This window comes from Thioalkalicoccus limnaeus, assembly GCF_041197575.1.
Taxonomy (GTDB): Bacteria; Pseudomonadota; Gammaproteobacteria; order Chromatiales; family Chromatiaceae; genus Thioalkalicoccus; species Thioalkalicoccus limnaeus.
Genome location: NZ_JBDKXB010000011.1, coordinates 1 through 57,671 on the forward strand (window position 1 = coordinate 1; position 57,671 = coordinate 57,671).

Genomic DNA, 57,671 nt, shown 5'->3' on the forward strand with positions numbered 1-57,671 from the left:
GCGAGGGCCGGCAGCAGGTAGCCCAGCCGCAAGCGCTCGGCCAGCGTCATGACGGCAACTCCCATTCATGCGGCAGATGAACCAGGCCGAATTCGCGTCCGGCGTGCAGGACGCGAAAGGGCAGAATCCCCTCGGCCATGTCGAGGACCTGCAGGCCGGTGTCGTCGAGCACGTAGAGGTTCAGCGCATAGTCGCCGGACAAAAGCGGAAAGGCCGGGATCCGCAAGGCCGCGACCTGTCGTCCGACACCCTGCAAGGACGCATCGGCATGCAAGAAGTGGGTCGCCGTGCCGAACACGTTCTCCTGGTCGTTGCGTCGGATCGCCAGGCCGAGATGAAAGGGCCGCGGTTCGTGGCTGTCGACCTCGATCACGAACCGAACCGGCTGGAAGGTCTCGATAACGGTCGGGTTGACGCCGTCGGGGGTCTCGATGGTCACGGCCACGAGCCGGACCGGGGCACTCGCCGCGGCGACCGGCCGCCAGGCAGCGCCCGACGCCGGCGCGGCGACACGGGCCCGTTCGGTCCGCGCACGCTCGTGGGCCTCGTAGGCCGTCACCACCTCTTCGGTCGCGCCGAGGGCGACGACGCGGCCCTGGTGGATCCAGGCGGCACGACCGCACAGCGAGCGCACCTGATACAAATTGTGCGAGCAGAACAGCACGGTGCGGCCGCTCTCGCGGAAATACATGATCCGGTCCAGGCTCTTCTTCTGAAAGTGCATGTCGCCGACCGACAGGGCCTCGTCGATGACTAGCACGTCCGGCTCGACGGCGGTCGCCGCAGCGAAAGCGAGCCGCATGAACATCCCCGAGGAATAGGTCTTGACCGGCCGCTCGAGGACCGCTTCGGGCAGCTCGGAGAAGTCGACGACGCTCCGATAGTAGTCATCCAGCGCGCGGGTCGGGACCTTGTTCAAGGCACCCATCAAGAGCACGTTCTCGCGCCCGCTCTCGTCCGGGTGAAACCCGGCGCCGAGCTCGAGCAAGGCCGCGACCCGGCCGGCAACCCGGACGCGGCCAACGGTCGGCCGCAGGGTCCCGGCGACCAGCTTCAGCAGCGTGCTCTTGCCGGCCCCGTTTTCCCCGACCAGGCCGAAGGTCTCGCCGCACGTCAGCTCCAGATCGACGTCGCGCAGCGCCCACAAGGGATCGTGGCAGGGCCGCCGCCAAAAGACCTCCTTGACGCGGTCAAGCGGCCGCCGGTAAACACGATAGGCCTTGCCCGCGCCGGCGAGTTGCACCGGCGGGCCGGGATCGGACGCCGTCATAGCGTTTCACCAAGGGTCGGCTTCAGCGTGCGGAACACCAGATAGCCGCCGCCCCCGAGTACCAGCGTCCAGATACCAAGGCTCACGAGCACCGCCATCGGCAATTCCAGGCCAAGAAACGCCGCGTGGTAGGTGCGCACCAACACGGCGAATGGATTCAGCAGGTAGAGGTGATGAACGGCCACCGGCACCATCGACATCGGATACAGGATCGGCGAGGCGTAGAAGAGGAATTGCAAGACCAGCGGTGTCGCGTGCAACAGATCGCGCAGATGCATCGCCAGGACCGCGAGCGCCAGGCCCAGGCCGATGGTCATCGCAAGCTGCGCGATCAGCGCAAGCGGCCATAACCAGGGCACGCCTTCACCCAGGATCCCAGCCCACCACAACAGGACAACGAACACCAGGGTGCCGACGCCTTGGGTCACCAGCGACGCGGTCACGACGGTGACCGGCAAGACCTCGACCGGGAACGCCTGCTTCTGCAGAAAGCCCTCGTGACCGACGATAACGCCGGTCGCGCGCGAGAGCCCTTCGGCGATGCTGAGCCACGGCAGCAGACCCGCCAACAGATAGAAGAAGAAACCGCTTTGCGCGGCGATCTCGGGGACCCGGATCTGAAAGATGAATGCGAACAGCAGGTAGAAGAGCGCAATGGTCGCGATCGGACTGATGACAGCCCACAGCAGGCCGGCCAACGAGCCCGCGTAGCGCGACTTGATGTCGCGGCGCAGCCATATGCGGAAGACGGGCCAGGGAAAGGCCACGTCAATCGTCCAAGGCATCGGGGGTTGCGGCAATCGACTGCAACCGTTCGGCAACCCGCTGCCCCTCGACCTCCCAGTCCGTCGCGGCCGCGAAGCCCAGACCACCCTCGATCAGCCGCGCGCGCAGATCGGCATCCTCGAGCACGGCGATCACGGCGGCAGCGAGGGCGTCCGGTGTCGGGTCTGCGAGGCTTGCGTTCTCGCCGTCACGCAACAGCCATTCGACGTTCGGGCCGCGATTCGAGACGACCGGACAGCCGCACGCCATGACCTCGAGCGGCAGCAGCGACAGGTTCGTCAGAGACAGCACCAGGGCGACATCGCATTGAGCGTAGAGCCCGGGCAGCTCGTCGAGCGGCGCAACACCCATGTCGCGGTACGGAAACGGGATCGCGAAGGCCGAGCAATCCCAGCCGGCGAGAACGAATTCGACATCCGGACAGCGGCGATGGACCCGCTCGAGCGCCAACAGTCCGAGATCGAAACCGCGGCGCGGGGTCACGTGCCGGGCATAGAAGAAGACGCGCCGCGGACCAGGCAACCGCGGCTGCGGCCGATAGCGGTCCTTGTCGAACGAAAAGCCGAACGCATGCGTGGTCATGCCATAGCGTGTCCGCAGCTTCTCGGCCAGCCAGCCGCCAGCGGTCAGGCCGACGAAGCCCATTCGATAGGTGTGTTCAGCGAGTGCGTATTCGCTACTGCGGCTATAGAAATAGGGTTCGAAGTCCTGAACGAAGTACAGGCGGTGGCGCGCGCCCGTGAAGGCCTTGGCCCAGTACGCGGTATCCCACCCGGTCGCGACCACGAACTCGCAACAGGGCATCGCGTCGAGCCCGATTCCGACCTCGGCGGCGAGCGGCACGAAGTGCGTGTTGATCAGCTCGCGGGCATGTGCTGCGTCGGTGAGTTGCGCCTGTTCCGGCAGGAAGATCCGGCACGGGTAGCCACGGCTCTCAAGCATCGCAATCATGCGGAAGATATTCAGATGCCCACCGCTGCCGAGCGAGAAGGCCGGCACGATCCAATTCATCGAGCGCGGGACCAGGGGGCCGGGCGCCGGATCGACCGAACCGGCGGACACCATGCGATAGGAGGCAAGGATATCGCATTGGTCAGCCGGCGCCGGAGAATCCTCGGCCGCAACCGGGGCCGATTCCCGGGTCGGCCCTGCGTCCAACTCCGACTCCGGCTCCGGCGCGTCGGGTACAGGCGGCGGGCGGCGCAGGGCGCGGTCCAGCAAACGCCGCAACGCGTGCCAGGTCGCATCGGCAAAGCCGGCATGCGCGACGCGCAAGGCATAAGACCGTGAATAGCGATCGAGCGTCTTCCACATGTTCGTCATCCTGAGGCGCGATCAGCGGCGCCGCAGCGCCTCATCGCGCGACAGGCGGCGGGTCCAGGCCCCGAAGCGCCCGTGATGTGTTCCAAGATAGCGCCCGAGCAATTTGGCCAGGACCAGCCAGGGCGCATACAGGCCCTGCGCCACACGCCGGGTCCAGGGCGCCGGTGCCGCGCGGACCCAAGCGAGGTCGCGACGACTGCCCAGGCGCCAGTCGCGCAGCAGATGACGCCAGGTCGGGACCAAGTCGTACCCAAACAGGCGGCGCAAGGCACGCGCCTCGTCAAAGGCGCGCCGACTGGTCTCGAGCAGCCCGAAATCGTGCGAATGATAAACCCAGGCGTGCGGCGCGTACACCTTCGAGTACCCAGCCTCGACGGCTTTGAGCGCCCACGCCTGATCCTCCGCGAAGTCAATCTCCGGGAATGGAAGCCGTTGCCAGACGTCGCGCCGGATGCACGCGTTGTTGTTCGAAAAGAAATGCAGCACCTGCCGGTAACCGGGGTCCGCGCGAAAACGTTCCGCGTCATCAATGCGCGCCCGCGTGACCTCGGACCCAAACCCGGCGAAATGCGCCTCGAGTTCGCGGTGCGTCACGATTCGCGCATCTGGATAAGCCACATGACGACCGAAGGCGCCAGCGGCATCGTCCCATCGGGCTGCGGCCGAAACCAGGTGGTCGAGCCACCGTTCGTCGCCGGGCAGCGCATCCTGCGTCAGGAACACGATGAAGTCACCGGATGTCAGCCGGCACCCGAGGTTTCGGGTCCGGCCGTGACCGAACTCGGCCGGCGCGATCTGATGCACTCGAACTCCGGCCTGGCGCCGCGCCGCCTCGACCGAGCCATCGGTCGAACCCGAATCGATGACGAGGCACTCGTATCGCCAGGGCGCACGCTGGGCCATGACTCGGGCGAGGACTTCGCGAAACAAAGGCCCACCGTTCTTGACCGGGATGATTACCGAGGCGGTCATGCTTTGAGGGGAATCCATTGGCTGAATCGAAGGGCACTCGCGGGGTTCGATGGGGCTTTGCGATCTCGGGAGCCGGAACGCGCCGCCGCCCGTTTACCATGCTCAGGCGGCAGGCAAGCCTTTAGATTAACACAAAAAAAGCCACGGGCTACGCGCGTCCTGTCGTTGCCTCCGTACCCACGTGACTGGTTCAGCAGCGGCCGGCCTCGCCAAGCAGCCGCACCACGCGCGGGGCAACCGCCGCCAGCGAATAATGCTCGGCGACCTTGCGCCGGCCGGCGCTCCCGAGGCGCGCGCGCAACGTCGGATCGTCAGCCAACCGCTTCAGCGCCGCGAACCACTCGTCTGGCCCCGACGCGATCATCCCGACATCCGGGGTGACGATCTCGGCATTGACTCCAACCGGCGAAGCGACGACCGGCCGCCCGCTGGCGCAATACTGGATCAATTTGTATCCGCATTTTCCGCGCTCGAACGGCGCATCGGGCAGCGGCATGACGCCGAGATGGATGCTCGCCAACAGCGTGCCTTCGGTCGCGGCCGACCAAGGGTGCGACTCGATCGGCACACCAAGCGCTGGCGGCGGTCCGGCACCGATCGCGACGAAGCGCAGGGCCCGCACCCGGGCGAGACGCTGAAGGGGGGCGGCAAGTTCACCCAAGTAACACGCAGCCGTCTGGGGCGACCCGATCCAGCCGATGCGCAGTTCCCCATCAGGGCCTTCGGGCATCAGCGGATAACGATCTAGATCGACAACCGTTGGGATCAGTTCAACGCGCGGTGCGCCGGCCGCCTGCGCGTAATCACGCAAATAGGCACTGCCGGCCGTCACCAGCCGCGCCGCCCGCAGCAGCGGGAACAGCTTACGGCCAAGTAATCGCCGTACCAATGGTGACTGATGTTGATCGTAGCGGTGGAACACGGCGTCGTCGTAGTCAAGGACCAAGGCCGCACCAGAACGCGCGAACAACCGCTCGAGGCCACCGGGAAGAAACGGCAGCGCCTCCTTTTCGAGCCAAACCACTCCGGCACGGCGCGCCCGGATCAGCGCTGCAAAGCGCCCCAGATAGGCCAAAGTGATCGGCCAGGGCCGACGCCGACCGTCGGCGTAGAGCTGGCGCACGTACTCATCGCAAAAGAAGGAGCTGACTTCGACCCGAAACCCGGCAGCCTCCAGCGATGACCGATATTGCATCATGCGGACTCGACTGCTGGCCCCCAACGGGCCGTAACGCGTGAGCATCAGCAGATCGATCGGGTGCGACGCCGAGCCTACGTGGTCGCCGCGCGCCTCGATCCGGTGATCCCGGGGCGCCATCACCTGGGACCCAAGCGTCCCCGCATACCATGTAGAAGACCCCATGTCATTTGCCGCAGATAGGACCACCGTGGCCGCGCGAACAGCGGGTAGGTTAGATAGCGATTACGCAGCTGGCGTGCCAAAGCCCGCTTCCACACATCAGGCACATGGTCTTGTCGAAACAGCCAGACAGCATTGCGAAAATAGTAATAATTGCGTAACGGCGAGTGACTCGCGGTCACGCGTCCAAGAGCCTGCGCCGGCCGATCCCCGAGCCGATGAGATAGGCGCGCGTCGCAGGCGCAGAAGTTGCGAAAACCATGTGCGCGGGCACGGAAGCACCAGTCGATATCGACCAGATCGATAAACAGGGCCTCGTTCATGGCACCCACGCTCTGCAGGGTCCTTGCCGGTATCAGGCTCCCAGAGGCAATCGCCGTGTCGATCTCGATGATACCACCAGCCTGGGGACACTGGATCCAATTCGCGACGCCGTTCGCGAGCCGGAAGAAGGGTAGCCCGCCTGGATGGTGGATGTCACAGACCGACGACGCGACGAGCCCGACGGGCACCTCGCGACTGTCCAGTTCGAGCGCGACCTCATGCAGATGGCGGACCGCCCCCGCCTGCGGCACACTATCCTGGTCAAATAGGACAACATGGGTTGCGCCGCGCTCCAGGGCTATCCGAATCCCGACATTCTGGGCCCCAGCAATCCCGGTGTTGCAACCAAGCCGACACAGAGTGATAGCCCTGCCGCATTTCTCCTCGAGCGCGTCAAGCGCCATGGCCGGCGACCCATTGTCCACCAGGATCACCTCGTTGACTTGATCGCGAATCACATCCAGATTACCCGACAGCGTCGCAACATCGGGAAAAAACGAAACGACAACGGCAATGATCATAACGGGTCACATAGGTGGGGGCTTCAGCGGTTTCTGCACGTCGATTATCATCACCTAATCGCTGCTCCAGGGCCAAGTCGGCCGGATCAGTCATCCCCGCAGCCGGTGCCAGATTCAAGACGGCTTAGCGAACGAGGTCCAACAGATAGCGATCCTCTTCTGCAGACGATCGCCTTGTTAAGGGCACTGGAATACATGATCCGGTCGCCGATTAAGCTTCTGCGTGGAAACACCGTTCAGGTCGCGCGTGCCTCGCGCCACGTCGCCGCCCGGGTCTCCGCCACGAGGTGAATTTGGCTCCCATCGGGCAGTAGGCACGGCAGCACCAGATGAAGCACTCGCAGACTTCCCCGAGCGGGGTCAACCAGGCAACCCGATCCACATCGTGGACGCAGATCGACGCACGACGATTCCCGCGAGATGTGACATGATTACCGCCGCCGGCCAATTCGATTCTCAAATCTCAACTGCCTTGCCATAGGCATGAATGACCGAGCGGAATCTGTCGTTGCAGAACTCGAGTCCTCTCCTTGCTCCCTTGGTGGATCCGCGCGTCGAGGCGGGACTGGCTTGGTGTCGCCGACACCGCGGCGACGAGCCGCTCACGCTGGCCCTGCCTTTCGAGGTGCCCGAGCCACAACTCGTCGAACTCCTGTCGCGACCGGGGATCGAAAGCCTGATCATCGATCAGGCACCATCGGCGGCGTTCCTCGCCCGCCACCCCGATCGGGTGGGCCGGTTCTGTCGGGCGGATTACAGCTGGCGCCTCCCACCGCGCCTCGGTCGTTGGATCCTCTTTGTCGGTGGCCGCGAGAATATCACGGCCCGGATGCTGCGTGAGTCCTTCCGTCGGCGCGTTCGGAGGCTCGCATACTGGCGTCTCGACCGGTGGGCTGCGCAGTGGCTCGCGATGATGGCCATCGCCAAGGTGGTCGGCAAGCTGCATCAGCATACCCAACGCTTTCGCGCTGCCCGACGGATGAACCGCCAGGAGCCCGGGACCGATCCACGCAGCCTCATGGAGTTCGTCGATCGGCGGGGCTTTCGGCGACTCCTTCAGACCGCCGATCTGCGGCGCATTTCGCCGGACGGGGCGGTGCCGGGTCGTGTCGTCATCGCTTGCCCAACGCTGGCGGCTGGGGGCGCGGAACGCCAGATCGTCAATACCGCCTTGGGTCTGCAACAGGTGGGGCTCCGCGACCTGACCGTCCTGGTGGCCAACCTGCGCGGCCACCCCGGCAACGACTTCTTCCTCGGAGCCTTGAAGGACGCGGGGATCCCGGTTCAGGAGGTCGGAGGTCCGGCCATGTCGGTCGAGAGCTGGGTACGCGCCCAGGATCCAGAGATCACGGCCTTGACGGTGCGCGTCGGCGCCGCGTTGCAAGACCTGCCGCCGGGCCTCGCGCAGGAGGTCGCGAATCTGTACCTGACCTTCGTCGATCAGCGCCCGGCCATCGTGCATGCGTGGCTCGATCACAGCAGCGTCAGCGCCGGATTGGCGGCGCTGCTGGCCGGTGTGCCGCGCGTCCTGCTATCCGGGCGCAACGTGAGCCCGGTGCATTTTCCTTACATCTTTCAGTCCTATATGCAACCCGCCTACCAAGCCATGGCGGAACGACCCGAGGTGGTTTGGGTCAACAACAGCCGGGGCGGCGGCGCCGACTACGCGGTTTGGCTGGGGCTCGCGCCCGACCGTTTCGAAGTGGTGTACAATGGCGTCGATCTAACGGCTACGACCCGCGCATCGATGGCGGCGATCGCCGACTGGCGATCGGCTCACGGGATCCCCGATGGGGCTCGGCTGGTCGGCGGCATGTTTCGGCTCTCGGACGAGAAGCGCCCACTGCTTTGGATCGAGACATTGGCCCGGCTGGCGGACCGCCACGGCGACGTCCAGGGTCTGCTCTTTGGAGCCGGCCCGCTGCAAGCAACCATCGCCGCGCGGATCGAGGCGCTGGGGCTCGCCGGCCGCGTCCATCTGCGGCCGCCGACGTCGGCCCATGCGCTGGCCTTGTCGAGCTTCGACCTGTTGCTGCTGACCTCGCGGTGGGAGGGAACCCCGAACGTCGCGATCGAGGCCCAAGCCGTCAGCACGCCGGTCGTCGTTTGCGGTGGCGGCGGCGCCGGCGAAGCCTTGCTCGACGGCGTGACCGGGTTGTTCGTCGTCGAGGCCGACGCCGAACGGCTCGCGGATGCCGTGTCCGGACTCTTGACCGACGACGCGCAGCGTGCCCGTTTCGCCGCGGCCGGCCCGGCTTTCGTCCGCGAGCGGTTCGGCCTGGAACGAATGATCGATCAGACCCTGGCCATCTACGACCTGCCCGCGCGGTGATCGCGCGATGGGCTCGACTGCAGCAGAGAACAGCGTATGACCGAAGATTCCATGCGTTTCGGCTTCGGCGAGAACTGGTCGCGCTTCGTCGCGGCGCACCTCAACGAGGAACGGATCGCCGAGGCGCAACGCCACCTGCTGCGGTTCCTCGGCCTCGCGGACCTGCGCGGCCGCCGGTTCCTCGATATCGGCTGCGGGAGCGGGCTGCACTCGCTCGCAGCCTTGCGTGCCGGCGCCGAACGCGTGGTCTCGTTCGACTATGACCCGAATTCTGTCGCCACGACCGAGCGCGTGCGCGCACTGGCCGGGGCACCGGATCACTGGACCGTGACCCAGGGCTCGGTGCTCGACGGCGCCTTCATGGAGGCGCTGGAACCAGCCGACATCGTCTACAGTTGGGGCGTCCTGCACCACACGGGCGACATGTGGCAGGCCATCGAACTGGCATCGCGACCGCTGGCCGCCGACGGCGTTTTTTACATTGCGCTCTATTGCCGCGATGTCTATCTGGACCCGCCGCCCGAGTACTGGATCGCCCTCAAGCAGCGCTACAATCGATCGGGTACGATCGGCCGGCGCCTGATGGAGTGGAGCTACGCTTGGCGCTCGACGGTCTGGCCGGAATTGCGCTCGGGGCGGAACCCGCTCGTGACGATCCGCCGCTACAGCGGCGATCGCGGCATGGCCTTCTGGACCGATGTGCGCGATTGGCTCGGCGGTTATCCGATGGAGTTCGCCGGCCTCGCCGAGACCCAGGCATTCTGTCACGACCGCCTGGGTCTCGAGCTGGTCAATCTGTACGCCGGCGAGGGCAATGCCGAGTATCTGTTTCGCCGGCGCGGGGCGGCCAATTATTGGGACGAGGTGCGCACGCACCAAACGCGAATCGAGCTGCCCCGACCCTTCCGCCACCGCCAAGGCCTGGCCTGGGAGGCACCCTTGCCAGCGTTTCGCGACCAGGCCGACGATCTCGGTCACCCGCGGCGCTCGCGTCTGATGCTGTTCGAGGGGGACAAGCCGGTCGGGTTCGCACACCAGACCCATGCCGATATCGAACGCCGCGGCGGCGGCCGCTACTCGCACTGGAGCGACCAACTGATCTTCTCCACCACCGACGGCACGGACCCGAACGCGAACGGCCGGCGCTACTTCGTCGGCCCGGACGGGCTGCCGTAGCGCGCCCAGTCATCGGCGACGATCACTCGCACGACCCCAGACTCGCAAGCCATCCATCATGTCGGCCTCCCGAACGCCGGCCCGCCGTCGCCGGCCGGCCTTTGCCCAGCTCATGCTGCTGCTGACCCGTTATCGCCAGCTGACCTGGGAGATGACCCGGCGCGAGATCTCCGAGCGCTATGCCGGTCAGATGCTCGGCTCCGTTTGGGCCATCGGCCATCCGGTGCTGCTGATGGGTCTCTACGTGTTCATCTTCGCGTACGTCTTTCCGACCCGCCTCGGGTTGACCGAGGACATGCCCCGCAGTTTCGTTGTCTACATCCTCGCCGGCCTGATCCCGTGGATCACGTTCGCCGACGCCATGAACAAGAGCACGGTCGTCGTCATTGGCAATGCCAGTCTGGTCAAACAGGTCGCCTTTCCGCTCGAGGTGCTGCCGGTCAAGGTCGTCCTCGCCGCCTGCGTGACGCAACTGGTGGCCACGCCGATCCTGCTCGGCTATGCGTTGTTCGTCGATCCATCCGGTCTGCCCTGGACGGTGGCCCTGCTGCCGGTCCTGTTCCTGCTGCAATTGCTCGCGATGATCGGTGTCGCGTACCTGCTCGCGGCGGCCACCGTGTATCTGCGGGATCTGCGCGAGATCGTCCAGGTCTTCACGACTGCCGGCCTGTTTCTTGCGCCGATCCTTTACCTGCCGACCTGGGTCGAGCACGCCTGGCCGCCGCTGCGCTGGGTCCTGCTGCTGAATCCATTCAGTCACCTCGTCTGGTGCTATCAGGACCTCCTGTACTTCGGCCGCATCGAACACCCGGTGTCCTGGATTGTCTTGATGACACTCAGCACGGCCCTGTTCTATCTCGGTTTTCGCGTCTTCCAGAGGCTGCGCGTGCTCTTTGGGGATTTTCTGTGACGGGTGCGCCGGCGGCGATCGAGGTCAGCGGGTTGTCGAAGCGATTCGAGGTTTACGCGCGCCCATCCGACCTCTTCTGGGAGCTGCTGCTGCGCCGCCGCCGCCATGAATCCTACGAGGCGCTGCGGGATGTGAGCTTCACGGTCGCGCACGGCGAGACCGTCGGCATCGTCGGTCGCAATGGCGCCGGCAAGAGCACTCTGCTCAAGATCCTGACCGGGACGCTCGAGGCCACCGCCGGGCATGCGTCGGTCAAGGGTCGCGTGTCATCGATCCTGGAGCTCGGCACCGGCTTCCACCCGGAGTATTCGGGACGCGACAACATCTTGATGGGCGGGCTTTGCTTGGGCATGTCGAAACAGCAGGTCGAGCGGAAGCTCGACTGGGTGATCGCGTTCAGCGAACTCGGCACCGTCATCGATCGACCCTTCAAGACCTATTCGACCGGGATGCAGGCGCGGCTCGCCTTCAGCACCGCGGTCAGCGTCGAACCGGATATCCTGATCGTCGACGAGGCCCTGTCGGTCGGGGATGCCCGCTTTCAACGCAAGTGCTATCAATTCATGCAGGAGCTGCGCGATCAGGGGCGGACCATCCTGTTCGTCTCGCACGACCCACGGCCGATCACCGGCTTCTGCGATCGGGCGCTGCTGCTCGAGCAAGGCGGGCTGATCGCCGACGGCGACCCGCGCTCGATCCTCAATCAGTACAACCGGATGCTGTTCGCCGAGGACAGCGGGGGTATGGATGGGGCAAGACCGCCGGATCCGGCGGATGGTGCCGCGTTCGAACCGGCGTCGACCGAGGTGCGAGTCGGCAATGGCCGCGCGCAGATCCTCGACGTGGCCCTGATCGACTGGCTGGGTCATCGCACCCGGATCCTGGAAACCGGCAAGATGTGCCGTATCGCCTTCCGGGTCCGCGTCGCAGAGCCCCTCGACACCATCGCCTTCGGTTTTCGGATCACGACGATCCAGGGTCACGAGGTCTACGGCTCGAGCTCGCTGCTGCACGATGCGCCGATCCCGACACCGCGCGTCGGCGCGATCCTCGAGGTCGCTTTCGACATCACGATGTGGATCGCGCCCGGTCGCTATTTCCTGACCGTCAGTGCGGCGCGCAACGCGCTCGAGATGTATGATCGGCGCGCCGACGTGCTGGATTTCGAGATCGCCGGCGCCTACCGCGGCTACACGACCTCGCTCGCGAACCTGGATGCCGCGGTGTCGGTTCACGACAGCTCGAACCCAACCGATCCATCACGACGGGATTGACGACTCATGAGGCTTGAACGCCCGCTGATCCTGATCGGCGCGGGCCGATCTGGATCGACGCTCGCGATGCGGCTGCTGGACGCGCACAGTGCGCTCGACTTCAAGGGCGAGACGAGCTTCCTGGCGCTCCGCTTGTGGAACGAGATCTGGTATGACCGTTTCTGGCTCAATTGGCCGCGGCAGCATGCACTGGGCCCACGCTCGGCGGCGGATCCGCTGCCGCCGCTGCGACCTGATGAGCTGGCCCGCGAGCGGGCGCGGGTCGGACGCCTGGTCGCCGGTTGCTTCACCGAACTGCTCGGCGTCGATCGGATCGGCCACCGCGTTTGGGGATTCAAGGAGTTGTGGAGCGGCCTGCCGCAGTATGATCACGATTGGCGGGCTTACGATGCAATCTTTCCCGAGGCCTCGTGGCTCCATTTGGTCCGGCATCCATTCGACTTCGCGCGGTCCTGCGCCCGCTGGAATGGGACGCTCCTGACGCAGGCCTATCTGGAGGATCGCTTGCGCAACTGGCATCAGATGCTCGAGTGCCACCGGCTGCGCCGGTCGACCGGCCGTTACCACGAGGTCCGTTTCGAGGACCTGGTCGCCCGGCCGCGCGAATGCCTGATGCCGGTACTGGCCGACCTGGACCTCGAATGGGAGGAGGCGATGGCCGACGCCCTGAACGCCCGTACCATGGCCTCGTCCGCAGATCGCGACGATAACGAGCAGCGGCTGTCCAAACGCGACGCCGAGGCCTTGATCGCACGGGTCCCTGGGCTCGGCGCGGCGATGGCCTCGCTCGGTTACCGACCGCCACGGCGCACGGGCCTCGCCGTTCGAAGCCGGCCAGAGGTCCAGATCGATCTGCGCGACCCCGAACGGGAGCACCCGAGTGGAGGCAACGGATGAACGCGGAATACCGCGTGGGTAGCCAGGATCGCGCGCCGGACTCGAGACCATGTGCGCGATAGCCGGACTGCTCTGCGAACCCGGGCGGTTCGACGCGTCGACGCTCGAGCGAATTCTGCTCGCGATGCGCGATACCATGACGCACCGCGGCCCCGACGACGCCGGGATCTGGATCGACCCCGCCGGCGGTTGTGGGCTCGCGCACCGCCGGCTGGCCATCATCGACTTGTCTCACGAGGGTCGGCAGCCGCTCGGAAATCGGGATGCGACCGTCCAGGTGACCTTCAACGGCGAGATCTACAACTACCAGACGCTGCGGCGAGGTCTCGAGCGGACCGGCCATCGGCTGCGCACTCGCACCGATACCGAGGTCTTGCCGTATCTGTTCGAAGACCTGGATCCAGCTCATCTGCACGAACTCGACGGGATGTTCGCATTCGGCCTGTGGCACCGCGAACGACGCCGCCTGCTGTTGGCCCGCGACCCGTTCGGCAAGAAACCGCTCTACTATGCACGCGGTCCCGGGTGGTTCGCGTTCGCATCCGAATTGACCGCTCTGACACAAGTCCCGGGCTTCACCGATGCGATCGACGGCGAGGCCCTGGAATTCTATTTGCTGCTGCAGTACGTGCCAGCGCCGCACAGTATCTACGAGGCCGCGCGCAAACTGCCGCCGGGCTGCTGGATGACGGTGGACCTCGCGGGCGATCGCTTGACGGTCGCCGAGGCGACGCGGTACACGCGCTTCGAACCCGCGGAACCGGCTCGGTTCGGCGGCCCGTCGACGCCCGAGCGCCTCGAAGAGCTGCGCGCCCGGGTCCGCGACGCGGTCCAAAAGCGCCTGGTCAGCGATGTGCCCCTTGGGGCCTTCTTGTCCGGCGGCGTCGACTCCGCATTGGTGGCGGCGATGGTCACGCGCGAGTTGGATCAGCCGCTGGCGACCTTCTCGATCGGATTCGAGGGGGCCGATGACAGCGAGCATCTGTATGCGCGCGAGGTCGCGCGCCACCTCGGCACCGAACACCACGAAGAGCGGCTGCGGCCCGATACGCTGCACCTCGTCCCCGAGATCGCCGAACGCCTCGACGAGCCGAACGGGGACTCCAGTTGTCTGCCGACCTATCTGCTGTGCCGCTACACCCGTCAGCATGTCACCGTGGCCTTGTCCGGCGACGGCGGCGATGAGCTGTTCGGCGGCTACGGTCGCTACCGCGACACCCTGCGCGAAGCCGGCCATCCGCTGCGTTCGCTCTGGCCCGCGGTACGCAACCGACGCCGCTACCGGCCGGCCGACGGCTACTTGTCGCCGCGCTGGCTGATCTTCCAGCCAGACGAGGTGGCCGCGCTGACCGGCGGGCTGTCTGCGACCGTCGAAGGCTGTGTCGAGGGCTGGCGCCGCGACCTGAATGCCAGCCGCCAACCCTTGCTGCATCGGATGCGCCACCTCGACGCCGAGACCTATCTGCCTGGCGCCGTGCTCGCCAAGGTCGATCGCATGAGCATGCAGGTCGCCCTCGAGGTCCGCTGCCCGCTGCTCGACCGCTCGGTCGCCGAGCTCGCCGCGGGCCTGCCGGCGGCGGCCCTGTGGCGGCCGCCGGCGGAGACCAAACGGCTGCTCAAGGCACTCGCTTCCCGCTACCTTCCGGCCGGCTGGATGAATCGGCCCAAGATGGGCTTCGGCCTCCCGTCGAACAGCTGGTCACGCGACGCGATGCTGGGGTTGGCGCGGGATCTGCTGGCCGCGTCGGACACACGGCTGGCGACCCTGGTCGAACCGGGGCGGCTGCGCCAGTTGATCGCGCAGCAAGCCGATCCCGGGCGCTTCTCGATCTACCAACTGTGGCCTCTGCTGATCCTCGAGCTGTGGCTGCGCCGCGGCGGCCGGAGCCATCGGTGATCGCGACGCCAGGTCGCGACACGGCGCGGCGCGACCCGTCGCCAGGGACCGGGCCGATCGCGCTCTTCTTGCCGTCGCTGGCCGGCGGCGGCGCCGAACGGATGATGCTCAACCTGGCCGGCGGGCTCGCGGCGCGCGGACGACCGGTCGATCTGGTCCTGGCCCGCGCGTCCGGACCCTATCTGGATCAGGTTCCATCCGGCGTCCGCGTCGTCGACCTCGACCGCGGCCGGGTCCTGGCGGCATTGGCGAGGCTGACCTTTTATCTACGGCACACGCGGCCGCGGGCCTTGCTCGCGGCGATGGACCACGCCAACATCGTGGCGCTCTGGGCCAGGGATCTGGCCGGCACCGGGACCCGCTGCCTGGTCAGCGTACGCAGCAACCTGTCGGCTGAAACCCTTAATGGACGCGGGCTCGCGGCGCGCGCGATGCCGCGATTGGCGCGGACCTTCTATCGTCGCGCGGAGGCCGTCGTCGCCGTATCGCGCGGCGTCGCGGCGGACCTGGGCCGGCATCTCCGCATCGAGCCATCCCGTCTGCACGTGATACACAACCCGGTCGTGACCCCGGATCTGCCGACGATGGCCGCCGCCGCGCCGCCGCATCGCTGGTTCGCCGAAGACGCCTGTCGCCCGGTGCTGCTCGCCGCCGGCCGCCTGGTCGCGCAGAAGGATTTTCCGACCCTGATCCGGGCCTTCGCACGGGTGCGCGCGCACCACCCCGCACGCCTCGTGATCCTCGGCGAAGGCCCCGAGCGGCGGAGCCTCGAGCGTCTGACCCACGAGCTCGGCGTCGCGACCGATGTCGACCTGCCGGGTTTCCAACCGAACCCCTTCGGCTTCTTTCGCAGCGCCGCCCTGGTCGTGTGCTCGTCGGCCTGGGAGGGACTTCCGGGCGTGCTGATCCAGGCGCTCGCCTGCGGCACCCCGGTGGTCAGCACCGATTGTCGCGACGGACCGCGCGAGATCCTCGAGGATGGCCGACTGGGACGCTTGGTGCCGGTTGGCGACAGCCTTGCGCTCGCCGACGCGATCCTCGCGACCCTGACCGCGCCACCCGCTCGCGCCCCGCTGATCGCGCGTGCCGCCGACTTCGCGTTGGAACCCATCACGGACCTTTATCTCGCGCTGCTCGAGGGATCCGGATGACTTCGATGGCCGCTGCGCGGACCATCGGAGCGGCCGGGTACCAGCGCCCGATGCGCGTGCTGCATCTGATCACGGCCCTCGATACCGGTGGCGCGCAGATGATGCTCTACAAGCTGTTGTCCGCATCCGACCCGAATCGGGTGTCGGCTCGCGTGATCTCCCTGGTGACAGGCGGCGACCTGGCCGAGCCGATTCGCGATTTGGGATGGCCCGTTGCCGATCTCGGTTTGCGGCGCGGCCGGCCGAACCCGACCGCGTTGGCGGGATTCATCCGACGCGTGCGCGCCTGGTCGCCGGATCTGGTGCAGACCTGGATGTACCACGCCGACCTGGTCGGTGCGCTGGCCCGTCCTTGGCTCGGGGCGGTGCCACTGCTGTGGAACCTGCGGCAAAGCGATCTCGACCCGGTCACCTCCAAGCGCACTACCCGATGGACAGTACGGCTGTGCGCCGCACTATCGCGGGCCGCGCCGAGTCACATCCTGTGCTGCTCGGAGCAGACCCGGCGCGTGCACCGCGCGCTCGGTTATCGCGCTGACATCATGAGCGTGATCCCGAACGGGTTCGATCTGGATCTTTTTCGGCCGGATCCGAGCGCGCGCGTTCGGCTTCGCGACGAGCTCGGCCTCACCCCCGGCACGCCTTTGATCTGCGGCGCCGCGCGCTTCGACCCACAAAAGGACTTTCGGACCCTGCTCGTGGCGATGGCGCGGCTGCGCGAGCAGGCCCCGCTGCTGCACCTGGTCCTATGCGGATCACAGCTCGAAGCGACCAACCCGCTGCTCGCGGCCTGGCTTGCCGAGCTGCGACTCGCTGACCGCACCCACCTGCTCGGTCTGCGGCGCGACATGCCGCGGATCCTCGCTGGCTGTGATCTGTTGGTCTCGGCCTCGGCCTACGGCGAGGGCTTTCCCAACATCGTCGGCGAGGCCATGGCCTGCGGCATCCCCTGCGTGGTCACCGACGTCGGCGACTCGGCTGCCATCGTAGCCGACACCGGAGCCGTCGTCGCGCCGCGCGATCCAGCCGCGTTGGCCGCGGCGATAGGCCGATTGCTGGCCTGTGGCCGGCCGTGCCTGGTCGAGCTCGGCGCCCGAGCGCGGCAGCGCGTCGCGGAGCAGTTCGCGCTGCCCGCGATCGCCGACCAATACACCCGCCTTTACGAGTCTCTCGCGAATGGGGTCCTGCGCTGATGTGCGGCGTATGCGGCCTGTGGCAACCCGGCGGAGGCGATGCTGCCGCTTTACGGGCGCGGATCGCCTCGATGACCGCGACGCTCGCGCATCGCGGGCCCGACGGCACCGGGACCTGGGTCGATGCCGCAGCCGGCATCGCCTTCGGACATCGGCGATTGGCGGTCCTGGACCTCTCGCCTCATGGCCATCAGCCGATGGTCTCGGCCGACGGCCGCTACCTGTTGACCTTCAACGGCGAGATCTACAACCACCGGTCGTTGCGGGCGGCCTTGCCGTCCGACACCTCCTGGCGCGGCCACTCGGACACCGAGGTCCTGCTCGCGGCGCTGGCCCATTGGGGCGTGCCGCGCGCCCTGGAACGCTTGAACGGGATGTTCGCGTTCGCCCTGTGGGATCGCCGCGACCGGACCTTGGTCTTGGCTCGCGACCGGCTCGGCGAAAAGCCCTTGTATTACGGTTGGGCGGGTCGGCACTTCTTGTTCGGATCGGAATTGAAGGCCTTGCGCGCCCATCCCGACTGGTCCGGCGATGTCGACCGCGATGTGTTGGCGCTCTTCCTGCGCCTGGGGCACGTGCCGGCACCCTACAGCATCCACCGCGGCATCCGTCAACTCGGCCCCGGCACCTTCGCGACCATCACGGATCCCAGTCGGGATCCGGCGTTGACCTGCTATTGGTCCGCGGCGGCCATCGCCGAACGTGGCCAGCACGAGGCTTTCGACGGCGACCGGCACGAGGCGATCAAAACTCTGGAGGAGTTATTGCGCGACGCGGTCGCATTGCGGATGCAGGCCGATGTCCCCATCGGGGCCTTCCTGTCGGGAGGCATCGACTCCAGTACCATCGTTGCGCTGATGCAGGCGCAATCGCGCCAGGCCGTGCGGACCTATTCGATCGGGTTCGCCGAGGCGGGCTATGACGAGGCCCCGCGCGCGCGCGCCGTGGCCCATCATCTCGGCACCGACCACACCGAGCACTATGTCACCCCAGAAGAAGCGCTCGCGGTGATCCCGCGATTGCCCGATCTCTGGGACGAACCCTTTGCCGACCCTTCGCAGATTCCGACCCATCTGGTCGCGACGCTGGCCCGGCGAGACGTGACCGTTTGCCTTTCCGGCGACGGCGGCGACGAGCTGTTTGGCGGCTACACCCGCTATCTGTGGGCGGCACGGACCTGGAAGGCGATCGGCTGGGTCCCACTGTCGGCGCGGCACGCGCTTGCGAGCGGGATCCAACGCGTGAGTCCCCACGTTTGGAACGGCGTGTTGCGACCGGTGGCGCGGTGGCTGCCCGGGCCGCTCGCGATTCACCACCCGGGCGATCGGCTGCACAAGGCGAGCGAGGTGCTGATCGCGGATACGCCGGTGGCGCTTTACCGCCGTTTCCTGTCGCACTGGAAGCACCCGGAAGCACTGGTGCACGGCGCCACCGAACCGATCACGGCCTTGACCGACCCCAGACGCTGGCCGAACCTCGGTGACTTTCGGGCGTTGATGATGTACCTCGATAGCGTCGGCTATCTCCCCGACAATATCCTCGTCAAGGTCGACCGGGCGACCCAAGGCATTGGGTTGGAGGCACGTGTGCCCTTGCTCGATCATCGCGTCTACGAATTCGCCTGGCGCCTGCCGCTGGCCTGGAAGCTGACCGGGACCATCGGCAAGCGACCACTGCGAGCGATCGTCGAGCGCCATGTACCCAAGGAGCTGATCGAACGGCCGAAGATGGGGTTCGGGGTACCGATCGACCATTGGCTGCGCGGTCCTTTGCGCGATTGGGCCGAGGCCTTGCTCGACGAGCGTCGCTTGCGCGACGAAGGCTATCTGCAACCCGAGCCCATCCGTCGTGCCTGGCACGAGCATCTATCGGGCACGCGCAACTGGTCCTATCAGCTGTGGGATCTGCTGATGTTCCAGGCCTGGCTTGCGGCCGCACCGAATCGAGGGCCGCGGGACGCATGAAACCCAGGATTGCTTTCTTTCTCACGGTGGACTGGTACTTTTGCCAGCACTACCTGGATCTCGCCTGCGCCGCGCGCGACGCAGGCTACGACGTCTTCGTGATCACCAAGGTCGAGGATCAGGGCGAACGGATCCGCGCCGCGGGACTCACGCTGGTGCCTTTATCGATCTGTCGGCGCGGCCTGAATCCGGGTCGCGAGCTTTTAACCGTGCATCGCCTCGCACGCCTGTTGCGCGCGACCCGTCCCGACCTGTTGCACAACATCGCGCAGAAGCCGGTCCTCTATGGTTCGTTGGCGGCGCGGCTGAGTGGCGTGCGCACCGTCGTCAACAGTCTGCCTGGGATGGGCTATCTGTTCACGGCTCGCCATTGGCGAGCGCGGCTCGCGCGCCAGTTGGTCAGCATCGGCTACCGACGGCTGCTTCTCCGGCCTGGCAGTTGCGTCACGGTGCAGAATCCGGATGACCGCGAACAACTGCGGCAAGTCGCCGGCATCGAGTCGCGCCTGATACCTGGATCCGGCGTCGACCTGAATCGCTTCCGCCCGACGCCGACCCGGCCGGCTCCGCCCGTGACCATCGTGCTCGCAGCGCGCCTTTTGTGGGACAAGGGCCTTGGCGAGTTCGTTGCGGCTGCGCGGTTGCTGCGGGACCAGGGCGTGACCGCGCGATTCGTGTTGGTCGGCCGTCCGGACCCGGGTAATCCGGGTACGGTCGACGTGTCTCAGTTGCAAGCCTGGCAAGCCAGTGGCCTGATCGAATGGTGGGGCTATCGGAACGACATGCCGGCGGTGTTCGACCAGGCCCATATCGCTTGCCTCCCGTCGTATTACCGCGAAGGACTGCCGAAGTTCTTGATCGAGGCCGCGGCCAGCGGCTTGCCGCTCGTGACCACCGACGGCCCCGGTTGTCGCGAGGTCGTCGAACCGGGTCGGAACGGGCTGTTGGTGCCGGCCAGGGATCCGGAGGCCTTGGCCAGCGCGCTGGCCAAGCTCGTCGCTGACCCGGCACTCAGGGCGAGGTTCGGTCAGCGTTCGCGGGAACTGGCCGAACGGCGCTTCGCCAGTCACCATATTCTCGCGTCGACGCTGGCGATTTATCGCGACTTGCTGCAAACCGGCCAGTGCACGGCCGAGCCCTGACGGAGGCGATCCTGATCCAGCATCAGCCGGCCCGTCGCCCCCGCGGGTCCGGCCAGCCCACGACCCGGACGGCCAAGGCCTGTCGCTAGAGGCCGCGCATGTCCAGGCCTTTGAGCTTCTCGCGAAACTCACTCGTTACCGACTCGATGTCCTGATCGCTGGCGATCACGCGCGGCGTCAGGATGACGACGAGCTCGGTACGATCCGCCGAGCGACGGGTCTCGCCGAACAGGGCGCCGAGCCCCCGCGCTCTGTAAAGCCCCGGCACGCCCTGCTTGCCGTCTTCGCGCAGATCCTGGATTAGCCCCCCGAGGACCACGGCCTGATTCGAGCGAACCGCGACCGAACTCGTGATATTGCGGGTCGAGAAGGTCGGGGAATTGACGCCACCTGGCGAGGTCGGGCTCGCGACCGTGCTGACCTCCTGTTCGATCTCCATCTGCACTAGGCCGCCCGGCGTGACCCGCGGCTTCACCGACAGCATGACACCGGTATCCCGATATTGAATCTGATTGATGATCCGGTCGATATCGGTCGTGCCCTGCTGTTGGGTCGTCACGATCGGCACCTGTTGCCCGACCTGGATCTTCGCCGTCTGATTGTCCATGACCATCACCGACGGTGACGACAGGACGTTGACCAGATTGTCGGACGCCAACGCACTCAAAGTCGCGCGGATCTGATTCGGGCTCGCGATGACCGCCCAGTTGAAACCGGGAAACACTTTGCTGATGCCTGAGCTCGTAGTGCTGTCGAGCGTGCCGTCGAGCGAAAAATCCTGGCGATAACCCTCGACGTTGCCGAAGATCTGCCATTGAACGCCGTACTGAAGGTTACCGGTCAGCGAGATCTCGACGATCGTTGCCTCGACCAGGACCTGCAGCGGGACGATATCGAGCTGCTTCAACGCATCGAGCAGGCTCTTGTAATCGCGGGGGCTGGCGCGGATCAACAAGGAGTTGTTGACGGTATCGGCGACGATGCTGACCCCCGAGCCCAGGTCGATCTCGCTCGCGCGCGCCTGGCGTGATGCCGTGGTGGACCCACCGTCATTTCCGCCGCCGTCGGTATCGAGTGTGGCCGGACGCAAACCGGGCGCGACACCACCAACCGAGCGGGCCGCCGTGCCGTCACCGGTGAACAACTGGCTCAGGACGTCCGCGAGAAGCTCGGCGTTACTGTGCCGAACGCGGTACACATAAAGTCGCTGGACGCCGTCGGCCGCGGCCTCGGCCACGTCGAGTCGCTCGATCCAGCCCTTGACCTGGGACAAATACTCGGGCCGTGCCGAGACGACCAGCAGGCTGTTCGCGCTCTCGATTGGCATGAAACGGAACAGTCCCTTGAACGGGTTACCGTCCTCGTCGGCCAAGAGGCCTTCGAGCTGCTGCCCGACATCGCTCGCGCGCGCGTATTCGAGCGTGAAGAAGCCGACCGACAGGCCCGCCATCCAGTCGACGTCGAAGACCCGAATGGTATCGAGCACATTGCCCATTTGCGGGCTCGTCGCTGCAATGATCAGCAGGTTGCGTAGGGTGTCGACGCGCACGATGCTCCCTTCCGGGACCAGCGGCCGCAAGATCCGGCTCATCTCGTCGGCACCGATGTAGCGCAACGGAACGATCTGGATGCTGTAACCCTCGGGGAGCGCGCGCGTCGTCTCGCCAAGCTGGGGCGTGACCTGACCCTGCAGTGCGTTGGTCAACGGCACGACCTCGTAGCCGCCGTTCGTGTGGAGCAACGCGGCGTTGTTCATCCGCAACAGCGTCTCGAGCGTCGGCAGCAGGTGTTCGCGACGCAGCGGCCGGCCGGTTTGCAATGCGACGGTGCCCTGCACGGCCGGATGCAGGACATAGTTGACCTGCAACAGATCGCCGAGGATCACCTTGACGACCTCGCGGATATCCGTGCCATCGAAATTGAGCGTCACGTCGCCGGGCGTCGTATCGACCTCGGGCCGTTCGATGCGACCGACGAAGGCGCCGGTGCCGCGCTCGACATAGCTTTCGACTCCCGGCGCCTCGGCCGCGCGGCCGAACGCGATCCCGTCAGCCTCCAACGGCTGGGTCGTTGCGACCGGGGCGGCCTCAGACGTCGGCCCCACGACATGCCCGCGCGGGTCGCCGACCCGCACCGTAGGGTCCCAGTCGCCGCGTTCGCACCCGGTCACCAGGATCAGGGCCACCGACAGCAGGAACACGATCAGCCAAAGACGCAGGGAAAATGGATTGCGGCGGAACGGCAGGACCTGGCCATTCATCATCACGGGCCTGTTGGTCTAGAGGGTTGGATCGGTGCGGCCGGTGGCGAACCGGCGACATGGCTTGGGCGCGGCGGGCGGCGCTCGGCCTGCGGCCCCCGGTTGCGGAGTACCGAGGCGGGGGCCGGCGTCGCGGCCGAGTAATCACGCAATGGTAGCCGATCGGTCCGGCCATGTCCTTCCAGGAGCAGGTGATCCGCACGGATCTCCCGCACGACCCAGCCCAGCAAATCGTCCCCAGGACGGACCCGGATCAACGCTTGTGGGGATTGCCGTGATTGGACCCAGGCCACGGTCAGCTCCGGGGTCATGATGATCGCGGTCAGATCCAGGCCGGCCAACTCGGTCGCCTCGGCCACCGGGATCTCGGCTTCGTCACTCGCCTCCGTTCGCACCGGGCGGCGTTCCGGGTGGAACAACGGCCGTTCCGTGACCTCGGCGTACGCCAAACGGTCGTCGAGCCGATCGAGCCGCGCCAGAAGGTCGGCGGTGGGCGTTAGAACGTCGGCTACCTGAGGCGCTGCGTCGTCGGCCGGTGGCAGCGGATCGGGGCTCATTGGCCAATCGTGCCACTGAGCCCAGAGGATCGCGATCAGTCCGACCAGGATCAGGGTCCAGATGCCTTTCACGGGGATCCCCCGAGGACGTAGCCAAAGACATCGAGGCGCACCGTCAACTGGCCATCCTGCTGTCCGGGGATCTGGCGTGCGCGCTGCCCCGGTACCACGGACCTGGACATCGAGCGCACCGACAGTTGATCGACGAACAAGAAAGGCCGAGCCTGCTCGACCTCCAGCAAGATATCCAACAGGGTCTCGGTCGTCCCTTGCAGTTGGGCGCGGACCCGAACCAGCGGTGGGCCTTCCTGGGTCGGCGTCGGCAGGACCTGGGTGCTGATCAGTCGACCGTTCGCGTTACGCACCAGGTCTTGCAGCCGTGTCTGGAGTTCGGCCCCAGCCAACGCGGGTGTCGGTGCGTCGATGTAGAAGGAGCGAAATTCCTGGTTGGCGCTGACCTGTTCGAGCTCGGCGCGTAGCCTTGGCAAGGACTGGAGCAAGCGCTGATAGCGGTGGAGTTGATCGGTCGCAACGGCGACCTGATCGTCCAGCGTGCGGAGGCGTTCGAACCAAGACCAGCCGAGCGACCCGATCAACAGGAGTGGGATCAACGGCAACCCCGCCCAGAGGATCAGACATCGATTCGACGGACGCTTGGAACCGGTCGAGATCATGGCTGTGCAGCGAGTCCATAGCGGAACATCAGATGGAAGCGTTCCATTCCGGTTTGCGCGACCTGCGTGACCGGTGACCGAAAGGCCACCCCTTCGAAGCCGGGCACGCGCTCCAACCGCTCGATCAGCGCCGTCGCACGCGCCGATTCGCCCCGCAATTGTACCTCCTGCCCCTGCACGTCGAGATTCTGGATCCAGGTATCGTCCGGCAGGTGAAGGGTCAGCTCGCGCAAGAGATCGGCCATCAGTGGCTGCTGCGCCTTTTGGCGTAGCAACGCCTGGCTTCCCTCGCGCGCCTGATCGAGGGACTGACGCACCTCATCGACCTGGATGGCCTCGACGCGGACACGGCGCAGGTCTCGTTCGATCTCTTCCACAAATTGTGTGCGCTGCCACAAGGGGGAGATCAGGATCGCGACCAGCAGCGCGAAGACCGCGAGCGCGAAGAGTCGCCCCGACGTCACGAGCTGAATCTTGTGCGGCGGACGGTCCGCCGGGTCGAGCAGATTCGCTCGCGGCCACGCCCCTTCCCAGGTCAGCTGGTCGACAGGTCGACCGACCCCGCGCAGGCGCTCGAGCCACGGCTGGATCGGCGCACGGCGGCAGATTGCCAGATCCACCTCGAGCCGTTCCGCCTGGCGGCTGGGACGAGCCGCGAACGACATATAGACCTGATCGGCCGCGAACGGCGAAAAGCGATCGATCTCGTAGCGCATGACCTGCGCGAGGTTCTCTCGCACCTGTAACGGCAGCGACAGGGTCCGGCGCAGGACCTGCTCCGCTCCGATGACCAAAACCGTCCGCTCGGTGCTGGCCCCGGCTATCGGCGGCAGGACGCTCGTGCCGGCCTTGTCGAGTTCGCCGACCGGGCTGCGGTCATCGCCCGTCGCGATGAAGAGGTCGGCGCGCCCACCTCGGTCGATGACCAATAGCCGTCGGTCACGGGCGAGAAACCAGCGCCGCCAGGCACCGGGCAAACAGACACCATAGGCGGCCCACCATTCTGCGAGTGTATCCCGGTCGAACCGGAGACCCGCCGACCGGATCCCTTTCAGCTGTTCGATGACCCTCATAATCCTCTGCCGACCTGAGCCGGTCGTTCGGCGCCAAGTCGCCGCAGCCGGGACCATGGGCAAGCCCACGGAAATCAGGTTGACTGCGGCGATGTCGGGTTACGGCGCGCATCGAGCGCCATACCGGGAAGCGCAGGTTCCGAGTTGGCGCACCCAACCCGACCACATGGTATTTTATCTCGCCGGAGTTGCGATAGGCTATTGAAAGCAGTCTGCCGCGCCCGCCGAGGGCAAAGCTCGCCCACGCTCCTCACATACGCTGCAAGCAACGCTTCTAAGATGCCCTAAGGTCCTCGGCGTTTCGTTTAGCTTGCGCGGATTGACCGCTGCCTGTCAAACGGCTGCGCGAGGACCCAGGCGCCGATGACCGCTCCGCCGGAACCCTACGCACCCTCGAGCCGGGGTCATCGCCAGCCGCGGCGACGCAGCACGGCGGCCCATCACGGTTGGTCGGGCCGCGCCGCGAGCCCATAGCGCTGCCAGCGGGTGCGGAACGGGGGCGAGGCACCCGGTTGCGCCATGACCAAGGTCTCCATCGCCTGTGTACCACGTCCGTCGCGAATCCAATCGACCCGAATCCGCAAGAGGGGCCCACCGCGTGCAACGGCACCCAGGGTCTCGGCCTCGCCCAACAGCTGCTCGTCACGGAGGCGGAGCCGCTCTTCGGCCTCCTCGAGGCTCAGCCCTTGCAACGCCGCCAACACCAACGCCGAGGCCAATTCCTCGTCGACCTGATCGGAGCCGATATCGACTGTCACGGCCGGCTCGATCGCACGGTACAGCGGCGGCGTCATGCCGAGGATCTGTTGCAGCTCGGCGACACTCGAGAAGGGACCATCCTTCGATCCATAGGGCCGGCCGGCGGCTTCGTAATCGCTGTCCTCAGCGCCATCGAGCCGCCGCAGATCATCGGGATCACGCCAGTCGAGGATGCGGTTGGCCAAAGCCGTCGCCTCGTCCGGCGGTATATCCAACGCATGCAGCAGGGCCTCGAGCCGCTCGCCGCTCGCGTGATTGAGATCGATCCGCGAGGCCTCGTGGAAGACTCGGACCTCCAGCGTCTCGCCGGCGAAGATCCAAGTCCGCGGCCAGCCGTCGGCAGCCCAGATCTCGCTGGACTGACGCCATTCGACCGGCACCGGCGCCGACAGATGGAGCAAAGCATAATGGACCGCGGCCTCGGCCAGCGCGCGAAATCGCACGGTATCGACGTGATTACGCGTCAGGCTCGTCTCGGTGCGCTGGGTCGCGGTCAAGCCGAGGGCCATCACCGTCAACAGCGCGATGACCCAGAGCACCAACACGAGCGCGATGCCGCGAATCCTGCCGGACCGGGCGCGGTCAGCCATCGCCGGGTCCCTGCTCGCTCACCAAGAGGCTCCATCGGGCAGCGGGATCAGGATGTCCGGCCAGGCCTCGCCAGGCCGCGTCAGCCTGATCCGTACCCGTTGCGGCAACATCGGCTGATCGAGCCAGTCATCGAACCAATCGCTCTCGGCCTGGCCGTCACGGCCTCCGAAGTAGGCAATCCCCCATTCATCGACATCGTCGAGCAGGACCGTCCGACCGAAGACCCCAGCGGCGGCATCCTGATCGACATCTCGATCGGCGAGGACGCCCGTTGAATCCGCGACGAGTGCCTCCCAGGCCGGGATTCGGAGCTCCACACGACCCGCCAACACATCCGGGTGCAGCAGCCAGTGCGTCAAGACCAAGGATCGCTGATCCCTCTGCTCCTCGAGGGTCAAGCGCAGAAGGTAAAGGCCGCCCGTCCCGACGCGATCGGACAGGGGCGCGACGAACTCGATCCATTGGGTATCACCCGACAGGCCCCACCACTGGCGATCCTGGTAGGGCATCGCGATCGCTCGCGCTTGCCGCAATGCACGGTCGACGAAACCGCGCGCGATGCGCAGTTCACCGTGGCGGTCGGCCTGCGTCTCGACCGTATCCCAGGCCCGCGAACCGAGCCTCAAGCCTGAGAAAAGCAAGAGGTTGATCAGCGCGATCAGGCTCAGCGCGATCAACAGCTCGACCAAGGTAAAGCCACCTCGGCGACCCCTCGGGATCCCGCGCGCGCGACTCACGGCAGCGCGCCCAGCCGCAGGCTGGTGAGGGTCAACTGCCGCTCGCTGCGACCCGCATCGGGCCAGACGACTTCGATCCTGACCAGGTACGGGATCGCGAGCGGCTCGCCAGGAAACTCGGCTTCCAGCGCGAAGGGCTCGATCGCGACCGACCAGGTAAGACCGTCATCGTCTTCGCCCCGATGGTAGCCGAGCTCGAGCGGGATCTCGAAGCCGACGGCCTGTAATCGGGACTCGGCCAGCGTCGCGGCGCGACCGTAGTCGACCCCGGCGGCGGTGACCCGGAGCGCCTGCGAGAAGATCTGCAACAGCACACCGAGGCTCAACGCGAGGATCGCGAACGCGACCAGGACCTCCAGCAGCGAGAATCCGGCCTGGCGCGAGTCGACCCATTGACCGAAGCCAACTCGTTTCATGGATCATCCCGAGGCGCCATCCGGACCTGCCCGGTCAACCAGTTGACGCCAACCTGATAACCCTGGTTGCCCCGTTCCAGCAGGATCACGCCGCCGGTCGAGCTGCCATCGGGAAAGAAACGAATCGCGCCAGTCCGTTCATCCTGCATCTCGGTCTCGGCGGTCTCGAGCCGGATCCGCATCCGGCTCGGCAGCCGGACGGGCCGGTAACCGCCATCGATCTTCAACGACCGCTCGACGAGATCGACCGCCAAGGCCGCGTCCCGTCCGGTGCGGATCGCCTCCTCTCGGGCCTGTCTCAGGCTGGCTACCGTCGTGCGCGCCGCAGATTTGAGCTCGACGCCGGGAAAGGCGGCGCTGACCAACGGCGGGACGATCGACAGGATCAGGCCCATCAGCGCCAGGACTACGAGCAGTTCGATCAGCGTGAAGCCAACCGCCCGCGCGACGGGGCGACCCGCCCCGTCACTCCCAACTCGTGATATCGGCATTCTCGCCTTCGCCACCTTCGCGGCCATCGGCGCCGTAAGACCAGATGTCGAAGGCACCGTGCTGCCCTGGATAACGATAATTATACTCGTTACCCCAAGGATCCTTCGGCAACTCGCCGCGCCTTAGATAGGGCCCGTTCCAGTTCGAAACATTGCCCGGATTCTCGACGAGTGCACGCAGACCCTCCTCGGTCGTCGGGTAGCGGCCGACCTCGAGCCGGTACAGATCGAGCGTCGCGCCGAGGTCCGCGATCTGGATCCTCGCGGTCTGGCTCTTGGAGCTGCCCAAAAACTTCATCACCTGAGGCCCGACGAGGCCGGCCAACAGGCCGAGGATGGCCAGCACGACAAGCAGCTCGACCAGGGTGAAACCGGTCGCAGCGCGACGGCGCCTGGTCTCGCGTAGCTTTGCATTCATTGAGATCAACACCTTGATTCAGTTGGACGTGAAGTAACGCCCGCCGACCACACCCGCCTTCGGATGGCCGGGCGGTCGGCGTCGTCTTGGGTTCTAGAACACGAGCTCGTTGGCCCCGAGGATCGCCATCAGGATCGAGACGATGATGCCGGCAACGACGATGCCGAGGCCGATGATCAGCACCGGTTCGAGCAAGGTCAAGAGGCGCTGGACGCTGGCCCTCGTCTCCTGGTCATAGACGCGCGCCACCTTGCCGAGCATGGCCTCCAGGCTGCCCGACTCCTCGCCGACCCGGATCATCTGCAGTGCCAGTTGCGGCAGGATCGCGCGGCGCCCGAGCGGTTCGGCGAGGCCGCGGCCGCGCTTGAGATCCTCCCCGGCCTCCCCTAGGAGCCCCGCCAGCTTCCGGTTGCCGACGACCTCGCGCGACAGGTTCAGCGCATTGAGCAACGGCAGCCCATTCGCGAGCAGGGTCGCCAACGTATGACAAAATCGCGCCGTTTCGAGTTTCCATAACAGGTCGCCGAACAGTGGCACGTCCAGAACCCGATGGTCGAGGCGGGTCCGCACGACCGGATCCTTGAGCCAGCGCTCGATGACGGCGGCGGCGATCGCGACCGCGACCAACATCGCCCACCAATAATGCCGGAACAGGTCGCCGGCGGCGACGACGATCTGCGTGGGCAGCGGCAGGGCCTCGCCCATGTCCTCGAACAGCAGCGTGAACTGCGGCACGACCCAGACCAGCAGCGCGATGACCGAGAGCCCAGCGACCCCCAGCAGGATCATCGGGTAGACCAGTGCCGAGGTGATGCTGCCGCGCAACTCGGCGGTCCGCTCCAGATAATCGGCGAGCCGGGCGAGAACCGCATCGAGCGCCCCGCTGGCCTCGCCGGCGCGGACCATGTTGACGTACAGGCGCGGGAACTGGCCATCCTGCGCCTCGAGCGCACTGGAGAAGGCTGCCCCGCCGCGGACGCGGTTCTGCAAGTCCGCAAGGACACTCGCGCGATGGGGCTCGGTAGTCAGATCGATCAGGATCTGCAGCGAACGGTCGAGCGTCAGCCCGGACTCGAGCAAGGTCGCCAGTTGCCGCGTGATGGCCCCGATCTCCTTCTGGCTCAAGCGCCGATCGGCCCGGCGCGTCAAGCGCGCGCGCAAACCGCCGGCCGAGCGCGTCTGGATCGGTATCAACCCCAAGGACTGGATCTGTCGAACCGCATTGGCCTCATCGAGCGCCTCGAGCTCGCCTTCGACCAACTCACCGTCAGGCTTGACCGCGCGGTATTCGTAACGCAGCATCGTCACGCCTCCTCGGCCACGCGCAGGACCTCCTCGACGGTGGTCCGACCTTGGAGGGCCTTCCGCAGCCCATCGTCGTACATGGTCATCATGCCTTCGGCGATCGCGACACGTTGGATCTCGGTCGCGGTCGCATGATCGAGCACCGCGCGGCGGATCCCATCGGTCACCAGCAGGACCTCGGCGATCACCAGGCGGCCGTGGTAACCCATCTGGTTGCATTGCGGACAGCCGACGGGACGATACAGACGCACGGCGGCCCCATCGGCGAGCCGTTCGAGCTTGTCCCGCAACGCCGGCTGTGGTTCGACCGGGACGCGACAATCCGGACACAAGCGGCGCACCAGGCGCTGCGCGAGGATCCCATTGACGGTCGAGGTCAACAGGTAGTCATCGACCCCCATCTCGAGGAGCCGGGTGACGGCACTCGCCGCGTCGTTCGTGTGGAGGGTCGAGAGGACCACGTGACCGGTCAGCGCCGATTGCACGGCAATCCGTGCCGTTTCGAGATCGCGCATCTCGCCGACCATGATCACGTCCGGATCCTGGCGGACGATCGCGCGGAGCGCACCGGCGAAGGTCATGCCGATCGACGCCTTGACCTGGATCTGATTGATGCCCTGGAGCTGATATTCGACCGGATCCTCGACCGTGATGATCTTGCGTTCCTCTGTGTTGAGACGGCTCAATGCCGTGTACAGGGTGGTACTCTTGCCGCTGCCAGTCGGCCCCGTGACCAACAGGATGCCGTAAGGCTGTTCGAGGATCCTGAGCAGCCGCTCGCGCGGCGAGCCATCGAAGCCTAGCGCCTCGAAGTCGAAGCGCACGCTCTCCTTGTCCAGCAACCGCATCACGACGCTTTCGCCGAACATGGTCGGGACCGTCGATACGCGCAGGTCGAGCTCGCGGCCCTGAACACGGATCGGGATGCGGCCATCCTGCGGCAGCCGTCGCTCCGCGATGTTGAGCTTGGCCATGATCTTGACCCGCGACACCACGGCGGCCTGCGATCGCACCGGCGGGGCCTCGACCTCCCTGAGGATGCCATCGATCCGATAGCGAACCTTGAGCTGATCCGCGAAGGGCTCGATGTGGATATCGGATGCACGATTCTCGACGGCCCGCTGGATCAGTTGGTTCACGAGCCGAATGACCGGTGCCTCGCTGGCGAGATCCTTCAGGTGCTCGATATCGTCTTCGTCGATCGCCCCGAGCGCCGAGTCCAGGTCGTTTTGGTCCGGCTCCACCGGATGCTCGTAGAGCTGTTCGATCGCGGCCTCGATCTCCGATGGCAGGCCGACCATAACGCGCACGGGCTTGGCGACCGCCAGCGCCAACGCGTCACGGAAGTACGGATCCGCTGGATCGGCAAACGCGGCCTCGAGGGCCTCATCGTCGTCGCGCAGCGGCAGGATCCCGGCATCCTTGAGGAAACGAAGGCTGACCAAGCCTTCGGCGACCGCCTCCGTCGGAAAACGGCTCTTGTCGGCAAGCGGCAGGCCCAACACCTCGGCAAAGGCCATCGCCATGTCGCGCTCCGAGACCAACCCCAGGCGGACCAGCATCCGCAACAACGGATCACCGCTGTCGTCGGTCACCCGACGGGCGCGATGCAGATCGGCCGTCGCGAGCTTGCCGCGTTTGTGCAGCGCCGCGATGATCCGCGAAGCTGGATCGCTCGGATCGGTCGCCGGCTCCGCGAGGGGTCGATCCGCGTCGGGATCGCCGTTCCACGTCGGCTCGATGCGCTCGGCGATCCCGTCAGCCGCGATCATGTTTCCTCTCCAAAAGGCCAATCTTCAAGTGGATCAACACGAGGATCGCAGCCCAGGCCGCCAGCAGAAACCATTGTTCCGATGGAACCATGGCCGGGGCCATCCAGGCCGACGCACCGGTCGCCGCAAACAGCAGATAGGCCCAGATCAGCGTCTGACGATGGCTCCAACCGGCCCCTACGAGGCGCTGATAATGGTGCGAACGGTGCGCTTGCCAGACTGGTTCGCCAGCCACGAGCCGTCGCAGCAGGGTCCAGGTAGCATCGACGATGAAGGGCGCGAAGGCCAGCCACGCGACCCACAGCGGGAAGAGTCCGCTCCCGCTGCCCCACAGGGCCAAGGCGGCAGCCAAGAAGCCGAGGCTCGACGATCCGACATCGCCCATGAAGAGCCGCGCGCGGGGAAGGTTCTGGGTCAGAAAGCCCGCGGCCGCGGCGGCGATGGTCGCTGCCACCGCCGCGAACAAGGGATCGCCGCCCTGCCACCCGAGCGCGGCCAAGACGCCGAAACCCACCGTGGCCATGCCGCCGGCCAAACCATCCAAGCCATCCATGAAATTGTAGAGGTTGGTCATCCAGACGACGAACAGCACCGTCAGCAGCATCGCCAGCGGCGCCGGCGGTAGCCAGTGGCCACCCGGCCATAGGATCTGCCACCAGCCGATGCCGCCCACGAGCAGCACCACCGCCGAGAAGACGTGGATCATCAAACGCACGGGCGGCCGGACATGGCCGCGGTCGTCGAACAGGGACACGATCGCGACCGGCAGCACCGAGGCCGCGATCCACAGCAACTCGGCGCGCGCGCCGAGGACCGGCGCGGCGAAAAGCAGCGCGATCGCGACAGCGACCAGGATCGCGAGCCCGCCCCCGCGCGGAACGGGATGGAGATGCAGCGATCGCGTATTCGGCTGGTCGAGCATCTGCAACCAGGGTATCCGGCCGCGACTCATAGCGTACGAACCGGCTGCCGCCAACGCGAAGGCCGTCGCTGCGGCGCCCACCACGACCGAAGCGTCATCCAGCATGTCGCGCGCTCGTCGACTCCACGGCACCCATGTCGATCGGGTTCAAACCTCGCGTTGCAGTTGGTTCTCGACCTCCGATCGACGATCCTGCCCGACCAGCAGCTCGATCAGCGTCAACGCGAAATCCATCGCGGTTCCCGGACCGCGCGATGTGACGAGCTTGCCGTCTACGACAACGGCGTCACTCCGATGGCGAACCGACGGGTAGGCGGCCGGATCGAGCGCCCCCGGATACCAGGTCGCCGCGCGTCCGTCGAGCAGCCCGGCGTTTGCCAACACCTTCGGCGCAGCACAGATGGCCGCCGTGTAGCGATCCATCGACCGGTGTCGGGTCAGCAGCTCGCGGACGCGCGGATCCTGGTCGAGATGATCGGCGCCGGGCAGCCCACCGGGTAGAAGGATCATGTCGAACGATTGGTCGGCGACCGCGGCCAGTTCGGTGTCCGGAACCAAGACAGTCCCTCGGCTGGCGGTCACCGGACCGGCGACCATACCGGCCGTGACGACCTCGATCGCGGCCCGGCGCAACAGGTCGATGAGCGTGACAGCTTCGAGTTCCTCGAAACCCTCGGCGAGCGGTATCAGAACACGCAGCATCAAATCCTCCGTCGTTCGTAACGATCAATCGCGCGCGTCCGCGCCACCGGGGGAATCATGCCTTCAGCCGGCCCTGTCGCTCTGAAAGAGCACAACACCCTTGAGCACGTTCAGCGCCTCGCTCAACTGGTAGTCCTCGAGCGCCAGGGGTCGATCGACGGGGCCGTCGGATTCCGTCTCCGCCGGGTCGGCGTCATCGAGACCGCGGATCAGATCGGCTTCCTTTACCGCGTTTTCCGCCGGCCGCGCCAGGATCAATTCGCCCTGCGCCACCGTGATGTCGGGCACGATGCCGTGGGCCTGAATCGAACGTCCATCCGGTGTAAAGTAGCGGGCGGTCGTCAGCTTCAAACCACGGGACTCATCGATCGGGACGACCGTCTGCACCGACCCCTTGCCGAAGGTCTGGGTACCCATGATGATCGCCCGACGATGATCCTGCAAGGCCCCGGCCACGATCTCCGACGCCGATGCGCTGCCGGCGTTGACGAGCACGACCAAGGGCGCACCGCCGAGCAGCTCATCGGGATTCGCGGAAAAATCCAGACGCGAGGCCTGATCACGACCCTCGGTGTAGACGACCAAACCTTCGTCGAGGAAGGCGTCCGCGACCTTAACCGCGCTATTGAGCATCCCGCCCGGGTTGTTGCGCAGATCCAGGATCAAGCCTTTGAGACGACCGTCGTTCTCCTGTTCGAGATCGCCGATCGCGCGGCGCAGGTCGTCCGGCGTGCGCGCCTGGAAGTGTGAGATCCGAACATACCCGAAGCCCGGTTCGAGCGACCGGCTGCGAACGCTCGCGACCTGGATGACCGCACGCTCGATCTCGAGGGTCAGAGGGTCGCTGCCCTCGCGGATAATCGTCAGCGAGATGCGGCTGCCTGGCTTGCCGCGCATCTGATTGATCGCATCGTTGAGGCTCATACCCTTGACCGGCTTGTCGTCGATCCGCACGATGAGGTCGCCGGCCTGGATCCCAGCCCGCGCGGCCGGCGTATCGTCGATCGGCGCGATGACCTTGATGAAGCCGTTCTCCATGCCGACTTCGATGCCGAGCCCACCGAACTCGCCACTGGTACCTACCTGCAGTTCGCGGTATTCGTCGCGATTGAGATAGGCGGAATGCGGGTCGAGGCTTGACAGCATGCCGCGGATCGCACCCTCGAGCAGGTCCTCGTCGTCGACCTCCTCGACGTAGTCCTTCTTGATGCGTCCGAGGACCTCGGCAAAGGTCCTAAGCTCCTCGAGCGGCAGATGGGCCGAGGCCTCGTCACGCTCGGCGAGAACGGGGCCGATCTGCGTGCCGAACAGACCGAGCAACAACCCGAACAGCATCCCGTAGAGGACGGGGAGGCGCGTTTTCATGATATCTGGTTCCCGTAACACGGCATTGGGTTTGGCACCGCGCCGCGGCCGGATCAGCAATGGAGCCCGGGCCCGCGATCGCAGTATTTGAGCACAAATTCAAGGCGACGTTCCGCGACGACGAGCACCCAAGGCCTCTGGGTCGTCGGGCCTTCGACGCGGCGTCGACGACCCGACCCCGCCGAACGCCCCGCGTGAGTCGCCAGGCTGGCGTTGCGGACGCGCCACCCGATCGATCAGGGCTTCCTTCAGTGGGCGCGAGCTGCAAGCCACTGCTCCGGATTCACCGGCCGGCCTTGATGGCGTAACGCGAAATACAGGCCAACGGCATCGCGACCGCCGGTGGTCCCGCTCAGCGCGATGGTCTCCCCGGCCACGACCCATTCGCCGGCCTCCTTCAATAGGGCTTGATTATGCCCGTAGAGCGTCAGGAAGCCATCATCATGATCGATGATCAGCAGGAGGCCGAGCCCGCGCAGCCAGTCGGCATAGACGACTCGCCCCGGATGCACCGCGCGGACCGGCACACCCTCCGGGACGGCCAAGACGATGCCGTCCCAGGTCATTGGCCCCCCGTCTTTCGGGGCACCGAAGCGGGTAACCAGCCGGCCGGGTACCGGCCACCCGAGCTGACCTCGCCGCTGCGCGATCGGCACCAATTGGACGTCGGCCTCGGCGTCGATCTGCTCGCGCTGCTCGAGACTCGTGATCAGCCTCCGGAGCGTTTCGGCATCGGCCTCGAGTTGCGCGACACGCTCCCCACGTCCCGCGATCGTCTGCTCGAGCTCGGCGAGCAGCGCACGGCGGCGAGTTTGCGCCTCTTCGAGTTTTTGCTGTGATCGCCCCTGGTGTTCGGCGAGCCGCCGCAGGCGATCGACCTCCTCGTCGGCGGCCGCCGCCAGCTCGACGAGACGCGTGGCGCGCGCTTGGGTGCCGAGGATCCGCTCCCGTCGTTGCCGGTTGATGTAATCGTAATAGCTCAAGAGGCGGGTCAGCCGATGACCGTCCTCCTGGTTCAGTATCAACTTCAGACGGTCCGCGGGCCCCGCCGCGTAAACGGCGCGCAGTAAATCGGCCAGCGCCCGCTGCTCGCGCGCGAGCGCCTGTTGCTCGTCAGCGAGTGCGCGGCGCAAGCGTTCGATCACGGATTCCTGATCCGCGATCTCGATCGCGAGTTGGTGCCCGGCACGGGCCAGCGACGCCACGTCGCGCTCGGCTTGCTGCAACTCGCGCGCCAGCTCGGCGCGGGCCGCCCGCTGCGTCGCCAAGTCGCGGCGCACCGTCTCGACTTCGCGCTCGATCGTTTCGAGATCGCGGCGTTGACGTTCGAGAACGCTGTCGTCGGCCAGCACGGATGACGCCAGCAGGCTTATCGATAAAACGAGCGGTATCCTCAGACAACTCATCGTGATCAATGGGGTCGGTTGGGGAGTGGAGCTTCGCACCGGGGCCGAAAAGGACTAACATCCGTGCTTATGGAACCGCTGACGAGTACCCCCATGGTCGGCCCGATCGAACACACCGAACACCCTGTCCTGAATGACCCTGCCGATCGATCGGGTGCCGCCGATCTGTTCGCGAATGATGCCGACATCGAGCGCGCGTCGCGGTCGCTGAAGGCCATGTCTCACCCGTTGCGACTCAAAATCCTGTGCACGCTCGGCGATCAGGAGGTGAGCGTGCAGGACATCGTCGATCAGGTCGGAACCTCGCAGAGCAACATCTCGCAGCATTTGGCCATCCTTCGCGACAAGGGAATCCTCGCCGCCCGCAAGGATGCCAACCGCGTCTACTACCGGGTCAGCGACGCTCGTACCTTGCGCCTGATCGGCATGATGCGTGAAGTCTTTTGCCCGCATGTCCGATGAAAGTCGGCTGAGGTGACGCCGCCGTGCCTGAGTCCTATAATAGGCGGCTGCCCAGCACCCGGCGAACCTGATCGCCGACGGGGCCACCTCAAGACCACAGGCTTCACGATGATCATCGAGTTTATCGTCAACAACTGGCTTCTGTTTCTTGCGCTCGCGGTGATCCTTGGGCTCCTGACGCACAATCTGATCGTCGGCAACAAGGGTGTCGTCGATCCGCTCGACGCGACCGACCTGATCAACCATAAAGACGCCGTCGTCGTCGATGTCCGTCCGGCCGCTGATTTCGCGAAGGGCCACATCATCCACGCGATCAACATCCCGATCAACGGCTTTCAGAATCAGATGGGCACACTCCATAAGTACCGGGAGCGGCCGATCGTCGTCAATTGTCGATCCGGGTCCCAGTCGACGCTGGCCTGCCGGCATCTGCGCAAGGACGGTTTCACGCAGGTCCACAATCTTCGCGGCGGTCTGATGGCGTGGCAGAATGCCGGTTTGCCTTTGTCACGCAAGAAGCGTTGACGACCAGCCCCCACCCTCAACGATGGACGACGACACCATGGCCGAGCAAGCGCCCCAGGAAAATGCCCGACAATTCATCGTGCAACGGATCTACACGAAGGACATCTCGTTCGAGACTCCGAATTCGCCCGCTGTCTTCCGCCAAGAATGGAAGCCCACGCACGATTTGAATCTCAACACCCGGGTCAACAAACTCGCCGACGACACCTTCGAGGTCGTTTTGGCGGTCACGGTCACGACCAAGATCGGGGATATGACCGCCTTTTTGGTCGAGGCGCAGCAGGCCGGCATCTTTTCGGTCGCCGGGTTCGCCGAGAACGAGCTTGGACCGTTGCTCGGTGCCTACTGTCCGAATATCCTGTTCCCTTATGCCCGCGAGGTCGTGTCCGATCTGGTCACCAAAGGCAGTTTTCCGCAATTGGTGCTGCAACCGGTCAACTTCGACGCCTTGTTCGCGCAGCATCAGCAACAGGCCGCGGTCCAGCGTGAGGGTGGCGACGGCGCCACCCGCGAACACTAGGGACAGCCGCTATGGCGAGCGCACCCCGGACGATCGCGGTGCTCGGCCCTGGATCCTGGGGTACCGCGCTCGCGATTCAGCTCTGTCGGAACGATCAACACGTCCGTCTGTGGGGAAACGATCCCGATCAGATCGAAGCCCTGTGCCGCGACCGCGAAAACAAACGGTTCCTGCCGGGCGTACCGCTGCCCGAGCCTCTTCTGCCGGTCGTCGACCTCGACGAGGCCCTCGCCGGCATCGTCGCTGTGCTGGTCGTCGTACCCAGCCATGCCTTTGCCGAGGTCGCGGCCGAACTGGCGACGCGATTGCCGGATGATCTAGGGATCGCCTGGGCCACGAAGGGCTTCGCGCCCGATGGCGACCGCCTCTTGCATCAGGTTGCAGCCGAACGACTCGGCGAGCGTCCGATGGCCGTCGTCTCCGGCCCAAGCTTCGCCGCCGAAGTCGCCCGCGGCCTACCCACCGCGGTGACGGTCGCTGCCAACACCCCGGCCTTCGCGCAGCACATTGCTGCGCTGCTGCATAGCGAACGGTTCCGCGCTTACACCCATGATGACCTGGTTGGGGTCGAGGTCGGCGGTGCAGCCAAGAACGTGCTTGCGATCGCCACGGGGATCGCCGATGGGCTCGGTTTCGGCGCCAATACGCGTGCTGCCTTGATCACCCGCGGGCTTGCTGAATTGATCCGACTCGGTGTCGCCCTCGGCGGCCGCCGCGAGACCTTCATGGGCCTCGCGGGGCTTGGCGACCTGGTGCTGACTTGCACCGATGACCAGTCGCGCAACCGGCGAATGGGTTTGGCCTTGGCCAAGGGGCGCGGCATCGACGAGGTCAAGCGCGAGATCGGTCAAGAGGTCGAAGGGATCCTGACCGCACGCTCCGTTCACGCGGCCGCGCAGCGGCTCGGTATCGAGATGCCGATCAGTGAACAGGTCTACCGCGTCCTGTATCAGGGCGTGACCCCGCAACAGGCAACGGATGCGCTGTTGGAGCGTGATTTGCGCGCCGAGCTGGATTGACCGGCGCTGAATAGCCTAGGCGGGAATCGGCGCGGCCCCGGCAAACCCGTTTTGTCGCCAGGCTTCGAACAACACGATGGCCACCGCGTTCGACAAGTTCAGGCTGCGGTTGCCTGGACGCATCGGGATCCGCAACCGTTGCCCGTGTGGCACCGTACCGAGCAGCTCGGCCGGCAAGCCGCGCGATTCCGAGCCGAACAACAGGACATCACCGGGCAAGAAGCGAATTTCCGTGTACGGGGTCTCGCCGCGAGTGCTGCAGGCCAGGCAGCGCGCTGCCGACCGATCGCGCCAGAAGGCTTCGAGGTTCGCGTGAACCCGCATCGTCGCGAACTCGTGGTAATCGAGACCGGCGCGGCGCAGCCGCCGATCGTCGACCGCAAAACCCAAGGGTTCGATCAGATGCAACGAGGCCCCGACATTCGCGCAGAGACGAATCAGATTGCCGGTATTCGGCGGAATCTCGGGTTCATGCAGTACGACATCGAACAAGGCTTTGTCCTCCCGTGTTCAACCGGCCTCCTCGAGCCGTCATGCCGGGAGAGGCACCCCGGCCAAGGCGGTCCTTCGTTTCGCGTCTCCCTGGATCGAGGTCTATGTCTGCATCACTGATTGATCCGCGTCTCGCCATCGATTTCTGTGGGCTGAGGTTCAGCTCGCCGCTGGTCCTGCTCTCAGGATGCGTCGGCTTCGGCGAAGAATACACCCGGGTTCGCGGCTTTTCGAATCGCGATGTCGGGGCCGTCTGTCTCAAAGGGACGACGCTCGAAGCACGGCTTGGCAACGAGCCGCATCGGGTCTGCGAGACACCGAGTGGCATGCTCAACGCGATCGGGCTGCAGAACCCTGGCGTGGATCAGGTAATCCGAAAGATCCTACCGACTCTCGACTTCTCCGAGACGCGATTCATCGCCAATGTCTCCGGCTCGACGGTCGAGGAATACCACGAGGTCACGCGACGCTTCGATGACTCGCCGATCGACGCGATCGAGGTCAACATCTCTTGCCCGAATGTCAAGGAAGGCGGCGTGACATTCGGCAACGACCCGCGGATGTCGGCGGACGTCGTCCGCGCCTGTCGGCGGGCGACGAGCAAACCGCTGATCGTGAAGTTGTCCCCGAACCAAACCGACATCGCGTTGAATGCCCGCGGATGCCTCGAAGCCGGTGCCGATGCCTTCTCGGTCATCAATACACTGATGGGTATGGCCATCGACAGCGAGCGCCGCCGCGCGGTGCTTGGCAACCGGCAGGGTGGCTTGTCCGGTCCGGCGATCAAACCGATCGCGCTGCTCAAGGTCCATCAGGTCTATCAGGTATGCCGAGCCCATCGGGTCCCGATCATCGGTCAAGGCGGGATCCAGGACGGCCGCGACGCGATCGAGTTTCTGATCGCCGGAGCCACGGCCGTCGGTCTCGGCACCGCGCTCTTTTACGACCCCTTGATCTGCTCGCGCGTCAACGCCACCTTGGGCGATTACCTGACGCGGCATGGGCTCACCCACGTCGGCGAGCTCACGGGGTCGCTCGCGACGGACGATGCTTGACCGGCTACAGTCAAGCCATCTATATTAGCGATCATGGATAAACTAAATAACGCCAATGATCAGGCGCATGCGAATGGTGATTGGAGAGCATTTATGAGTGATATCGAGGCGTTGAAACAAGAGAAGCAGGCACTGATCGACAAGATGCTCGTCATGCAGAAGCAGTTCATCGAGTACGAGCATCAGCATGGCGTGTCCGGCAAGGACTACTGGGCATCGGGGGATGGCTTCCTTTCCAGTTATCGCCAGGAGTACATGGACATGGCCAATCGGGTCGTCGATCTGGCCCATCAGATCGTCGGTTCATCGCGCCTGTGACCTGGTCGGGCTATCGCATGGGATACGTCACTGGAATCCTGCGTATCCCCTGCGCGGTCTGACGAGGGTCGAGAAACAACCGGCGTACCTCGAGGCCGGGTTGGCGCTGCCCAGCCCCCTTTCCAAGGGTCGAGTTCGGCCGCTCCTTTTCAAATCCCTTCTGATCGAGGTCGGATGTGCTCGATGTATTTCGGCACATCGAGCATCTCGAGGATCACCCTCTCGCCACGAGCGATCAGCGGTCCCTCGCTGTCGCGAAAAACGAATTGGCAGCCGATACGGCCGCGACTCTGAAAGGGGATCGGGATCATATCGCGATAGGTATAGACGTTCTCGTCGATCTCGCCTCCGTCGCAGGTCAACGGACCTTGACCGATGGGTCCTTCCGCTTCGGCTTCCTCGAGAATCAGGGTGCCGGCCTGCCACCAGCGCGTCGCCTCGACCGATCCCGTCATCGTCTTGATGATGTACGCCCGGGCGAATCGGATGCGCAGGACCCCCTCGGCCAAGTCGATCCTGTCGACCACGGACCCTGGCAATTCGATATGGCTCGTATCCACGTCTTTCTCCTGAGCAAAGGGCAAACGCGTACGCGCCGAATCGATGGGCAACGCGCACTCGATCTCGATCGTTGAACCAGACAGATGGGGAGACGCTGTCACTCGCAGTCTTCGAAGAATCGCCGTGACGACCCTCTTCGAGGGTCTCGTTCAGTCACGTTCCGATGACTGCTCATCGAATTCGTCGACGTCGGAAGCGCATTCGATGTCAAGCCGTAAATCCTTGATCTTTCTCGTCAAGGTGTTCCGCCCCCACCCCAGAAGGCGCGCCGCCTCGAGGCGGCGCCCGCCGGTGTGGTCGAGGGCACATTGAATCAGGATCCGTTCGAAGGTCGGCAGCACCTCGTCGAGCAGCGCTGAGCGACCGCGCTGTAGTTGAACACAGGTCCAGCGGCGCAACGCCATCTCCCAATCCTCGTCGTCCTGATCGTCGCCGGCCAGCTCGTTCAGTTCCGGCGGCAAGTCCTCGGCGTGAATTTCCTTCGTCGATGCCATCACCGTGACCCAGCGAGCGGTGTTTTCGAGCTGCCGCACGTTGCCCGGCCACGGCAAGCGCTTGAGTTTATCACTCGCGCTCGGCATCAGGATCTTGCTTTCGCAGCCCAACTCCTTCGCCACCTGGATCAAAAAATGGCGCATCAACAATGGGATATCCTCACACCGTTCGCGCAGGGCCGGGAGATGAATACGGATGACGTTGAGCCGGTGGAAGAGGTCTTCGCGAAAACGGCCCTGCCGAACCAGGTCCTCCAAATGCTGGTGGGTCGCGGCGATGATCCGAACATTGACCTTGATCGGTGCGACGCCCCCGACCCGGTAGAATTCGCCATCGGCCAGCACCCGCAGCAACCGCGTCTGCAATTCGGCGGGCATATCACCGATCTCATCGAGAAAGAGGGTGCCACCGTCGGCCTGCTCGAAGCGACCCTCGCGTCGCGTCTGGGCGCCAGTGAACGCACCCCGTTCATGACCGAATAACTCCGATTCGAGCAGATCCCGGGGTATCGCCGCCATGTTCAGTGCGATGAAGGGTTGATCCGACCTTGGGCTATGACGGTGCAGGGCATGCGCGACCAACTCTTTTCCGGTTCCGGATTCGCCATTGATCAGGACCGTGATGGTCGAACGCGCGAGCCGGCCGATCGCGCGGAACACCTCCTGCATCGCCGGTGCCTCGCCGATGATGTCGGGGCCCGGCACTGGCAGCTCTTCGATCGGCGTGGCACCGGCGTTGCGACGACAGGCGCGCTGAACCTGCGCGACCGCCTCATCGAGATCGAAAGGCTTGGGCAGGTATTCGAAGGCGCCGCTGTGGAAGGCCGATACCGCGCTCTCGAGATCCGAATGCGCGGTCATGATGATCACTGGCAGATGGGGGTAACGTGCGGTGATCTGCCGCAAGAGGTCCAGGCCATCGATGCCCGGCATCCGAATGTCGGACAGGATCACGTTTGGCTGTTCGCGTTGCAAGGCTTCCATGATGCCGACACCATTGGAGAAGCTCGTGACGTCCATCTCGGCCTTCCGCAGCGCGCGCTCCAGGACCCAGCGAATCGATCGATCGTCATCGATAACCCATACCTTGGGTTCTTTGCTCATCAAGACCGCTCCAGTGGTAGATAGATGTTGAACAGGGTCCGGCCGGGGCGGCTCTCGCATTCGATGAGGCCGCCGTGCTGATTGATCAATTCCTGTGCGATCGGCAAGCCTAGGCCGGTGCCGCCAGGCTGGCCTGTGACCATTGGGAAGAAGATCCGATCCCTGAGCTCATCGGGGATGCCCGGGCCGTTATCCTCGACCTCGATGCAGACGACCAGCCGGTGGCGTTTGCTGCCGATCGTGAACTGTCGCAGGACGCGCGAGCGCAGCACCACATGGCCGCAACGGCCCGCTGCTGCGACGGCATTGCGTGCAATGTTCAGCACGGCCTGGATCAGCTGATCCTGATCGGCGTCGATCTCCGGGATGCTCGGATCATAGTCCCGCTGGATCGCCGGCCCATCGGGTGATTCGGCGATCAACAAGCCTCGCACATGCTCGAGGACCGAATGGATATTGACCTGTCGTCGCTGCGGCATCCGGTTCGGACCGAGCATTTGGTTCATCAAAGTCTGGAGACGATCCGCCTCCTCGATGATGATGCGCGTGTATTCACGAAGCGATTTGTCCGGCAACTCGTCTTCGAGGAGTTGCGCGGCCCCGCGCAAGCCTCCCAGAGGATTCTTGATCTCGTGTGCGAGGCCGCGAATCAGTGCCTGACTCGCCTGGTGCTGAGTGATCAGCTGCTCCTCCCGCGTGATCCGCAATTGGCGATCGACCTGATGCAATTCGATCAGGATCTCGCCCGCGGCATTGACTTGGTGCAGCGGCAGCACCGTGCAATTGACCGTGATCGACCGACCATCGAGCAATAGCAGATTCCGTTCGCGCTCGGTGAATGGGTGTTTTGTGGTCAAGGCCTCCTCCAGGCGCGCTTCCAGATCGCCCTCGGGACATGCGACGATCTCCCCGACCGGGTGTCCGAGGACATAGCGAGCGCTGACCGCCAGCAGCATTTCGCTGGCAGGATTCAGGTATCTCAGACGAAGGTCTGCGCCGAATAGGAGCACGGCGGTACTCAGATTGTCCAGGATGGTGCGTTCCAGATTCGTCGTCGGTGTCGAGACCATGGTGCATGAGACCGGCAATGATCGAGGCGAGAGGCGAATCGTCTGGGATGGCTCCGGGGTCCGCATCGAAGGGGAACACCCAACGGCTCTAATCAAGCAAGAACCAGACCATTCATGGAACAAGATAGGGGGGTATATCGGCGTCCCGAGACCGGTGATCGCTCCTCGGAGGGTGACGCAGTAGAACTTTGGCTAAATCACGGTGCCGGCCCGGTCGGATCCAAGCCGGGCCGCCGATGGAAGACAATCGGATCCGTGGTCGCGATGACGTCGTCGCCATCGCGTATCACTGCCTGGAGACGATGCGACCCGGGCGCTAGCCCTTGCAAAGCCGTCTGGGTCTCGCGCAAGTCACCGGGAACCAGTTGGCCGTTGACACGCAGCTGAAGCCGTTGCTCGGGCATCAGCGAAGGGATCAGCAAGAGTCGGATCGCGACCGGATCCTCATTGTGCGGAACGATGTCGCCATCCGCCGGCTCGAGGATCTCGAAGGCCTCGAACGGGCCCGGATCGCCGGTCGGTTCGTCTGGGGCCACCGTATCAAAGGGGCGCGCCGCAGGCGGCGGCCCGCTGCCGCGACTCTCCACCAAAACGGAACCTGGCACGGCCCGATCGGAGAAGGTGACCCGACCCTGTTCATCGACATGGCGATAGACGTCGGCGGCGAGCGGTGACGCCAGGATGGCCAGAAGTGAAACGATCAGGTAGCCCATGGCACGAGAGGATAGTGCAGGTTGGGGTCAGGAGCCAACCGTTTCGGGGCGATCGGGCATCGTCAGGTATGGAGCCGGAACCCGCTGGTGTGTCCCGGCTCCCCGTCCCGTGCCCGGCGCGGCACGCACTGCACCGCGCCGAACGCTGAATCGATCAGCGCATCGTCAGAGACTGTAATAGAGGTCGAACTCGATCGGATGGGTCGTCATCCGCAGCTGCGTGACCTCTTGCATCTTCAGCGCGATATATCCGTCGATCAGGTCGTCCGTGAAGACTCCGCCGCTGGTCAGGAATTCACGGTCCTTATCGAGCGCGCCGAGCGCCTGATCGAGCGAGAAGCAAACCGTGGGAATGGACTTTTCCTCTTCCGGCGGCAAGTCGTAAAGATCCTTGTCCATCGGATCACCCGGATGGATCTTGTTCAGGATCCCGTCGATGCCCGCGAGCATCATCGCTGCGAACGACAGATAGGGGTTGCCCATCGAATCGGGGAAACGGACCTCGATGCGGCGCGCCTTGGGACTCGGGACATGCGGGATGCGGATCGACGCCGAACGGTTTCGCGCCGAGTAGGCCAGCATGACCGGCGCTTCGAAGCCGGGGACGAGGCGTTTGTAGGAGTTGGTCGAGGCGTTGGTGAAGGCATTCAACGCACGGGCGTGCTTTATGATCCCACCGATGTAGTAGAGCGCGGTCTCCGACAAGCCGCCGTATTTGTCACCCGCGAACAGATTCTTTCCGTCCTTCGCGAGGGATTGGTGCACGTGCATCCCGTTGCCGTTATCACCGACCAGCGGCTTGGGCATGAAGGTCGCTGTCTTACCGTAGGCATGCGCGACATTGTGGACGCAATACTTGAGAATCTGATTCATGTCCGCCCGGTGGACCAGGGTCGCGAAGCGCGTTCCGATCTCGCACTGGCCGGCGGTTGCCACCTCGTGGTGATGCACCTCGACGGGCACCCCCATCTCTTCGAGCGCAAGGCACATGGCTGCGCGTAGATCATTCAGCGAATCGACTGGCGGCACGGGGAAATAGCCACCCTTGACATTCGGCCGGTGCCCCATGTTGCCGTCTTCGAAGACCTTCGCGGAATTCCAATCGGCCTCCTGGGAATCGATCTTGTAGAAGCAGCCACTGATGTCGGCACCCCAGCGGACATCGTCGAGCACGAAGAACTCGGGCTCGGGTCCGAAAAAGGCGGAATCGGCGATACCGGTGGACTTCAGGAAGGCCTCCGCACGCTTGGCCAGCGAGCGCGGATCCCGTTCGTAGCCTTGCATCGTCGAAGGTTCCAGGATGTCGCAACGCAGGATCAGGGTCGCTTCATCCGAAAAAGGGTCGAGAACGGCCGTCTCAGCCTCGGGCATCAACACCATGTCGGACTCCTGGATGCCCTTCCACCCGGCGATCGACGAGCCGTCGAACATCTTGCCTTCCTTGAAGAAGTCGTCATCGATCTGACTGCTGGGCAGGGATACGTGCTGCTCCTTGCCGCGGGTATCGGTAAACCGCAGATCAACGAATTTGACTTCCTTTTCCTTGATCATCTTTATGACGTTTCCAGACATCGAGGTCACTCCAAATTGGGTCGTGTTGGGAAAGAGCCGCTGTGCACAGCCGGGATCGGTCCTTTACCGCAAAACGGCATGGACGATGCGGCCAATTATGCATGAAAAATGCCAGTATGAACCGAGACTGGCTGGCCTATCGATCAGCGCCGGGTTCAATGCAAGACGAGACATCGTCAAGGCTGCTTCGGCGAGCCTGCGCGCTGAACCGCTACGCTTGGGGATATGGGATCACGTCAGCGCCGGCTTGGAAAGGGCTCGGGTACGCGGCACGACGACCTTGATTGGCCGCGGGCTCGCCGAGATCCGTCACTAAAGTGGTGCAAGGCGTCGAGGAAACGCCCCATTAGTGTGCGTCACCTCCAAAGTAGATCGTGACGCGCTCGAAAACCGGTTCGCTGATCAGCGCCCGTGACAAGTCGTCGGCGAGTCGCTGCGCATCGGTTTCACGCCCGCTGTAGGCGCTCAGCGGAAAGTAGACCTCGACCTGTATCCGTCCGTCGAGGTAATGCAGGACGATGCGTTGGCGGCTCGCCGCAGCGGGGATCGAGGCCCAGCGTCGGGCGAGATGATCCAAGGCTTCCGCGCGTGGGGGCAATCCGACCGAGCGTGATCCATCCTCGTCATCTTCCGGGTCGATGTGGACTGTGACATCGATGATCTCGTCGATCCGCGCCTTCAAACGGTCCTCGACGATCTGGCTGATCATATGGCCCTCGGAGACACTGAGGCGCGGATCGACGAGGACGTGGACATCCGCTGCCGCTTGGCCGCCGAGTTTGCGCGTGCGCAACATATGCACGTCGCGGACGCCTGGCACGGCCCGGATCGTATCCTGCACCTTCGCCAACCGCTCGCGGCTCAGGCCCGTGTCGACGAGCTCGCGAATCGCCTCCCAAACGAGGTCCCACGCGATCTTCGCGATCATCAAGGCTACCAGGATCGCAGAGACCGCATCGAGGTAGTTCAGGCCGGCGATCGAGCCAGCGACGCCGACCAGGACCACGACCGACGAAATCGCGTCGGTTCGATGGTGCCAGGCGTTTGCGCGCAACATCGTCGAGCCGACTTTTTCTCCCGCCTTCAGCGTATACCAATACAGGGCTTCTTTGATTAGGATCGACAGTGCGGCAGCCCACAATGCGATGACGCCTGGGATCAACAGCGTGTCCGGTTCGAACAGGCGTCGAACCGCATCGTAGGTGATGCTGATCGCGACCACGGCCAATGCAATGCCCAAGACCAGCGTGACGACGGTCTCGTAACGCGCATGGCCGTACGGGTGTTCGAGATCGGGGGCACGGGTCGCCTTGCGACCGACGAACCAGACGACGAAATCAGAGAGCAGGTCCGACAGGGAATGGATCCCGTCGACGATCAGCGCATAGGACTGACCCACGATCCCTGCGCCGATCTTGAAGATCCCCAGAAAGAGGTTCGCTACGCCGGCAACGACCGAAGTCCGAGTGATCGCCCGATAGCGTCGCTCACGCGTTGCCGCATCCATTGGATTACCCCACAAACGATTAGATCATCGAGACAGACGCTGGACGTGGCCAGCGTCGAATCCTTGCCGATATACTAGCTGTTTTATTCAAGACCATTACTAACCCCGGGAGCCGGCATTGAATTGTGATTCGCTGGACCTTGAAACCTTTCAAGGGCTGATCTTTACGCTCGAACGATTCTGGGCACGTCACGGTTGCGTGATCCTTCAGCCTTTGGACATGGAGGTCGGGGCCGGGACTTTCCATCCAGCTACCTTCCTCCGGTCGATCGGCCCAGAGCCGTGGCGAAGTGCCTATGTGCAGCCGTCGCGACGGCCAACCGATGGTCGTTATGGAGAAAACCCCAATCGTTTGCAACACTATTATCAATTTCAGGTTGTTCTAAAGCCATCACCGATCGATATCCAGGAGCTCTACCTGGCTTCGTTGAAGGCGATCGGAATCGATCCGTTGGTCCATGACATTCGCTTCGTCGAAGATAATTGGGAATCGCCGACCTTGGGCGCCTGGGGCCTCGGCTGGGAGGTGTGGCTCAATGGCATGGAGGTGACCCAGTTTACCTATTTCCAACAGGTCGGAGGACTGGATTGCCGGCCTGTGACCGGCGAGATCACCTATGGTCTGGAACGCCTAGCCATGTACCTGCAGGCCGTCGAGAGCGTCTTTGATCTGGTGTGGTCACGGACACCATTCGGCGCGGTCACCTACGGCGACGTCTATCATCAGAACGAAGTCGAACAGTCGGCTTTCAATTTTGAACACGCGGACACCCGGTCGCTGTTCGAGCAGTTTGACACCTGTGAACGCATCGCGCAGCACCTGGTGGGACTCGGTCTCCCGCTGCCGGGCTACGAGCAGGTGTTGAAGGCTTCCCATACCTTCAACCTGCTCGATGCGCGGCGTGCTATCGGCGTGACCGAACGGCAACGCTACATTCTCCGGGTGAGAGCGTTGGCGCGGGCGGTTGCGCAGGCCTATTACGAGCGCCGCGAAGCCCTTGGATTCCCATTATTGAACCGCCGTTAGAGGTCATTTGTGCAAGAAGTCGAAGATCTACTGATCGAGATCGGGACCGAGGAGCTACCCCCGACCTCGTTGAACGCCTTGTCGTCCGCGTTCCAAGACAACATCGAGCGCGGTCTCGCGGAATTGGATCTAGGCCACGGGGCGATCGAGTCGTTCGCCACCCCGCGTCGCTTGGCCTGTCTGGTGCGACAGATCGAATCGGAGCAACCGGACCGGCAGATCGTCCGGCGCGGGCCCGCGTTGGCTGCGGCGTACGGCGGTGATGGACAACCGACCAAAGCGGCTCTGGGCTTTGCGCGCTCGTGCGGCGTGGCGGTCGATGAACTCGAAACGGAGGACACGGAGAAGGGCAAGGTACTGGTCGCGCGGCGCGTCGAATCGGGCCAGTCGACCACGGAACTGGTCCCTGCGATCCTTCGGCACGCCCTCGCGGGGCTTCCGATCGCGAAGCGGATGCGCTGGGGTGATCTCGACGATGAATTCGTTCGGCCGGTCCACTGGATCTGTGCACTCCTGGGTTCGCGACAGATCGAGGGTCGTCTGTATGGGGTCGACTTCGGTCGCGCGACGCGGGGTCACCGATTTCATCATCCGGAGCCCATCCTGCTCGAAGCGGCGGCCGATTACCCCGCCGTGCTGCGGGAGCGCGGCTATGTGGAACCGAGCTTCGCCCGCCGCCGTGCCTGGATCGAGAACCAGGTCCAATCGTTCGCCGAGACGCTCGGCGCGAGCGTGCCCTTGCCACCCCGGCTGCTCGATGAGGTTACGGCCTTGTGCGAGTGGCCTTGTGCCCTGATTGGGCAGTTCGACCCAGGCTATCTCGAGGTCCCCCCGGAGGTCCTGGTCGAAACCATGCAGGAAAATCAGCGATATTTTCCGGTTTACGACCGCTCCGGCGCCTTGTTGCCCCATTTCATCACAGTAGCCAACATCGAGAGTCACGATCCGGGCCAAATTCGGGCCGGCAATGAACGGGTGATTCGGCCGCGTTTTGCCGACGCCGCCTTCTTCTGGCATCAGGATCGGAAGCAGCCTTTGGACGAACGCTACCCGATGCTCGGCGAAGTCTTGTTTCACGAAAAGCTCGGAAGCCTCGCGGACAAAGCGGAACGCATCGCGCGTATCGGGGCCTGGATCGGCGAGCAGCTTGGACAGGATCGCCGTGAGATAGAGCGGGCGGCACGATTGGCGAAATGCGATCTCGTCACACAAATGGTCTTCGAGTTCCCTCGGTTGCAAGGGACTATGGGCCGCTATTACGCACAAGCGTCTGGCGAGCCTGCGATCGTCGCACAAGCGATCGAAGAGCAGTATCTCCCGGCCCAGGCTGGTGATCGGTTGCCATCGGGGGATCTGGGCCTCGCCTTATCGCTCGCTGATCGAGTCGATTCGCTGGTCGGGATCTTTGCGGCTGGCGAGCGTCCATCCGGGGTCAAGGATCCCTATGGCTTGCGCCGCGCCGCGATCGGGGTCGTACGCCTGGTGATCGAGACACCGTTGGACCTGGATATTCGGGAGCTGATCGCGCGGGCCGTGGCTGGTGTTCCGGCCGGACTCGACACTACCGGGATCGGAGAGGACGTATATCAGTATCTTGTCGAGCGGTTACCTGGCTACTATCAGGATCGCGGGATCCCGGTGGATACGGTCGAAGCAGGTGTTGCTGTGGGAGCCGGACGGCTCGCCGATCTCGACCAACGAATCCGGGCAGTCGAGCTTTTTCGTCGCCGGCCAGAGGCGGCGGCTTTGGCCACCGCCAACAAGCGAATCGGCAACATCCTGCGCAAATGCGATGAGGACACCGATAGCCCAGCACTTGGCTCGCTGATGGTCGAGCCAGCGGAGGCGGCACTGAGTGAACGGATCACCGAACTGGAGGGACGAATCGAGCCCATGATGGCTCGCTGCGACTACGCTGGTGTCTTGGATGAACTGGCGTCGCTCCGGCCCGAAATCGATGCCTTTTTCGATCAGGTCCTGGTCATGGCGGATGACCCACAGGTGCGCTTGAACCGATTGAGGCTTTTGCGACGAATCCAACGGCTTTTCGGGAACGTGGCGGATGTGTCACGGCTGCAGCCATGAGCGGGCAACGGCTGGTTATTCTGGACCGTGATGGCGTCATCAACGAGGATTCTGATGCCTACATAAAAGGGCTCGATGAATGGCGGCCAATCCCAGGAAGCATCGAGGCGATAGCCCGTTTAACGCAAAACGAGTTCCGGGTGGCTATCGTTTCGAATCAATCCGGTCTGGCGCGTGGACTCCTGAGCATCGACGACCTGAACGAGATCCATCAGCACCTGCATCATCTATTGAAGCAGATCGGTGGTCGGATCGACCTCATTTTGTTTTGCCCGCATGCACCCGGCGACCAATGCCTATGCCGCAAACCGTCGACAGGGTTGTTGGATGAACTCGGGCGGCGATTTCAAATGTCGCTCCAAGGTGTGCCTTTCGTCGGTGATTCATGGAGCGATGTCTTGGCGGCCCGGGCCGTTGGCGCACGACCCATCTTGGTCGAGACCGGCAAAGGACGTCGCACCCTGACCGTGCATCGCGAAGACTTGGAGGCGGTTGCCGTGTTTCCGGACCTGTCGACCGCTGTGGACAAGATACTCGAGGCGGGTAGCTGACCGTGCTTACGACCCTGCGCTCATTATTGTTTTTGGGGTTTCTCGCGTTGACGGTGGTCTTATACGCGTTACCACTGTCCCTGACCGGCTGGTTTATCGGTAAGGCGGCGCTCGGGCGAATCGGGCGTAGTTGGGGGCAGTTGAACCTATGGGGGTTACGTCACATCTGTGGACTCGATTATCGGGTCAGCCAACAACAGCCGTTACCGAACGAAGCATGCGTTGTGCTTTGTAAACACCAGTCGGCGTGGGAGACAATCGCGCTGCGCGCCATTCTGCCGGTCGACCAAGGGTGGGTCCTGAAACGGGAGCTCTTGTGGATTCCCTTTTTCGGCTGGGCACTGGCTCCGTATCAACCGATTGCAATCAATCGAAAGTCCGGACGGAAAGCGATCAAGCAACTTCTCGAACAAGGCAAGTTCTGGCTTGGTCGAGAACGATGGATCATCGTCTTTCCGGAAGGAACACGCGTCGCACCTGGGCAACGGGGCCGTTATGGTCTGGGTGGCGCTTTGTTGGCCGAGCGGTCTGGCGTCCCTATCGTCCCTATCGCGCATAATGCCGGCGTCTTCTGGCCGCGGCGGTCGATTCGAAAACACCCAGGGGTGATCGATGTCGTCATCGGACCCGTCATTCGAACAGAAGGTCGGTCGGCGGCGGAACTGAATGAGGCGGCCGAGGAATGGATCGAGCAAACGGTCGCCGGTTTGCCGACGGCCCGCTGAAGCAAGGTCAGCCGACAAAGGCCAGCGCATCGCCGGCTATCAGTGCTTGTCGTTCGTCGCTGGATAACGCTGGCGGGACACGTCGGCGGATCATCCGGAGTTCACCCGCATTGCTCGCAAGAGGTCCCCTGATGGCGGATGACGCCTCGCAGGGGTCTAACGGCTGGAGGCCTAGGCCATCAGCTCGGTCGACTCGCGCGCGATGGCGCACGGTGAGCCGCGCGACATATCATGATCAGATATCGATGTTTTCCGCCGACAGGGCGTTTACTTCGATGAACTCACGGCGAGGCTCGACCTGGTCTCCCATCAAGGTCGTGAAGATTTGATCTGCTGCCACCGCATCTTCGATCGTCACCTGTAACAGCCGGCGCGACTCGGGATTCATCGTGGTTTCCCACAGTTGATCTGGGTTCATCTCTCCCAAACCTTTGTATCTCTGAATGAAATAGCCTTTGCGCGCCTCCTCCATGAGCCAATCGATGGCATCGGAGAAGGCATGGATGGGGCGAACGCGGTCACCGCGCTGGATGGTTGCACCGGGGCCGAGGAGATCGGCGACTTTGTCCCCGAAGCTGACCAAACGAGCGTAATCCGCGCTACGGAAAAACTCGGCCGGGATATGTGTCTCCTCAGGTATGCCGTGTATCGAACGTACCAAGATGAACACGGACGATTGTAGCCCGCCCGGTTCGGCAACGAGCAGGCGATAGGATAAGGTGGATGGTAGATCTTGATTCAAGCGACGAGTTATTTCGTTGATCCAGTCGCTCGACAGGGTACCTTGCTCGAAGTGGGTCGGTTGCAGGCGCGGCATGGACTGGAGGTGGCGTAGCCACCTGGTGTCGTAGCGTTGCGCGAGTCGCTGTGTGACTTGTCGGACGACGAGATAGTCTCGCGCCAACTCATCGAGCGCCGTCGCGCTCAATGCGGGCGCATCGGCGGCGACACGCAACTGAGCACCCTCGAGGGCGGTTTGGAGCAAGGACATGGCCAGCCGGCTCTCATCAAGAAGGTATTCCTCCTGCTTGCCCTTCTTCAGCTTGTACAAGGGGGGTTGTGCGATATAGATGTGGCCTCGTTCGACCAACTCCGGCATCTGACGATAAAAGAAAGTCAGCAACAGGGTTCGGATATGGGCACCATCGACGTCGGCATCGGTCATGATGATGATTCGATGGTAACGGAGCTTTCCGGGGTCGTATTCCTCGCGTCCTATGCCGCACCCGAGGGCCGTAATCAGGGTACCGACCTCGACCGAGGAAAGCATCTTATCGAATCGGGCCTTCTCGACATTCAAGATTTTGCCCTTTAGGGGCAGGATGGCCTGAAACCTTCGATCACGGCCCTGTTTGGCCGAACCACCGGCGGAATCGCCTTCCACGAGATACAACTCGGAATGGGCGGGATCCTTCTCCTGGCAGTCCGCCAACTTTCCGGGCAAGCCCGCAACGTCGAGAACTCCTTTCCGACGGGTCATTTCACGTGCCTTGCGAGCGGCGTCGCGCGCCCGCGCAGCCTCGAGCATCTTATTGGCAATCGTTTTGGCCTCGGCGGGCTGCTCTTCCAAGAACTCGCCAAAGTGTTCGACAAGTAGAGATTCAACCACCGTCTTGACGTCCGACGAGACGAGCTTGTCCTTCGTTTGAGACGAGAACTTCGGATCGGCCACCTTGACGGATACGACGGCCGTCAAGCCCTCGCGGGCGTCATCACCGGTGGCTCGGATTTTCTGAGTCTTATCGAGCCCGATACGTTCGATGTATTGGTTCAGCGTGCGGGTCAGGCCCGCGCGGAAACCAGCGAGATGCGTACCGCCATCTCGTTGCGGGATGTTGTTCGTGTAGCAGAAGATATTTTCCTGATAGGACTCATTCCACTGCATCGCCAACTCGAGCTGCATGTCAGCACGGTCGGCACAGAAATGGAAGACGGTCGGGTGAACGGGAACTTTGTTCTTATTCAGGTGCTTTACGAAAGCGCGAATACCCCCTTGGTATTCGAAGCAATCTTCCTTCCCGGAGATTTCGTCGGACAGATGGATCCGCACGCCTGAATTCAAGAAGGACAGTTCGCGTAATCGTTTAGCGAGGATATCGTAGTGAAACTGAACATCGGAAAAGATGGCCGGGGATGGCCGGAAACGAATTTCGGTACCACTATCGGCGGTGTCGCCGATGACCCGGAGTGGATACTGGGGCTCTCCAAGGCAAAACTCTTGGCGGTGGATTTGGCCATTGCGGCGAATAACGAGGTCGAGGTGTTCCGACAGGGCGTTTACGACAGAGACGCCGACACCGTGAAGACCACCGGAGACCTTGTAGGAGTTCTGGTCGAACTTACCACCGGCGTGCAGGACGGTCATGATGACCTCGGCGGCCGAACGCTGCTCCTCGGTGTGCAAATCGACCGGGATACCACGGCCATTGTCGGCAACGGTAACGGCTCCGTCGGCGTGAAGGATGACGCGAATTTCGGTGCAGTATCCCGCTAGGGCTTCGTCGATCGAGTTATCCACGACCTCGAAGACCATGTGATGCAAGCCGGTCCCGTCGTCCGTGTCGCCGATGTACATGCCGGGGCGTTTGCGGACGGCATCGAGGCCACGAAGTACGGTGATGTTGGAGGAATCGTAGGACATGCTGTGGCCTCGAACGGCAGATATGAGTAATGTTTCACGTGGAACATCGGGGCGTCATCGCCGCGAGCCATCGGCTCGCTCCAAACTGAGTTTTCCTAAAGTCGCATCGGCATGATCACGAAAATCTCCCGTTCCCCGCCGACGCCCTGCCAGACCGAACTACTGTTCCCATCACTGAAACCGATTCGCACGGTTGCCTCGCTCACCGCCGACAACACATCTAGCACATAGCCGACATTGAAGCCGATCACTATCTCCGGACCGTCGTAATCGATCTCGATCTCCTCTTCGGCCTCCTCTTGTTCAGGGTTGTTCGCGACTAGGCGCAGGCGCTCCTTTTTGAACTCGAACCGCACGCCTTTATATTTTTCATTCGACAAGACCGCCGCCCTCAGCAGACCCGACCGCAATGCATCGACCTCGATTCGCGCCTCCTCGCGCAGCCCGACGGGAATCACCCGTTCATAGTCAGGGTAGCGCCCGTCGACGAGCTTCGAGATCAGACGAGTCTCCGCAAACTCAATGCACGCCATGCGTTCACTGACCGAGGTTGAAACGATCTGGTCCGCGTCTTCGTTCGCAATGATCCGCTTCAACTCCTGAACTGTTTTTGCTGGCAGGATGATCTGCGTCGCCTCCCCCGTTAACTCGTTATGATCCACGTCCACTTTCGCTAGCCGGTGTCCATCGGTGGCAACGGCCGATAGCTGTTTCTCGCCAAATACCAACAGGATCCCGTTCAGGTAATACCGGACATCCTGGTGCGCCATTGCGAAGGCAGTCTTGTCGAGCAAGCGTCGCCAGACGTCGATTGTTGGTCGCAACGTCCATTGCTGCGAATCCATCGTCATCCGCGGATAGGCGGATGCATTCATCGTCATCAGGACATAGCGTCCCCGTCCCGACGACAATAAAGCCTTTTCCTCTGTGGCCCGAAGCTTCACGTTCGCATCGTCTGGCAACGCGCGACAAATGTCGAAAAACTTCCTTCCCGGGACCGTGCAAGTGCCTTCCTCGATTGAATCGATCGGCACCTGTGCGGTGATCTCCACCTCCAGATCGGTTCCCGTCAATGTCAGTATTCCGTCCCCCGCCTCACATAGCAGGTTGCTTAGCATCGGCAGCGTCTGGCGTCTTTCGATTACCCCGATTACCTGCCCGAGCCCTTTCATCAAGGCTCTACGATTGGCGCGAAACTCCATATAAATACCCTGAATATAAATCTTTTCTGTTATGTTAGAGGCTGTTGATATCCGTCTTATCTGACCTAACTAACCGTTTAATAAATTCTTTTTTGTATTTCTACCCGTGCCTAAGGCTGTTGGAAAGCCGGTGATTCCTGTGGATAATTCCGGACCTGAAAACCTTCCAGTCGTTATCCACATCATCCTGACAGGATCCGCATCAAGTTCTTGTAATCCTCCTCGATGACGGCATCACCCTCTCGCAGTTCCTTGATCTTGCGCGTGGCATGCAACACCGTCGTGTGATCCCGCCCACCGAAAGCCAGCCCGATCTCGGGCAGGCTGAGCTTCGTGAACTCCTTCGCCAATGCCATCGCGACTTGCCTCGGCCGCGCCACGGAGCGAGTCCGCTTCGCCGATACGAGATCCGTCGTCCGAATCCGATAATACTCGGCCACCACCTTCTGGATATTTTCGATCGTCACCTGTTTGTCCTGGGCCACGAGCATGTCGCGCAAGGCCTCGCGCGCGAAATCGACCGTGATCGACCTCCCAGTGAATTGCGCGTTGGCAACGAGTCGTCTCAGCGCCCCTTCGAGTTCCCGAATGTTCGACCGAATCCGCTTCGCGACAAAAAAGGCCACATCCTCCGGAAAAAGCACATCCATCAGGTGCGCTTTGCTCTGGAGTATCGCAACCCTCGTCTCCAGGTCAGGAGGGTCGATCGCCACCGTCAAACCCCATCCAAACCGGGACTTTAACCGTTCCTCGAGGCCCGAAACCTCCTTGGGAAAGCGATCGCTCGTCAGGATGATTTGTTGACGCGATTCGAAAAGCGCGTTGAATGTGTGAAAAAATTCCTCCTGGCTTCGTTCCTTTCCGGCGAAGAACTGGACGTCATCGATCAAGAGGGCATTCACGCTCCGGTAGCGACGTTTGAAATCGGGCATCTGATTGCGCTGCAAGGCACGTACCATCTCGCCGACGAAGCGCTCCGAGTGCAAATAAACAACCCGTGCCCCGGGGTTCGTTGCCACCATCATGTTTCCGACCGCGTGCATCAGGTGCGTCTTGCCAAGCCCGACTCCTCCGTAAATGAACAACGGGTTGTAAGCCCCCCCTGGGTTTGCAGCGATCTGCACGGACGCCGCCCGTGCGAACTGATTCGACTTCCCTTCCACGAATGTGTCGAACGTGAAATCGGCGTTCAACGACGATTCTTCGACCGTTGACCGGTCGCTGCTGGTGGCACGCGACGGCGGATCGACCGCTGCCGTGCCAGATGTTCGTTTCGGCTCGCCCCTCGTTGTTTGACGACTCCCGACGACGAGCCGCACTTCAGTGATCCGCCCGTCGCCATACAATTTACACAGATCGAGCAATCGGTCCCGATAGTGATCCTCCACCCATTGCATGACGAAACGATTCGGGGCGAACAAATTCAGACGGTTCGTTTCTTCTTCCGCTTGGAGCGGCATGATCCAGGTGTTGAACTCCGCCGTCGTCAGTTCGCCCTTCAAAAAGGCCACACATTGGTCCCAAATACTCACCTGACCTCGTCTCCCGGTATCATCACTGTCAACAACGCTCCCTCTTTGCCACCCGTTCCGCCACGATGCGCTGTCCGAGCCGCATTCGACGACCCAGTCTACCCCCTCGACCGCAACTTATCCACAGGTCCAGCCTCGCTCCCCCTATTGACCGTCCAGCACCAATAACCTAATATTCCGCCTCTTTATCGAGCGTTTAGCCCGTGTGCTTCGAGGTGCACCGCCGCTCGTTTCCCGCGTTGTATTTCGCACAGCAGAGTCTAGGGTCCCTTGCCATGAAACGAACTTTCCAACCGAGCCGCATCAAGCGTGCCCGAACGCATGGATTCCGCGCCCGGATGGCGACGCAAAAAGGCCGTGCGGTGTTGAATGCCCGACGTGCAAAAGGGCGCAAGAGATTGATACCCTAGAACAGGAACGACGCCGTTCGACGGCCGACCAACGCGCTACCCTGCCACGCTCCACGCGCCTAGACCGGCCGGCCGCCTTTCGTCGGATCCTCGCGCAGCCGATCACCTTCCACGACGCCTTCTTCACCGTGATGGCTTGCCCGAAC

At 63.9% G+C, this 57,671-nt stretch carries 53 protein-coding genes (1 of these 53 running past the window's edge); 22 read left to right on the top strand and 31 right to left on the bottom strand.

The genetic code is table 11. The annotated features are described in order from the left end of the window. Positions 1-46: 46 nt before the first annotated feature. From ABC977_RS09775 to ABC977_RS09800, 6 genes are all read right to left on the bottom strand, one after another. Entirely contained in the window at positions 47-1,270 is a 1,224-nt protein-coding gene (locus ABC977_RS09775; protein WP_369667070.1) for an ABC transporter ATP-binding protein, read from the bottom strand. Then, complete coding sequence (locus tag ABC977_RS09780) at positions 1,267-2,037, bottom strand: ABC transporter permease (protein WP_369667071.1); 771 nt, start codon at positions 2,035-2,037, stop codon at positions 1,267-1,269. The genes ABC977_RS09775 and ABC977_RS09780 overlap by 4 nt, the downstream gene beginning before the upstream one ends. Before the next feature lies 1 nt (position 2,038). Next, positions 2,039-3,370 carry a glycosyltransferase family 4 protein gene (locus ABC977_RS09785; protein ID WP_369667072.1) on the bottom strand — a complete coding sequence of 444 codons (1,332 nt, stop codon included), beginning with the start codon at positions 3,368-3,370 and terminating at the stop codon, positions 2,039-2,041. 21 nt (positions 3,371-3,391) lie between these two features. Beyond that, positions 3,392-4,351 carry a glycosyltransferase family 2 protein gene (locus tag ABC977_RS09790; protein ID WP_369667073.1) on the bottom strand — a complete coding sequence of 320 codons (960 nt, stop codon included), beginning with the start codon at positions 4,349-4,351 and terminating at the stop codon, positions 3,392-3,394. Between the two features lie 190 nt (positions 4,352-4,541). After that, positions 4,542-5,594: a glycosyltransferase family 4 protein gene (locus ABC977_RS09795; protein ID WP_369667074.1), complete on the bottom strand. Its 1,053-nt coding sequence runs from the start codon at positions 5,592-5,594 to the stop codon at positions 4,542-4,544. Between the two features lie 74 nt (positions 5,595-5,668). Next, positions 5,669-6,556, bottom strand: a complete 888-nt coding sequence (locus ABC977_RS09800) for a glycosyltransferase family 2 protein (protein WP_369667075.1) — start codon at positions 6,554-6,556, stop codon at positions 5,669-5,671. Positions 6,557-7,043: 487 nt separating this feature from the next. Here ABC977_RS09800 and ABC977_RS09805 point away from each other — a divergent pair, with 487 nt between their 5' ends. The 10 genes from ABC977_RS09805 to ABC977_RS09850 are packed head-to-tail and all read left to right on the top strand — an operon-like array spanning position 7,044 to position 20,492. Beyond that, positions 7,044-8,888 carry a glycosyltransferase gene (locus ABC977_RS09805; protein WP_369667076.1) on the top strand — a complete coding sequence of 615 codons (1,845 nt, stop codon included), beginning with the start codon at positions 7,044-7,046 and terminating at the stop codon, positions 8,886-8,888. Between the two features lie 36 nt (positions 8,889-8,924). Continuing rightward, positions 8,925-10,064, top strand: coding sequence for a class I SAM-dependent methyltransferase (locus ABC977_RS09810; RefSeq protein WP_369667077.1), 1,140 nt, complete (start codon positions 8,925-8,927; stop codon positions 10,062-10,064). A gap of 58 nt (positions 10,065-10,122) precedes the next feature. Continuing rightward, complete coding sequence (locus tag ABC977_RS09815) at positions 10,123-10,974, top strand: ABC transporter permease (protein WP_369667078.1); 852 nt, start codon at positions 10,123-10,125, stop codon at positions 10,972-10,974. Continuing rightward, positions 10,971-12,248, top strand: coding sequence for an ABC transporter ATP-binding protein (locus ABC977_RS09820; protein ID WP_369667079.1), 1,278 nt, complete (start codon positions 10,971-10,973; stop codon positions 12,246-12,248). The genes ABC977_RS09815 and ABC977_RS09820 overlap by 4 nt, the downstream gene beginning before the upstream one ends. A 6-nt stretch (positions 12,249-12,254) precedes the next feature. Continuing rightward, positions 12,255-13,145 carry a sulfotransferase family protein gene (locus ABC977_RS09825; protein WP_369667080.1) on the top strand — a complete coding sequence of 297 codons (891 nt, stop codon included), beginning with the start codon at positions 12,255-12,257 and terminating at the stop codon, positions 13,143-13,145. Between the two features lie 49 nt (positions 13,146-13,194). Then, positions 13,195-15,042: an asparagine synthase (glutamine-hydrolyzing) gene (gene asnB, locus ABC977_RS09830; RefSeq protein ID WP_369667081.1), complete on the top strand. Its 1,848-nt coding sequence runs from the start codon at positions 13,195-13,197 to the stop codon at positions 15,040-15,042. Continuing rightward, the gene (locus ABC977_RS09835; protein ID WP_369667082.1) at positions 15,039-16,193 is read left to right on the top strand and encodes a glycosyltransferase; all 1,155 of its coding nucleotides are present in this window, start codon (positions 15,039-15,041) and stop codon (positions 16,191-16,193) included. The genes asnB (ABC977_RS09830) and ABC977_RS09835 overlap by 4 nt, the downstream gene beginning before the upstream one ends. After that, a complete protein-coding gene (locus tag ABC977_RS09840; protein WP_369667083.1) occupies positions 16,190-17,386 on the top strand; it encodes a glycosyltransferase in 1,197 nt (398 codons plus the stop codon). The genes ABC977_RS09835 and ABC977_RS09840 overlap by 4 nt, the downstream gene beginning before the upstream one ends. Next, a complete protein-coding gene (asnB, locus tag ABC977_RS09845) occupies positions 17,386-19,350 on the top strand; it encodes an asparagine synthase (glutamine-hydrolyzing) (protein WP_369667084.1) in 1,965 nt (654 codons plus the stop codon). The genes ABC977_RS09840 and asnB (ABC977_RS09845) overlap by 1 nt, the downstream gene beginning before the upstream one ends. Further along, complete coding sequence (locus ABC977_RS09850; RefSeq protein WP_369667085.1) at positions 19,347-20,492, top strand: glycosyltransferase family 4 protein; 1,146 nt, start codon at positions 19,347-19,349, stop codon at positions 20,490-20,492. Before asnB (ABC977_RS09845) ends, ABC977_RS09850 begins: the two co-directional genes overlap by 4 nt. 85 nt (positions 20,493-20,577) lie before the next feature. Here the strand turns inward: ABC977_RS09850 and gspD are convergent, their stop codons facing one another. The 15 genes from gspD to ABC977_RS09925 form a co-directional block, all read right to left on the bottom strand. Continuing rightward, the gene (gene gspD, locus ABC977_RS09855; protein ID WP_369667170.1) at positions 20,578-22,755 is read right to left on the bottom strand and encodes a type II secretion system secretin GspD; all 2,178 of its coding nucleotides are present in this window, start codon (positions 22,753-22,755) and stop codon (positions 20,578-20,580) included. After that, the gene (locus ABC977_RS09860; protein WP_369667086.1) at positions 22,755-23,381 is read right to left on the bottom strand and encodes a hypothetical protein; all 627 of its coding nucleotides are present in this window, start codon (positions 23,379-23,381) and stop codon (positions 22,755-22,757) included. The genes gspD and ABC977_RS09860 overlap by 1 nt, the downstream gene beginning before the upstream one ends. Beyond that, positions 23,378-23,983, bottom strand: a complete 606-nt coding sequence (gene gspM / locus ABC977_RS09865) for a type II secretion system protein GspM (RefSeq protein ID WP_369667087.1) — start codon at positions 23,981-23,983, stop codon at positions 23,378-23,380. Before gspM ends, ABC977_RS09860 begins: the two co-directional genes overlap by 4 nt. Next, entirely contained in the window at positions 23,980-25,056 is a 1,077-nt protein-coding gene (locus tag ABC977_RS09870) for a PilN domain-containing protein (RefSeq protein ID WP_369667088.1), read from the bottom strand. The genes gspM and ABC977_RS09870 overlap by 4 nt, the downstream gene beginning before the upstream one ends. A 440-nt stretch (positions 25,057-25,496) precedes the next feature. Further along, the gene (locus ABC977_RS09875; RefSeq protein ID WP_369667089.1) at positions 25,497-26,405 is read right to left on the bottom strand and encodes a type II secretion system minor pseudopilin; all 909 of its coding nucleotides are present in this window, start codon (positions 26,403-26,405) and stop codon (positions 25,497-25,499) included. An 18-nt stretch (positions 26,406-26,423) separates the two neighbouring features. Then, complete coding sequence (locus ABC977_RS09880) at positions 26,424-27,143, bottom strand: prepilin-type N-terminal cleavage/methylation domain-containing protein (RefSeq protein WP_369667090.1); 720 nt, start codon at positions 27,141-27,143, stop codon at positions 26,424-26,426. Further along, entirely contained in the window at positions 27,140-27,559 is a 420-nt protein-coding gene (locus ABC977_RS09885; protein WP_369667091.1) for a type IV pilus modification PilV family protein, read from the bottom strand. The genes ABC977_RS09880 and ABC977_RS09885 overlap by 4 nt, the downstream gene beginning before the upstream one ends. After that, positions 27,556-28,050: a GspH/FimT family pseudopilin gene (locus ABC977_RS09890; RefSeq protein ID WP_369667092.1), complete on the bottom strand. Its 495-nt coding sequence runs from the start codon at positions 28,048-28,050 to the stop codon at positions 27,556-27,558. Before ABC977_RS09890 ends, ABC977_RS09885 begins: the two co-directional genes overlap by 4 nt. Beyond that, entirely contained in the window at positions 28,025-28,468 is a 444-nt protein-coding gene (gene gspG, locus ABC977_RS09895; RefSeq protein ID WP_369667093.1) for a type II secretion system major pseudopilin GspG, read from the bottom strand. The genes ABC977_RS09890 and gspG overlap by 26 nt, the downstream gene beginning before the upstream one ends. A gap of 93 nt (positions 28,469-28,561) precedes the next feature. Continuing rightward, a complete protein-coding gene (locus tag ABC977_RS09900; protein ID WP_369667094.1) occupies positions 28,562-29,770 on the bottom strand; it encodes a type II secretion system F family protein in 1,209 nt (402 codons plus the stop codon). Positions 29,771-29,772: 2 nt separating this feature from the next. Further along, the gene (gene gspE, locus ABC977_RS09905; protein WP_369667095.1) at positions 29,773-31,545 is read right to left on the bottom strand and encodes a type II secretion system ATPase GspE; all 1,773 of its coding nucleotides are present in this window, start codon (positions 31,543-31,545) and stop codon (positions 29,773-29,775) included. Continuing rightward, positions 31,532-32,572, bottom strand: coding sequence for an MraY family glycosyltransferase (locus ABC977_RS09910; protein WP_369667096.1), 1,041 nt, complete (start codon positions 32,570-32,572; stop codon positions 31,532-31,534). The genes gspE and ABC977_RS09910 overlap by 14 nt, the downstream gene beginning before the upstream one ends. 42 nt (positions 32,573-32,614) lie before the next feature. Continuing rightward, positions 32,615-33,169 carry a DJ-1 family glyoxalase III gene (locus tag ABC977_RS09915; protein WP_369667097.1) on the bottom strand — a complete coding sequence of 185 codons (555 nt, stop codon included), beginning with the start codon at positions 33,167-33,169 and terminating at the stop codon, positions 32,615-32,617. A 63-nt stretch (positions 33,170-33,232) separates the two neighbouring features. After that, positions 33,233-34,534 carry a S41 family peptidase gene (locus ABC977_RS09920; RefSeq protein ID WP_369667098.1) on the bottom strand — a complete coding sequence of 434 codons (1,302 nt, stop codon included), beginning with the start codon at positions 34,532-34,534 and terminating at the stop codon, positions 33,233-33,235. A gap of 248 nt (positions 34,535-34,782) precedes the next feature. Further along, positions 34,783-35,886 carry a murein hydrolase activator EnvC family protein gene (locus tag ABC977_RS09925; RefSeq protein ID WP_369667099.1) on the bottom strand — a complete coding sequence of 368 codons (1,104 nt, stop codon included), beginning with the start codon at positions 35,884-35,886 and terminating at the stop codon, positions 34,783-34,785. 147 nt (positions 35,887-36,033) lie between these two features. On the opposite strand from ABC977_RS09925, the gene ABC977_RS09930 reads away from it, so the two are divergent. From ABC977_RS09930 to ABC977_RS09945, 4 genes are all read left to right on the top strand, one after another. Beyond that, positions 36,034-36,402: an ArsR/SmtB family transcription factor gene (locus ABC977_RS09930; protein ID WP_369667100.1), complete on the top strand. Its 369-nt coding sequence runs from the start codon at positions 36,034-36,036 to the stop codon at positions 36,400-36,402. 108 nt (positions 36,403-36,510) lie between these two features. Next, the gene (locus tag ABC977_RS09935) at positions 36,511-36,927 is read left to right on the top strand and encodes a rhodanese-like domain-containing protein (RefSeq protein WP_369667101.1); all 417 of its coding nucleotides are present in this window, start codon (positions 36,511-36,513) and stop codon (positions 36,925-36,927) included. Positions 36,928-36,964: 37 nt separating this feature from the next. Beyond that, a complete protein-coding gene (gene secB, locus ABC977_RS09940; protein ID WP_369667102.1) occupies positions 36,965-37,447 on the top strand; it encodes a protein-export chaperone SecB in 483 nt (160 codons plus the stop codon). A gap of 11 nt (positions 37,448-37,458) precedes the next feature. Continuing rightward, on the top strand, positions 37,459-38,466 hold the full coding sequence (locus tag ABC977_RS09945; RefSeq protein WP_369667103.1) for an NAD(P)H-dependent glycerol-3-phosphate dehydrogenase: 1,008 nt from the start codon (positions 37,459-37,461) through the stop codon (positions 38,464-38,466). 15 nt (positions 38,467-38,481) lie between these two features. On the opposite strand, the gene ABC977_RS09950 is transcribed toward ABC977_RS09945, so the two are convergent. Further along, positions 38,482-38,958, bottom strand: a complete 477-nt coding sequence (locus tag ABC977_RS09950) for a tRNA (cytidine(34)-2'-O)-methyltransferase (RefSeq protein ID WP_369667104.1) — start codon at positions 38,956-38,958, stop codon at positions 38,482-38,484. Between the two features lie 104 nt (positions 38,959-39,062). Here ABC977_RS09950 and ABC977_RS09955 point away from each other — a divergent pair, with 104 nt between their 5' ends. Then, positions 39,063-40,013 carry a dihydroorotate dehydrogenase gene (locus ABC977_RS09955; protein WP_369667105.1) on the top strand — a complete coding sequence of 317 codons (951 nt, stop codon included), beginning with the start codon at positions 39,063-39,065 and terminating at the stop codon, positions 40,011-40,013. A 93-nt stretch (positions 40,014-40,106) separates the two neighbouring features. Then, positions 40,107-40,331 (top strand): hypothetical protein, encoded by a 225-nt coding sequence (locus tag ABC977_RS09960; protein WP_369667106.1) that lies wholly within the window; start codon positions 40,107-40,109, stop codon positions 40,329-40,331. Between the two features lie 149 nt (positions 40,332-40,480). On the opposite strand, the gene ABC977_RS09965 is transcribed toward ABC977_RS09960, so the two are convergent. From ABC977_RS09965 to ABC977_RS09990, 6 genes are all read right to left on the bottom strand, one after another. Continuing rightward, entirely contained in the window at positions 40,481-40,891 is a 411-nt protein-coding gene (locus ABC977_RS09965; RefSeq protein WP_369667107.1) for a hypothetical protein, read from the bottom strand. 150 nt (positions 40,892-41,041) lie between these two features. Next, on the bottom strand, positions 41,042-42,490 hold the full coding sequence (gene ntrC / locus ABC977_RS09970) for a nitrogen regulation protein NR(I) (protein ID WP_369667108.1): 1,449 nt from the start codon (positions 42,488-42,490) through the stop codon (positions 41,042-41,044). Beyond that, positions 42,490-43,560 carry a nitrogen regulation protein NR(II) gene (glnL, locus tag ABC977_RS09975; RefSeq protein ID WP_369667109.1) on the bottom strand — a complete coding sequence of 357 codons (1,071 nt, stop codon included), beginning with the start codon at positions 43,558-43,560 and terminating at the stop codon, positions 42,490-42,492. Before glnL ends, ntrC begins: the two co-directional genes overlap by 1 nt. Positions 43,561-43,757: 197 nt before the next feature. Beyond that, the gene (locus ABC977_RS09980; protein WP_369667110.1) at positions 43,758-44,273 is read right to left on the bottom strand and encodes a DUF4124 domain-containing protein; all 516 of its coding nucleotides are present in this window, start codon (positions 44,271-44,273) and stop codon (positions 43,758-43,760) included. A gap of 165 nt (positions 44,274-44,438) precedes the next feature. Next, positions 44,439-45,845, bottom strand: coding sequence for a glutamate--ammonia ligase (gene glnA, locus ABC977_RS09985; protein ID WP_369667111.1), 1,407 nt, complete (start codon positions 45,843-45,845; stop codon positions 44,439-44,441). Positions 45,846-46,191: 346 nt separating this feature from the next. Beyond that, positions 46,192-47,352 (bottom strand): cation diffusion facilitator family transporter, encoded by a 1,161-nt coding sequence (locus ABC977_RS09990; RefSeq protein ID WP_369667112.1) that lies wholly within the window; start codon positions 47,350-47,352, stop codon positions 46,192-46,194. A gap of 118 nt (positions 47,353-47,470) precedes the next feature. On the opposite strand from ABC977_RS09990, the gene glyQ reads away from it, so the two are divergent. From glyQ to ABC977_RS10010, 4 genes are read left to right on the top strand one after another with little or no spacing between them, the layout of a single operon-like run. Next, positions 47,471-48,379, top strand: a complete 909-nt coding sequence (gene glyQ / locus ABC977_RS09995; protein WP_369667113.1) for a glycine--tRNA ligase subunit alpha — start codon at positions 47,471-47,473, stop codon at positions 48,377-48,379. A 9-nt stretch (positions 48,380-48,388) separates the two neighbouring features. Next, the gene (gene glyS, locus ABC977_RS10000) at positions 48,389-50,464 is read left to right on the top strand and encodes a glycine--tRNA ligase subunit beta (protein WP_369667114.1); all 2,076 of its coding nucleotides are present in this window, start codon (positions 48,389-48,391) and stop codon (positions 50,462-50,464) included. After that, on the top strand, positions 50,461-51,015 hold the full coding sequence (gene gmhB, locus ABC977_RS10005; RefSeq protein ID WP_369667115.1) for a D-glycero-beta-D-manno-heptose 1,7-bisphosphate 7-phosphatase: 555 nt from the start codon (positions 50,461-50,463) through the stop codon (positions 51,013-51,015). Before glyS ends, gmhB begins: the two co-directional genes overlap by 4 nt. Positions 51,016-51,017: 2 nt before the next feature. Continuing rightward, positions 51,018-51,740, top strand: coding sequence for a lysophospholipid acyltransferase family protein (locus ABC977_RS10010; protein WP_369667116.1), 723 nt, complete (start codon positions 51,018-51,020; stop codon positions 51,738-51,740). A 235-nt stretch (positions 51,741-51,975) separates the two neighbouring features. Here ABC977_RS10010 and gyrB read toward each other — a convergent pair whose 3' ends face one another. From gyrB to dnaA, 3 genes are all read right to left on the bottom strand, one after another. After that, positions 51,976-54,381: a DNA topoisomerase (ATP-hydrolyzing) subunit B gene (gyrB, locus tag ABC977_RS10015; RefSeq protein WP_369667117.1), complete on the bottom strand. Its 2,406-nt coding sequence runs from the start codon at positions 54,379-54,381 to the stop codon at positions 51,976-51,978. A gap of 95 nt (positions 54,382-54,476) precedes the next feature. Continuing rightward, complete coding sequence (gene dnaN, locus ABC977_RS10020; protein WP_369667118.1) at positions 54,477-55,583, bottom strand: DNA polymerase III subunit beta; 1,107 nt, start codon at positions 55,581-55,583, stop codon at positions 54,477-54,479. Positions 55,584-55,765: 182 nt separating this feature from the next. Next, positions 55,766-57,115, bottom strand: a complete 1,350-nt coding sequence (gene dnaA, locus ABC977_RS10025) for a chromosomal replication initiator protein DnaA (RefSeq protein ID WP_369667119.1) — start codon at positions 57,113-57,115, stop codon at positions 55,766-55,768. A 275-nt stretch (positions 57,116-57,390) separates the two neighbouring features. Between dnaA and rpmH the strand changes: the two genes are divergently transcribed. Continuing rightward, positions 57,391-57,525 (top strand): 50S ribosomal protein L34, encoded by a 135-nt coding sequence (rpmH, locus tag ABC977_RS10030; RefSeq protein WP_369667171.1) that lies wholly within the window; start codon positions 57,391-57,393, stop codon positions 57,523-57,525. 41 nt (positions 57,526-57,566) lie between these two features. Beyond that, positions 57,567-57,671, top strand: partial view of a ribonuclease P protein component gene (rnpA, locus tag ABC977_RS10035; RefSeq protein ID WP_369667172.1) — the 5' portion only. 243 nt of this gene lie beyond the right edge of the window; 105 of the gene's 348 nt are visible here — the first part of the coding sequence; the start codon lies at positions 57,567-57,569; its stop codon lies off the right edge, out of view.

Bases quoted from the DNA above. Each gene is read 5' to 3' on its own strand.
- gyrB (WP_369667117.1), bottom strand. From the start codon at position 54,381: ATGTCCTACGATTCCTCCAACATCACCGTACTTCGTGGCCTCGATGCC.
- ABC977_RS09840 (WP_369667083.1), top strand. From the start codon at position 16,190: ATGACTTCGATGGCCGCTGCGCGGACCATCGGAGCGGCCGGGTACCAG.
- dnaN (WP_369667118.1), bottom strand. From the start codon at position 55,583: ATGGAGTTTCGCGCCAATCGTAGAGCCTTGATGAAAGGGCTCGGGCAG.
- ABC977_RS09945 (WP_369667103.1), top strand. From the start codon at position 37,459: ATGGCGAGCGCACCCCGGACGATCGCGGTGCTCGGCCCTGGATCCTGG.
- asnB (WP_369667081.1), top strand. From the start codon at position 13,195: ATGTGCGCGATAGCCGGACTGCTCTGCGAACCCGGGCGGTTCGACGCG.
- secB (WP_369667102.1), top strand. From the start codon at position 36,965: ATGGCCGAGCAAGCGCCCCAGGAAAATGCCCGACAATTCATCGTGCAA.
- ntrC (WP_369667108.1), bottom strand. From the start codon at position 42,490: ATGAGCAAAGAACCCAAGGTATGGGTTATCGATGACGATCGATCGATT.
- rpmH (WP_369667171.1), top strand. From the start codon at position 57,391: ATGAAACGAACTTTCCAACCGAGCCGCATCAAGCGTGCCCGAACGCAT.
- gspG (WP_369667093.1), bottom strand. From the start codon at position 28,468: ATGAATGCAAAGCTACGCGAGACCAGGCGCCGTCGCGCTGCGACCGGT.
- ABC977_RS09775 (WP_369667070.1), bottom strand. From the start codon at position 1,270: ATGACGGCGTCCGATCCCGGCCCGCCGGTGCAACTCGCCGGCGCGGGC.
- gspE (WP_369667095.1), bottom strand. From the start codon at position 31,545: ATGATCGCGGCTGACGGGATCGCCGAGCGCATCGAGCCGACGTGGAAC.
- ABC977_RS09910 (WP_369667096.1), bottom strand. From the start codon at position 32,572: ATGCTGGATGACGCTTCGGTCGTGGTGGGCGCCGCAGCGACGGCCTTC.
- ABC977_RS09815 (WP_369667078.1), top strand. From the start codon at position 10,123: ATGTCGGCCTCCCGAACGCCGGCCCGCCGTCGCCGGCCGGCCTTTGCC.
- ABC977_RS09890 (WP_369667092.1), bottom strand. From the start codon at position 28,050: ATGCCGATATCACGAGTTGGGAGTGACGGGGCGGGTCGCCCCGTCGCG.
- ABC977_RS09810 (WP_369667077.1), top strand. From the start codon at position 8,925: ATGACCGAAGATTCCATGCGTTTCGGCTTCGGCGAGAACTGGTCGCGC.
- ABC977_RS09790 (WP_369667073.1), bottom strand. From the start codon at position 4,351: ATGACCGCCTCGGTAATCATCCCGGTCAAGAACGGTGGGCCTTTGTTT.
- ABC977_RS09885 (WP_369667091.1), bottom strand. From the start codon at position 27,559: ATGAAACGAGTTGGCTTCGGTCAATGGGTCGACTCGCGCCAGGCCGGA.
- asnB (WP_369667084.1), top strand. From the start codon at position 17,386: ATGTGCGGCGTATGCGGCCTGTGGCAACCCGGCGGAGGCGATGCTGCC.
- ABC977_RS09915 (WP_369667097.1), bottom strand. From the start codon at position 33,169: ATGCTGCGTGTTCTGATACCGCTCGCCGAGGGTTTCGAGGAACTCGAA.
- ABC977_RS09795 (WP_369667074.1), bottom strand. From the start codon at position 5,594: ATGCTCACGCGTTACGGCCCGTTGGGGGCCAGCAGTCGAGTCCGCATG.
- ABC977_RS09825 (WP_369667080.1), top strand. From the start codon at position 12,255: ATGAGGCTTGAACGCCCGCTGATCCTGATCGGCGCGGGCCGATCTGGA.
- ABC977_RS09935 (WP_369667101.1), top strand. From the start codon at position 36,511: ATGATCATCGAGTTTATCGTCAACAACTGGCTTCTGTTTCTTGCGCTC.
- glnL (WP_369667109.1), bottom strand. From the start codon at position 43,560: ATGGTCTCGACACCGACGACGAATCTGGAACGCACCATCCTGGACAAT.
- ABC977_RS09850 (WP_369667085.1), top strand. From the start codon at position 19,347: ATGAAACCCAGGATTGCTTTCTTTCTCACGGTGGACTGGTACTTTTGC.
- ABC977_RS09900 (WP_369667094.1), bottom strand. From the start codon at position 29,770: ATGCTGCGTTACGAATACCGCGCGGTCAAGCCTGACGGTGAGTTGGTC.
- ABC977_RS09800 (WP_369667075.1), bottom strand. From the start codon at position 6,556: ATGATCATTGCCGTTGTCGTTTCGTTTTTTCCCGATGTTGCGACGCTG.
- ABC977_RS09870 (WP_369667088.1), bottom strand. From the start codon at position 25,056: ATGAGGGTCATCGAACAGCTGAAAGGGATCCGGTCGGCGGGTCTCCGG.
- ABC977_RS09805 (WP_369667076.1), top strand. From the start codon at position 7,044: ATGACCGAGCGGAATCTGTCGTTGCAGAACTCGAGTCCTCTCCTTGCT.
- ABC977_RS09955 (WP_369667105.1), top strand. From the start codon at position 39,063: ATGTCTGCATCACTGATTGATCCGCGTCTCGCCATCGATTTCTGTGGG.
- ABC977_RS09960 (WP_369667106.1), top strand. From the start codon at position 40,107: ATGAGTGATATCGAGGCGTTGAAACAAGAGAAGCAGGCACTGATCGAC.
- gspM (WP_369667087.1), bottom strand. From the start codon at position 23,983: ATGATCTCGACCGGTTCCAAGCGTCCGTCGAATCGATGTCTGATCCTC.
- glnA (WP_369667111.1), bottom strand. From the start codon at position 45,845: ATGTCTGGAAACGTCATAAAGATGATCAAGGAAAAGGAAGTCAAATTC.
- ABC977_RS09930 (WP_369667100.1), top strand. From the start codon at position 36,034: ATGGTCGGCCCGATCGAACACACCGAACACCCTGTCCTGAATGACCCT.
- ABC977_RS09980 (WP_369667110.1), bottom strand. From the start codon at position 44,273: ATGGGCTACCTGATCGTTTCACTTCTGGCCATCCTGGCGTCACCGCTC.
- gmhB (WP_369667115.1), top strand. From the start codon at position 50,461: ATGAGCGGGCAACGGCTGGTTATTCTGGACCGTGATGGCGTCATCAAC.
- ABC977_RS09785 (WP_369667072.1), bottom strand. From the start codon at position 3,370: ATGTGGAAGACGCTCGATCGCTATTCACGGTCTTATGCCTTGCGCGTC.
- ABC977_RS09875 (WP_369667089.1), bottom strand. From the start codon at position 26,405: ATGGCTGACCGCGCCCGGTCCGGCAGGATTCGCGGCATCGCGCTCGTG.
- ABC977_RS09920 (WP_369667098.1), bottom strand. From the start codon at position 34,534: ATGAAAACGCGCCTCCCCGTCCTCTACGGGATGCTGTTCGGGTTGTTG.
- ABC977_RS09990 (WP_369667112.1), bottom strand. From the start codon at position 47,352: ATGGATGCGGCAACGCGTGAGCGACGCTATCGGGCGATCACTCGGACT.
- gspD (WP_369667170.1), bottom strand. From the start codon at position 22,755: ATGATGAATGGCCAGGTCCTGCCGTTCCGCCGCAATCCATTTTCCCTG.